Consider the following 57671-nt stretch of genomic DNA (forward strand, 5'->3'; position numbering starts at 1 on the left):
ACTTAATTATGATACAGTACTTAACGTAGCCGATGGAATTATAATTTGCGCAAACGGGGTTGAAAATATGCGTTTGCGCAGATTATAAGTTTATAATTTGCGCAAACGGGTGTTTTTTCTTATGTTTGCGCAAGTTATAAATGGAGGAAAGACTGATGAACGTAAAGTTGATAGGACGTAAAAAGGAATTGGAAGCCTTGAGGGAATACATCAGTTCCAATAGGTCGGAGTTTGTAGCGGTCTATGGTCGTCGTCGTGTAGGAAAAACATTTCTTATCCGTCAGATGGCAGCGGACAACTTTGCTTTTTATGTAACAGGGATGGACAATGCAAATATGAAAGAGCAGTTGACGAACTTCGGCATTGCTCTTCAAAGGCATAAAAGATCGACTTCCTTGTCTGTACCCGAAAACTGGATCTTGGCTTTTTATGAACTTGCCCGTTATCTGGAGACATTACCCGATGGGCCGAAGGTGATCTTTATAGATGAACTGCCGTGGATGGACACGCCTAAATCGGGGTTTGTCAGTGCACTCGAGAATTTCTGGAATAGCTGGGCAGCCGTTCGCACGGATGTGAAGCTGATTGTTTGCGGTTCTGCCACTTCATGGATGATAAACAAGTTGATAAAGAATCGCGGTGGTTTGCACAACCGCATTACGCACCGGATGATTATTGAACCTTTTGTGCTTAATGAATGTGAGCAGTACTTCATGGCGAATGGTTTCTCTTATTCCCATCGAGACATTGCAGAGTGTTATATGGTGATGGGCGGCATTCCTTATTATCTTTCTTTTATGCGGAAAGACCGCAGTTTGGCGCAGAATATTGACCGGTTGTTTTTTGAAAGTGGGGCAGAGCTGTCCGATGAATTTGAAAACCTCTATCGTGCCTTGTTCAAGAATGCCGGTTTGCATATACAGATAGTAACTGCACTTGCCACGAAGGCTAAAGGGCTGAATCGTAAAGAATTGCTCAGGATCACAGGACTGACCAATAACGGAGCTTTCAGCATAGCCCTTGAAGAATTGGAGAGTTGCGGTTTTATTCGCCGGTATGAACCTTTCGGAAAGCCGAGGATGAGCCCGACAGGAAGGTTGCAGCGGGATGCTTTGTTTCAATTGGTGGACTTCTACACTTTATTTTACTTTCGCTTCATACGTACCAATCGTTATCGCGATGAACATTTCTGGACTACTTCGCAGAACACTCCACTACATGCCTCGTGGAGCGGTTATGCCTTCGAGATGCTTTGTCTGGACCATGTGCGGCAGATAAAGGCGGCACTCGGAATAGCCGGTGTGCAGACGTTGGTTTGTTCGTGGAGTAGTTCTACTGTAGATAAAGGGGCACAGATAGACTTGGTAATTGATCGCAAGGATGAAACTGTAAATCTCTGTGAGATGAAATATTACTCTACGGTGTTTGCGATAGACAAAGGCTATGAAGAAAAGTTAAGAAACAAGATTGCCGCTTTTCGAGAAGAAACAAATACACGAAAGTCGTTGATGCTGACTTTTGTCACCACTTACGGGTTAAAAGAGAATATGTATTCCGGTTGCGCTCAGAGCCAGGTGCTTTTGGACGATTTGTTCAAGGAATGACGGTGTAACTTTGCTTTTTTGTCAAGAGCAGATTTACATAAGATTAACAGACGGGAGGCTCAAACCTCCCGTTTTTGCTTTCGGAACAGACCGTCTGTTTACCTCAAACGCATCATCCGTTTACCCCGAACGCATCATCTGTTTGCCTCAATTGCATCATCCGTTTCGCAGGGCTGAATAACCGAAATGCCACACCTCAACAACCTAAATGCCAGCCATCTCACCTGTTGAGGTGTCGCATTTGACCCACTGAGGTGTGGCATTTGGGGAACTGACATGTGGCATTTCAAATGGGGACAGTAGATATAAAAAAAGAACGGAGAAGCGATGCCTCTCCGTTTATGCTAATTTAAAATTGAATCTTAAATAGATTTACCGATACAAATATACGACATAGAGGAGGCGATGTCAAGTGTTTAGGAGATTTTTTGTATTAGAAGTTGCAGATTAATGGGATTATTTTAAATAGATGCTTTGATAAAGTTCTGCATAATTACAGTTAGTATCAAGGTTAAAGTGGTTCGATCACTTTCTCTATCTCCCCCTCAAAGTTCGGTGTAAACACACCTTTCCCCATATTCTCTTTAATCTCCTCTATGGTCCAGAAACGACCACCGTCCAATTCATCGCTTGGTTGTATCTCGCCGTCGTAAACCGTTTTGTGTACAAAGACAAGTTCTTTCTCGCGTGCGGATTCAAAGACGTAACTCGTAATGGTTTCGGGAGTAAAGTCGGTGATACCTAACTCTTCCCGTACTTCGCGCTTCAACGCCATTTCTACACTTTCGCCCAGGTCTACATGCCCTCCTACGGAAGTATCCCACTTTCCCGGCTGGATATCTTTCCATTCGGGACGTTTCTGCATATACAGTTCGCCTTTGGAATTAAAAACGTGAAGGTGAATGACCGGATGCAAGAGTTTGCTACCACTGTGGCATTCGCCACGTGTAGCGGCACCTGTGATATTTCCCTGTTCGTCGATGATAGGAAACATTTCTTGGTTGTTATCGCTGTTCATAATTTTACGGTATTAATAATGAAGAATCTCCATAACTCAGAAAACGAAAGTCATGACCTAATGCGAAGTCATATATCTTGCGCCAGTTACCTTTTACAAAAGCCGAGACAAGCAATAGCAATGTACTTTGTGGTTGATGGAAATTAGTGACCATGGCACATACAATCTTGTAGTCGTATCCCGGTGCGATAATGATCTGCGTGCTGGTGTGCAGGGCTTCCATATTGTGACGGTTCAGGTAGTCGAGTATAGCTTGCAGGGCTTTTACAGACGTGATATTCGCAGCTTCTTCTACTGTTTCATAAGGTTGCCATTGGCGGACGTGAAGTTCTTCTTCTGTTGCATTCGGATTTTTCAGAAGGGTGACACCGATATGGTAGAGACTTTCCAGTGTTCGTACGGAGGTAGTGCCTACGGCAATTGCTTTTCCGTTGTGAGCAATCAGATTTTCAATTGTCCCGCGAGAAACAGATATATATTCGGTATGCATCTCATGTCCTTCGATTTCTGCGCTCTTTACAGGTTTGAAAGTTCCTGCACCTACGTGCAATGTCAATTCCTCCAAATCTACTCCTTTTTCTTTTAATGCATCCAGTACACGGGGGGTAAAGTGTAGTCCGGCAGTAGGAGCGGCTACTGAACCTTTTATTTTAGAATAAACAGTCTGATAAGTTTCCTTATCACTTTCTTGTGTATCCCGATTCAGATAAGGCGGAATGGGAAGTTCGCCGAATACTTCGAGGATATCAGCAAAAGTTATCTCCGGATTATCCCAACGGAAATCTACCCAATGGCTGGTACCGTGGCATTCACCACGGGTAGCAGTCAAAGTAATCGGTTGCTCTTTTACAGTCATTTCCCGTTTCAGCGTACCTTCTTTCCACTTCTTCAGATTACCGATCATACAAAGCCAGGCGGCATGTTCGGTTTGCTGGAAATTAAGCACATAATCGTTCGGCTCAATCGGTTCCAGACAAAAGACTTCAATGAGAGCGCCGGTTTCTTTACGGAAGTGCAGGCGTGCCTGTATCACTTTTGTATTATTGAATATCATCAGACTTCCCGTCGGGAAATAGGATGGAAGTGAAGTAAAGCGGTCTTCGGATACTTCACCATGGCGGTAGACCAAGAGTTTGGACTGATCGCGCACTGGTAGAGGGAATTTTGCGATACGTTCATCCGGTAACGGATAGTTAAATTCACTGATACGGATATGTTTTGGATCTTCTTTCATGATAAACTTCTTTACGGGCTGCAAAGGTACGGATATTTATTCTCTTTTTTCTATCTTTTTTTATTGAGTTGCCGTATCTTTGTAGAGCGATTGTTTGTTTAAGCAACTTCAATCATAAATTGTAAATAATGCGAATCAGTAGTTGAATTATGTTCATATCCCGAAAGAAATGAATTATTCACCACAGAGTAACACAGAGTATCACAGAGCTTAATCGATTTGAAATCAGAATAATAGAACTCCGTGATACTCTGTGTTACTCTGTGGTGAAAAGATTCATAACCCTACAATAATGAATATAATTCAACTTCTGATTCGCATAAATAGCTAAATTGTAAATGATATGATGAAAATTGGTGATAAAGTGCGCTTCCTCAATGAAATCGGTGGGGGAATCGTAAAAGGATTCAGGGGGAAGGATATTGTGTTGGTGGAAGATGCCGATGGTTTTGATATCCCGATGCCCATGCGTGAGTGCGTAGTAATTGATACGGATGATTATAATATGACCCGGCCGGTGCCGAAAGCGGCTCCGAAGAAAGCGGAGGAGAAGCCGGTACGTTCTTCTATTTCTCATCCGGTTCAGGAAGATACTGAAGTGCGGCGCCTGTCCAAACCGCAGGTATCTGTTTACCGTCAGCCGGAAATGCGTGGTGGAGATATTCTGAATGTTTTTCTGGCTTTTGTACCGGAAGATATTAAGGCTGTCAGCACTACTCCTTTCGAATCTTATCTGGTGAATGATAGTAATTACTATCTGTATTATACCTACCTCTGTGCGGAAGGAAAAGCATGGAATGTCCGTTCCAATGGAATAGTAGAACCGAATACGAAGTTGTTGCTGGAGGAATTTGAGAAGGTGGAACTGAATGACCGTGAACATGTTGCCGTACAGTTCATTGCTTTTAAAGAGGGGCGTTCGTTTGCGATGAAGCCGGCGGTAAGTGTGGAACTTCGCATAGATACGGTGAAGTTTTATAAACTGCACACATTCCAGGAGTCAGAGTTCTTTGAAACGCCTGCATTGATTTACGATATAGTAAAGGATGATGTTCCCACTAAACAAGTGTATGTTTCTGCTGAAGAATTGCAATCAGCTTTGCTTCAGAAAACAGTGGTGGACAAACCCAAATCTCAGCCGATTGTGAAACGTGGCGGACAAAGTGGCATTATTGAGATAGACCTTCATATTGGTGAATTGCTGGATGATACTCATGGAATGAGCAACAGTGAGATACTGAATTATCAGCTGGATAAATTCCGTGAGGTGCTGGAACAGTATAAGAATAAACGTGAACAGCGTATTGTCTTTATCCACGGAAAAGGTGACGGTGTACTTCGTAAAGCGTTGCTGGATGAACTGAAACGTAAATATCCTACTTTCCGGCATCAGGATGCCTCTTTCCAGGAATATGGTTTCGGGGCAACGATGATAACGATAAAATAGTTACGAGCTACAAAAGCTACAAGCTACAATAGCTACAAGCTACGAGTTGCTGCGCTATTATTCTGCATAGTACTCGTAGCTTGTAGCTCGTAGCTCATAACTATTATATTCTCTTCTTTCCCAAAGGAATAGAAAGTCCGATAAAGGCATTCACATGTTTGGAGTTATTTCCAAAATACATATAGTCAGTACCCAGCATCAAAGGACCTATTTTGAAAGCAATACCGAATGTCTCGCCACCTTGTAACATGGAATAGCTCAACGTAGTATTAATCAAAGTATTGGGACGATAATTGGCGGAGAATGTCAATTCTGAATACGTTTTTAACTGGCCGAAACGGGTCGTTGATAATAATCCTAATCCCAGTTTGTTGTTCAGTAATCCGTATTCCCCTCCGATAACCATAGTCGGTGATAAGGAGGTGGTGCGTGATTTGTTTTCTTTCTTCTTCAAACCGAATAATTCAAAGTCCAGCACATCGGATGATTCGCTATAGTTATTTTTATCAATAGTAGTATTCTTATCTGATTCAGCTATTTGAGTACTTGATTTGCCCCAGGAAATAAATCCTAAGTCAAGAATGGCGGCAGAAACAGTCAGATTCTTCATCACTTGATAGCTTGCTCCTAAATCGATACCTGCTCCATAACCACTGATGCCAAAACTATTGTAATCCAGGTCAGTGATGTATCCGTTTTCTTCTTCCAGATCAAGTCCTTTTGCAGAAGCTTCCAGATATGCATCCGTTTTTAGTTGGAATTCCGAGTCGATACCAGCATCCTTTCCATACATATAGAGCTGGTTGATTTTCAAGTTTATGTTTCCTGCACCTAATAGCAATTTGGCTTTACCGCCTACGGTTAAGCGCTCGTTGATGGCACGTGAATATCCTGCTCCGACTTCTATGTAAGCGTTCAAACGTAGTTTTTCATTGCGGATATCAAAACTCTCACCGCTCCAGCTGAAATTATCAGCGTCTGTTGCGCGCAGGTAGTCGAACATGGTTTTAGGAATAGTGGCATCCACATCAGCCCGTGCCCCTACATTGAATGACCAGAAACCTTTTCCTTTATAGAATCCGAAAGATATAACATCTGTATTCGCACTGATATTCACTTCATTCATTCCTTTCAGGCGATTGTAGAACTTGTCATTGTTATAAAATTCACCATCGGAATCGAAAACGTCGATGACATCTTGTATGCCAAGTGAGTTAGTGGCTACTTCGGCATTCACGGAACCGATGCCGGGGAGATTGACATAACCACGTTTGGGCTGCAACGCCGGATTTAACTGAATGCGGGTACTGCTACCTTCCATAAAATAGGATGAACGCAAGTATTGCGCCTGCATAGCTGTGGGGAGAAGAAAGGAGATACAAATCCCCAAAAGTAAAAGCTTTCTCATTGTGTCTCGTAATTTGTGGGTTACTGTTAATGATTACTTCAATTTGTTTATGCAAAGTTAAAATAAGTATTTGTGATACCCAAATTATATAATAAGTAAAAACAGGATAAATAAATATCTTAGCGGATAAGTGGTCTTAAAATTGTACTAAATGGGAAAAACTATTATATTTGTAGCAATGCATGAAGGATATCTTTATTCTTTATATAAATGTCAATAGTTATGAACACGATATATGACAAAATTCAGTGGAGAACTTCTCTTCCGGTTCTCTTACTACTATTCTTAGCTGTTTCGTGTAAACAGTCTGAGCAGCATTCCTCCTGGGAAAAAAAATACGACTCTTTTTATCGTTCGGTTACAGACTCTTTGACTACTCATCCACAACAGATACGTGCGCTGGCAAAGCAAAAGATGGAGAAGTCGACTGATAGTCTGGAATGGTATTATTACTCTGCTATAGTATTAAAAACGTATATGTTCACTTCGGATGTGGACTCAGCCCGCTATTTAATAAAACGGATAGAAGACTTTTGTGCCCGTGAACAATCTTCACCCTACCTTGCTGATTTACGCTCGGAATATCTGAATACAAAAGGTAATATTTATGTGCGTGTAGGCGCTATGGATTCGGCTATTGTCTGCTTTACAGATTCTTACAAACAACGTTTGCAGGGAATGAAGACAGAATCAGTCCCGGATATTCTTATCAATCTGGCTGATGCATGCAGCCGGCAGGGAAAATATGATGTAAGTGCATTTTGGTATCGTAAAGCGCTGCAAATCGGAGATTCTTTAGGAATATCGGAGGGGCGCCGTCATCCTGTTTATTATGGGCTGGCTCAGGTGTATATGGCTTTACACGACTTTGATCAGTGCGACTATTACTATAATCTGGCAGGGATGTTTTATGATAAAATGCTTCCTTACGAGAAATATATCTATTTGAATAATCGTGGTAATTCATATTATTATCGTGAGGATTATCCGGAAGCTTTAAAATATTTCAAGAAAGGTTTCTCGCTGGCGGTTTCTCATCCCGATATGGGTTTTGAGAAAAACCTGTGCATGGTGAATCTGGGGGATGTCTATCTGCAAATGAATGAACCTGACTCAGCGGCTAAATATATCAATGAATGCCAACCTTTTTTTCGGAAAATAGGGGCAGCAGGAGCGCTTTATTATATTGATACCCAGCGTATCGGTCTGGCTCTGGAGCGAAATGATATGGCAACCGTAAGAAATCTGCTAAGTAAGGCTACCAATCCGAATCATATAGAGCCGGACATGCTGCATATTCGTAATAAGTATTTGCAGGAGTTTTACGAGAAGACGGCAGATTATAAAAATGCTTTCTTTTATCAGAAAGAAAACAGTCGGCTGGACGATTCTATCCGGAATGAACATGTAAAAATGCGTACGGCCGATATGTCATTGAGATATCAACAGGACTCTACACTGTTGGCAAAGAACATATTGATTGAGCAGCAGAAGGTAGAGATGCAAAAGTTGCACGAGGGACGTTTCTTCTGGATTGGAGTTTGCGTTTTGGTATTGGTTATTGCTTGTTTCATCTATCTGTATGAAAAGAAAAGACGGGCCCTTCTGCTAGCGCAAAGTCAGCGTACCATATCTTCTTTACGTTTGGAGAATATACGTAACAGAATGTCACCGCATTTTATTTTCAATGTGCTGAACCAGGAAATGGGCAGTCGGGAAGGGGAGAATAAAAAAGAGCTCTCCTCATTGGTGAAACTAATGCGACGGAATTTGGAATTAGCTGAGCAAATGTGTGTTACCTTAAAAGAAGAATTAGGTTTTGTGCAAACCTACATTGATCTTCAACGCCGTTCTTTGGGACCGGAATTTAAGGTGACTATTGAAGTTGGTGAAGATGTGGACACCAATCAGTTGCTTCTGCCTTCCATGTTAATACAGATACCGGTGGAGAATGCCATCAAGCACGCTCTTCGGGGCAAAGAAGGTGAACGGCGCCTTTGGATTGATGTTCATCGTTCCGGTACTTATATTTGTGTCCGGATTACGGATAACGGGGGCGGATTCAAACTGAACAGTGCTAACAGAGGGACAGGGACCGGAATGAAGGTAATCATGCAAGCTATTCAGATTTTGAATGCTAAAAATAAGGAAATGATTGAAACTGCGGTACACAATATTCCTCTGCCGGATGGCGAGACCGGATGTGAAGTAAGTTTCCATTTACCGTTGAATTATGATTATTCAGTTTAATGATTTTTGAATAATCCTCAATTTTGATTGGATATCCGTTGTTTTGATCGAATATCCTGAAAATGACATATTCTGATTTTTTAAATTGCTTTCAGTTATTTAATTTCGCAGAAACAAGAGAGGTATGGACAGGTATAAGGTTGCAATAGTAGATGACGATGAGTTGTCCTTGGATAATCTGGTATTCGGGTTACAGAAATTTGAAAACTTCCATTTAGAAGGCACTGCACGCAATGGAGTATCCGGGAAGAAACTGATAGCTAAAGTGCGTCCCGATTTGCTCTTTTTAGATGTAGAGCTACCTGATATGAGGGGGATGGATTTGCTGGATAGTATTCGCGAATCTCTGACTTGGGGCATGAAAGTCGTTTTTTATACGGCATACGATAAATATATGATGTCAGCCATTCGTCAATCTGCTTTTGATTATTTATTGAAACCTTTTGAGGACAAAGATCTGGAACTTATTATTTCCCGATTTATGGAAAGAATAGAATTAGAACGGAAAGCTGCATTTTTTCCTGTGGCATTAGCAAACACCAGTCAGACATTTATGGTGTTTACTCCGACAAATGACATGCGGGCATTGCGGCCCGCCGAGATTGGATATTTCCGGTATTGCTCTGAACAGAAACAGTGGGAGGCAGTATTGAGTGGACAAAGGCCGTTACCTCTGAAGAAGAGTACCACGGCCGATCAGATCGTGAGATATGCTCCTTGTTTTGTGCAGATTCATCAGTCTTTCATAATCAATATTGATTATCTGATGATTATCAAGGATGGTAAATGTGTGTTGTATCCGCCATTTGAGAATGTAGATGAGCTGCTGGTCTCTAAGAAATATAAAAAGGAGCTACAAGACAGATATTGTTTGTAAATGAAATATATATTGGTTAGGGAGTCGACACTTGAATAGTGTTGATAAAGGAAAGAGGGCACAAAACGTGATGTTCAGTGCCCTCTCTTATTATTTCACTTCGATACCTTTATTCTGCAAAGTGACATTCAATACTTTCGCATAATCAGCGTATTGTTTGTCAGTAAGCGTTTTCTTCATCAACTTCAAGTTTCCGTACACTGCATTGTGGAGTTTCTTTTCCTGGTCCTTCTTTGCAGTTGTGGCACGTCCCATCTGTGTAGAGAAGTATTCGCAGATATTTGCTACTTCTTCATGCTGGTCAGCCGACAATTTTAAATATTTACTCAACTTGGTTACGTTGATGTTACCATCCCATTTTGCAGTTGTAGGTTGATTTCCTGCTGCAAATGTCGTAGCAGTCAGGCAGACTGCTGCCATTAATGTTAATCCTAAACGTTTCATAATACCTACTTTTAATTTGTTATACCTAAAAACAATTCTAACTCTAAAAATCTAATACCTATTGAAAACAGCTCTAAGCGCTTAGCTTTTTCTTTTTACCTATGCAAATATAGAAATATGTTTTATAACATAAAAGCAAAGAAGAAGGAAAGTGCTGTTTAAGGGAGCATTTCTTGATATAGATCAATTATCTGGTATTATTTTGCTTGTTTATGGCTTTCATTTGGAATACAAATGTAATATGATGGTCGAACACGGTTGATCATAATGATAGTAAACGGCCTTATTCTTTAGTGTACATCTCATCCGGATCTATTATTTCATCGGGGAACTGTATCGTTGTCCTTGTCTCCGAGCTGATACCTACAAAGCCGAGTCCGCCTTTCACGTTGGTTGGTATGATGATGGGCTCCATGAGTGCCTCCTCGTAGTTATCCGATTCAAGGAGATTTAAGGCTTTCAGATAGCGGAACTCCGCTTCGCTGATGCTGAGCAGGCGGACGGTGATGCTTCTGGTACGGCGGGTGATGTTATAGAGATTTCCCGGAATGTAATTATTATAAAGTTTCGTATATACTTTCAATGTACAGTGCGTATCGGAAAAGCGGTCATTTGTGAAAACATTGTATTTGTTTTCAATGTAGGTACCGAAGAAATCGTCTTCATCATCATCACTGCTGCTGGGATTGCCATCTGTCAGTACAATATCTTCCCTGTTTACTATCTCCGTTTCGCGGGAATGGATGATGGTATCTTTATGGTTATCATATAAGCCGTAGGTGGCGATGTCATTGCGTATGTCTAAGCGATAGAAATTTTTCTTGCCGGGACGATCCTGAAGAGTGATCTTATATTGGCGATAGGTCTCCCAGCCATTCCATACTCTGAGTTTGGCAAGGCATGTATCCACTTGAATTGGATTTACCGGATGAGGTACGGTCATTTCTGCCATTGTATGATACTTGCCATTTTCTGCTATAGCTTCCAGAAGGATGTCGTCTCCAGGGTTCAAAGTGGTAGTGATGCGAAACTTTTTACGCTTTGCGATTTCGGGCAGGTTGTTAAGAGGGGCATTAGGATCGTAGACCATATCCAGACTGCCAATGGGCTTAAGCGGAGGAAGCTCTTGTGCTTTCTCGGCCAGTTGCCCGTTGACATAGAGATTTACGGTTGCTTCTTCAACATGTGAGAGGCCATATGTGCCACTCAAGTTCAGAAAGACATAATTTTCGGGTTCTCCGGCATCAAGAAGGGCATTCATTATGAGTTGCGGCTCACTGTAGGCCGGATTATAAGGAATTTCATTTTCACAGGAAGTGGAGCAGAAAGCAGTACTTATATATATAATAAGGTATAAAGGGAAAATCTTTGTTTTCATGTTCTTGTTTCCGGTTTTATAGTTGCTTACTTTCATAATATTAGAATTTATATGTATAGGTGACGGATGGAATAATCGGCAGCAAAGTTATCTTTTTCAAGGTAAGTTTTGAAGAGTTGTAGCCTCCTGTATATTTGCCATATTCATCTACATATGCAAAATAACTATCATCTTTCCGCTTCGCATAAACCAGTGTCGGATTCATGGAATTATAAGCATTGTAGAGACTGATGTTCCAGGTCCGCATGCCATGTTTGGTCTTCTTGTTGAAGTTCACCCCGATGTTCAACCGGTGACTGGCAGGCAGGCGAAAGTTGTTGCGTTTAGAGATATAGTTAGCCTGTACGATGGTACCGTCAGGCTTGAGGATAACCGTTTGCTGTTCAGGCATGGTCGTTGTTCCGCCGCTGTTGAATATCCAGGAAGCGCCGACATCAATACGTTCGCTGAATTTATGGTTGACACAAAGGCTGATGCTATGCCTGCGATCATATTTATAGGGGAAGCGTTCACCATCGTTGATGCTGCCATTCTTGAACTGACGGTCGGCTTTTGCCAGCGTATATGCCAGCCACCCTGTGGTTTTGCCTAAAGTTTTTTGTACCATGAATTCCATACCCATGGAACGCCCTTTACCCATTTCCACTTTCTCTTCCCAGTTGGTAGAACTACCAAAGAAAGAGACTCCGTTCTGGTACTCCAGTACATTGCGCATCTGTTTATAGTATCCTTCTATAGAGAACTCCCAGCCTGGAATTCCTGTGTAATATCCGCCTATAGAGTACTGGTTGGCACGCATAGGACGTATATTCTTGGTGATGGGTACCCAAAGGTCTGTGGGCATGGCAAGTGGAGTGGACGAAAGTTGGTGCACATATTGCGCCATTTGTGAGAATGATGCCTTTATCGAGAAACCATGATCGAACCGGTAACGGACGGAAAGCCGCGGCTGTACCGAGAAATAATTCTTTCCCTGGGTATTGAAGAGCGAGGCGTGTATTCCCGCGTTTAAGCTGGTACGGTTGCCTATGTCGAAATTGTCTTCCACATATACAGAGGCTTCATGTCCGTGCAAGTAACTGTTTGAAATGCTGTGGTATAAGGTGTCTTGTTCCGTCATACCGTTTTCTTCCTCTTTCATTTTTGAAGTGCTGGTTTCGGGACGGAAGGTGTGATAGAGATATTCCACTCCAAACTTCACGTGGTGCGAAGGAACAGGTGTATAGTCGAAATCAGTGCGGAAACTCCAATCGCGGATTCCCGAACGATACTCTGAATCGAACTGATAAAAGTAGGAGCGGGGTTGCTGACTGCTATACTTTTTTTGTTCCTTTGATAGGCCCTTTACAATCATTCGATAGCTGTTGAAGGCTACGGTGGTATTGCTGAATAGTTTATTGGTGAACACATAATTCCAGCGTCCTGCAGCGATGGTATTTCCCCAATTCAGGCTACTTTTGCTTTCATAAATATTGTTATAAGAATTGTCTGTATAATTGTATTTCTCTTCAAAATTAAAGTGATAATGATCGTTTCCGTGATAGAAATTAAGGAAAAGGCGGCTACGGTCATTGAATTTATGGTTTACTTTGGCATTGAGGTCATAAAAGTAATAGTTGAATTCATCACCGTCGCTGCTGAATGCTTTACCCATAAAAGCGGTGTGCGTGCTGCGGCCACTGATGGAAAAAGATGTGCGGTCTTTCACGATGGGACCTTCAAAGTGCAGTTTCTCGGTGAGCGTGCCGATGCTGAGTGTGCCGTGATAGTGCTTCATATCTCCGTCGTTGGTGCGCACATCGACAATTGATGAAAGGCGTCCGCCATAACGTGCCGGAAAAGAACTTTTGAACAGAGTTACCTTCTTTACGGCTTCAGGTGTAAAGATAGAGAATAACCCCAATAAGTGGTCTGCATTATATATAGGGATACCGTCCAGTAGAATCAGGTTCTGGTCCGGTCCTCCGCCACGTACATATAAACCGGAAAAGCCTTCCGTTCCGGCTTGTACACCTGGCATTAACTGAATAGTTTTCAATATATCAGCCTCTCCCAGCACAGCCGGAGTATGTTGTATCTGTGCCATTGGAATTTCATGTGCTCCCATAGCAGTAGACTGAATGCCGGCCTCTTTCTTATCCGAAAGTACTATCACTTCCGCCAGTTCATTATTGCTGTCCAGGCGGACGTTGAGCACGGTGTCTTTATTCAGCGGGAACGAACTGTGCCAAGTTTCGTACCCTAAATACGAAAAACTTAAATCCGCATCTCCTTCCGGTAAAGTAAGAGTATAGAAACCGAAAGGATTGGTGGCAGTGCCTACACGCTGACGACTATCGAGGATATTGGCACCAATCAGTGTCTCGGAAGACACCCCGTCCGTCACATATCCGCTGATAGTGAACCGACGGCTTACGGTTTTCTGCGGCACGGGCCGCTTGTTTAGCAAAATATGTTTTCCGGAGACTTCGAAACCTATCGGTTGGTTTTCAAAGGCTTTCCGGAGAATTTCGTTAATAGTAAGGTCACGGACGGCCAGTGTGATGCGTCCATTCAGGCGTACTTCTTCTCCATATATGAAACTGTACCCGGTTTTTTGTTCCACTTGTTTCACGAACTCTTCCAGTGTAGCGTTTTGTAGTTTGATGCTGAAACGCGTTTGTGAAGGATTTGTCTTCTGTAGAACGCAGGTGGCAAATACGATTGTACTTTGTAGTGTACAGGTTGATAGGAGAACCGCTCCCACCAGGAAAAATTTCCTGATGGTGCGGGGTGAACAGATAGAGGATTTCATTCTAGTTTAATTTTTGTGTGATCATTATTATGTCATTAGTTTTTGTGTATTCAAACTTTTGATTGCGGCAAAGCAGCGAAAGAATATCTTCCAGTGTTTCGCCATCAGAGAAAGTAGCCGTCATGCGATAGTTCTGTAAGTCGGTGTCTTCAATACGAATATCTGTGTGGAAAGCGTTAGAAAGTTGTCGGATAATCTCTTGTAAAGGAATGCTTTTGAAAAGCAGTGTTCCGTTTCTCCAGATAATCTCTTCGGATGCGTTATTTTCGGTATGTAGGGTCAGACTTTTCTTATCCTTATTATATATAGCGCTTTCATTGGGTGAGAGAATCAGGCTCTTTTCTGTTTTACCGATGAGGCTGACAGAAACGGAACCTTCCAATAAAGTTGTTTTCACTTGCGTATCTTCGGGATAGGCTTCGACATTGAAATGTGTACCTAAAACCTGTACTATAATTGCTCCGGCTTCCACTTTGAAAGGATGTGCTGCATCCTTGCTGACTTCGAAATAAGCTTCTCCTTGTAACTGTACTTTCCGGTCTTTTCCTCTGAAGCGTTCGGGATAAGTCAGAGAAGAATAGCGGTTCAGTACAATTTCTGTTTGGTCGGGCAGTGTTACGGTACGTGTTTCTGCCAATGTGGATACGGTTTGCAATGGTACTGGGGCGAACATATAGTATGCCCACCAGCCCAGTACACAAAGCACGGCGACAGCGGCTGCACCAGCCATTGTGTGCAATGAAAGGATGCGGCGTTGCAGATGCGGCAACCGTTTCTCAAGAAGTATCCAGCTATTGGCTTTCGAGAATCTTCCTCTCGGCGAACGGGTGGAGGTTGCGAGTTTATCGAGTATTTTTTCAAATTCTTGTTCCATGTTCCTATTCTTCTTTTCTATAAAGACAGGTAAAACGTAAAAACTCCCTATGCCGAAATTACTTTTTTCTGGAAAAAGTGTTAACCGGTTCAGAAATATTCCATCATAGTCCTATACATGTATTAATCATGCGAATCAGGAGTTAAATTATGTTCATTATTGTAGGGTTATGAGTTAAATGGACTATCTCAATTCCCCTCCTCCAGTTGGAGGAGGGGTGCCCGAAGGGCGGGGTGGTAGGTAAAGCAATAAATACCTATAAATCATATCAATTAGGAATTCTTTTCTCACCTACCACCTCCCCCTACGGGTACTCCTTCTCCGGGGAGGAGGAGAATTGAGATAGTATTGCTTAGCATTTAATTTAATTCATTTCTTTCGGGTTATGAGCTAAATGATTATTGTGGACTTAGATGAATAGTGATTTGTGTCTTTTTACCTTCTTTATCCTTCGGGGTACAAACAATACGGAATTGAGCATTGTCTGTTACTCTCTTCGGATAGATTTTCACCCGTAAATTGGCTGATTTCTTCTTGGCAGGGATAATGACTGTCTTGTCTTCAATGCTGAAGATAACTGCTTTACCCGGCATGTTTATGCCATTAATAAGAACTTCCCTATCCTCATTTTTCTTTTCAGCCGCAATAATCTTTACGTTGAACTCTTCCGTATCTTTGTTTTTATCGAACGAATAGTTTTGGGTGACTTTCTCAAAACCTACATATTCTTCGGGATAACTGGAACTGTTGTTGCTGCATGCGGAGAGGATGAAGAGAAGCCCTGCGACTCCTGCCATTTGTTTGCAAAATCTTTTCATGTCGTTTTAATTTTAGTTTAGTTTATATAGTTCATGAGTAAAGACAGGAGCAGAAAAGAAACTCCCTATGGAAATAGAAATAAAAAGTGTTAATTAATCATGTGATAATTACTGTGGATGCATATTCCCTTTTCCTCCTATCTTCATCGCCCCTTCCAGGCTGAGTTCTTCAGGCATGGGTATGTTTAAAAACTTTCGGAAGTGTAAAAATGTTACATGACGATGTCGAGGCGGAATATGGTAAAACCGGTCTGTATCCGCTCAGGAGATAGCTGTGGTACTACTTTTGCAAGGCTACACCCTTTTCTTCGGATGGTGTAGCCATCGCCTCCAAAGGGTGTAGCCATCCAGGAGGGAAGGTGTAGCCCTGCCGGGAGGACGGTTTACTAACATCGGAGGTTGATGAATATTGTTTGACAATCTCTACTTATTGGAGCAGTATTTCTTTCAATCGAATCGTTGCTTTCTGTAATTGTGCATCCACTGTTTTTGTACTGATGCCCAATTCTTCTGCTACTTGTGCATAGGTTTGTTTTTCTTCGCGGATGCGGATAAAGACTTCACGACAACGTTCCGGTAGTCGGTCGAGAGCTTTTACATAGCGGGCAAAAAGCTCTTCACTGATCAGAGTATCTTCAGGAGATACGGCTTGACCGGAGTGTTCTTGTAGAGTTTCTGTTGATAGGGTGGGGCGGCGCTCCTCTTTTTCTATATAGTTGAGAGAGGCATTCTTTACGAGTATGAAACAGTAATCTTCGATATTGGTAATTTCTAATAGTTGCTTACGGTGTTCCCAGAGTTTCATGAAAACATCAAGCACAATTTCTTGCGACCATTCTTCGTGGTGAGTGTAGTAATAAGCAATACGGAACAGACGGTCGTATGTCATGTCATAAAAATCCCGGAAAGCAGTTTGGGAATCCTGCTCGCTCATTTTCCGTAGATATCTTCTGACTTCCTGTTCCGTCATATTGCCGTTCCATATAACTATGGGGGACAAAGGTAGCGGTTTCAAATTAAATATCCTATTCTGTGTGTTTCTTGTCTTTCTAAAATGCTGATTAAAAGATGGAGTTCTAATCATTTCACTGACATCCTAACTTCACTTTCTTGTAGCATAGTTGAAATCTGTACCTCCCACCTTTGCACCCCGAAAGGATTCTTGATTTATTTTATCAATTGAACAGTATGAAAGTGAAAAGATGTTTTTTAGAATGGAGTTTGGTAAGCAGGCGTTTTGCCGTTGCCCTCACCTTTGTTTTAGGGGGAGGAATGTTGCTTGCTGCTAATCTTGTTCCACTGAAAGGTGTCGTAAAAGATGCCTCAGGAGAACCGTTGGCCGGCGTTACGGTGAGAATCAAAGACGGAAAGTCGGGAACAATCACTGATGTGAACGGACATTTTGTCTTGGATGTAGAGAAAGGGAAAAAACTGTTACTGAGCTATATCGGATACTCAGAAACAGAAGTATTGGTAAAAGATGACCAGCAAATGCAGATCGTACTTAAGGAAGATGCGCAACAGTTGCAGGAAGTGGTGGTCGTAGGTTACGGTACGGCAAAGAAAGTAAATCTGGTGGGTGCTGTGGACCAGATTGATAGCAAGCAGATTGCAGAGCGCGGCAACAGCAACATTTCTCGTTCGTTGCAAGGTATGGTACCGGGGCTGAACATTACATTCAGTGACGGTAAACCTTCGCGTACGCCATCCATTAATCTTCGTGGAACAGGAAGCATTGGTGCGGGTGGTAGTGCCCTTGTGTTAATAAACGGGGTGGAAGGCGATCTCAACTCGGTGAATCCTGCGGATGTGGAAAGTGTATCTGTGCTGAAGGATGCTTCTTCGGCTGCTATCTATGGTGCGCGTGGTGCTTTCGGGGTGATATTGGTAACTACCAAGAATGCTACTGCCGGAAAGACAAAAATCAATTATAACGGAAGTTTCTCCATGCATCAGCGTACGGTGAAGACAGAAGATGGCATCGTTAGTAATGGTTTGCAGTGGACCGATGGCTGGTATACGGCGTATCTGGAAGGTCAGGAGGCGCCTCCGGGAGGTATCAATAATGTATTTAAGTATTCTACCGACTGGTATAATGAATTGGTAAGACGCGATGCCGATCCTTCACTGGATAAAGTGCGTGTCAATGATAAGGGGGAATATGAATACTTTGGTAATACCAACTGGCTGGATATCATTTATAAAGATCAGAACTATTCCACTGAACACAATGTCAGCATTAGTGGGGGAAATGAGCGTGCCCGGTATTATGTGTCAGGACGTTACTACAACCAGGATGGCATTTACAATGCCGGAGACGAAAAGTATACGCAGTATAATATCCGTTCAAAAGGAGAAATACAAATCAATAAATCTCTTTTGTTGGAGAATAATACGGATGTCATGATTTTCCGTTCCCACCAGCCTATGGTGATGTACGACCGTCAGAATATAACCCGCCAGGCACAACATCAGGGATATCCGGTGACTATGGAGAAGAACCCTGACGGTACTTGGACCGAAGCAGCCGTATATATCGGATGGGCAGGTTTTGTAGAAGGGACTTCCTGGCAAAAGGACAATAAACTGGATGTACGCAATACGACGACCTTAACGTATACACCTATAAAACAGCAATTGATCTTTAAAGGTGACTTTACTTATTACAGCAGCAAGTCCACCCGTCTAAGGGCCGAGAATCAGTACAACTACTATACGGGACCGAAAATAATGAAAACCCGTAATACGTTCAGTTCTCTGGAAAATATGGATTATAACAAGGAATATCTCTCAAGCAATATTACTGGTAACTATATTCCTAAATTTTCTGATTCCGATCATTATCTGAATGTACTGTTGGGTTGGAATCTTGAGCACCAGGATTATAAAACGATACAAACTTACCGCCGTGGTCTGATTAGTGCCACTAAACCGAGTTTTGCTCTTATGGATGGTGATTATTATACTACGGGACAAGGTGGAAATGAGTGGGCTTATGTAGGTTTCCTCTATCGTCTGAACTACAATTATAAGAGTCGTTACCTGGCAGAAGTAAGTGGGCGTTATGATGCCTCTTCCAAGTTTCCCGAGAATCAACAGTGGGGTTTCTTCCCTTCCGGATCACTGGGCTGGCGTATTTCTGAAGAGCCTTTTATGAAATCTACCCGCAATTGGCTGGATAACTTGAAAGTCCGTGCTTCTGTTGGTAGTTTGGGCAATGGTAATGTAAGCCCTTACCTCTATCTTTCTACAATTCCCATTAAGAAAACATCCGTTATTCTGGGGGATGCATTGCAGACGTATGCCACTACTCCGAATATCGTTCCCAACAGTCTGACTTGGGAGAAATCGACAACTTATGATATTGGTCTGGATGTCGATATGCTGTCTAACCGTTTGTCGATGGTGTTCGACTACTATCAACGCTATACAACGGATATGTATACAGTAGGTCCTACTTTACCTGCCGTACTGGGAGCCGCTACGCCTAAAGGTAACAATGCAGAGATGAAAACCAAGGGCTGGGAACTTTCGATCATGTGGCGTGACAACTTTACACTGGCTGATAAGCCGTTTAATTACAGTGTAAAAGCTATGTTGTGGGATAGCCGTACCTGGGTTACTAAATTCAATAATCCTACGAAACTACTCTCCACTTATTATGAGGGACAGGAGATTGGTACTATCTGGGGATATCATATCGAAGGATTATTTAAAGATCAGGCTGAAATAGATGCTCATGCAGACCAGTCCAAACTAAAAGTATCCGCTACGAATATTCTGAAACCGGGTGATCTGAAATTTGCCGATCTCGATAAAAGCGGTGCGGTGGATAATGGTCAGAATACATTGGATGATCACGGTGACCTGAAGGTTATCGGAAATGCTACGCCTCGCTACCAGTTCGGTCTCAATTTGAGTGCCAACTGGAATGGTATTGGCATCAGTGCTTTCTTTCAGGGTGTAGGCAAGCGAAACTGGTATCCGCATCGTGAGTCAGCTTTCTTCTGGGGGCAATATGATCGTCCCTACAGCTATATGCTGAAGGAACATACCGGAAATAATGTATGGACAGAAGAAAACCAGAACACCGATGCTTATTGGCCCCGCTACCGTGGCTATCTGGCAAATGGTTCTACAAAGGCGTTGGGTATCCAGGCCAATGACCGCTATTTACAGAATATAGCTTATGTCCGTCTGAAGAATCTTCAGATAGATTATACTTTCAATAAGAAGTTCTGCGATAAACTGCACTTACAGGATTTGAAGATTTACCTTGCCGGTGAGAACTTGCTGACATGGACACCGCTGAACAAGCATACCAAGATGTATGACCCCGAAGGTATCAGTGCCGGTGATGCAGACTTCCGCTCCACTGCCGATAAGGATGGAGACGGATATGGTTATCCTATTTTAAGCAGTTATACAATCGGCATTAATGTAACCTTTTAACACAGAAGATGAGTATGAAAAAATATTGGTTGATAGGTCTGTATGCTTTGGCTCTGACCTCTTGTGATAGTTTTCTGAATTGTGAGCCCGAGAACAGTTTTTCTTCCGAAGGCTTTCTGGAGTCGGAGTCGGACTTACGGCTTTATACAAATGGTTTCCTGCAAAGTTTCCTACCTGGCGAAGAAACAATAGCCTGGGGTGGAGACCAGTATGCAGACTTTTGTGCAACCCGTTCGTCCACTACTTTTTTGATCGGTGACACGTGGGATGATACCCAACAAGGCGGTTGGGGAACCGGCGACTGGGGAGATCTGCGACAGATTAATTACTTTCTCGATAATCTGCCTAATGCTAAAGGCAAAGTAACGGATGCCATTTATTTACATAATGAAGGTGTAGGACGTTTCTGGCGTGCTTATTTCTATTATGGTATGGTCAGAACGTTCGGTGATGTACCCTGGTATGAAACGACATTGGATGTGGATAATAGAGATGAACTATACAAACCACGTGATAAGCGTGAGGTCGTTATGGATAAGATATTGGAAGATCTCGATTTTGCCTGTACCAATTGTTCCACAGATAAGACCTTGACAGAAAGTAGCACGTTGATAACGAAATGGGTGGCATTAGCACTCAAATCCCGTATCTGTCTGTTCGAAGGTACCTACCGTAAATATCATTCGGAGTTAGGATTGCAAAGCTCGGCTGAAAAATTCTTGCGTGCCTCTATTGCCGCATCCGAAGAACTGATGACGAAGGGTCCTTATAAATTACTGAATACGGGAGAGGTGGAGACACAGTATCGTTCTCTGTTTACTTCGGAAGAACTGAATACAACGGAAGTAATCTGGGGTATTGCCTTCAAAAAAGATTTGCGTATGCACTCCATTACCTGGAAACTATTCTCAGCCTCATTTGGGGCAAACTGGTCATTGGTACGGCCTTTTGTAAATATGTATCTGATGCGCGATGGTAACCGTTTCACCGACCGTACGGATTATGCTACCATGCAGTATATGGATGAATTCCAGAATCGCGATTGTCGCTTGATGCAAACAGTTATTTCACCGTCTTACCAGCGAAAAATAAGTGGTACGGTGAAGTCGGATGCACCTAATTTCTCTATGACATCCACCGGTTATCAGCTTATCAAATGGGCTATAGATGATGATGTGCATGTAGGGAAGGCTACGGCCAATAACTCTATTTCTATTTTCCGTTATGCGGAAATATTGCTGAATTATGCAGAAGCGAAAGCGGAATTAGGTGAATGTGATGAAACGGTGTGGAATGCTACGGTCAAACCATTACGCGAACGTGCCGGAGTAGAAGGGAAGGTCCCTGCAACCTATGACCCGTATGTAGCCGCTTACTTTAAAAATCAAACAACGGATAAATGGGTGCTGGAAGTGCGTCGTGAACGCGGTGTAGAGTTGGCTTTTGAAGGAGTTCGCTATGATGATATCATGCGTTGGAAACAAGGAGACCTGATTGAAAATGTATGGCAAGGTATTTACATTCCCCGGAAAGGTGAAGCGTATGACCTGAACGGCGATGGTGTAAAAGATGTAGCTGTGGTAGATAAAGAACCGGCGGCCGGTGATAAGATTAAGGGTGTACAATATGTGGTAATTGGCAAAACCAATCGTTTGTCCGAAGGTGACCACGGATATATTGAATTTGGCTTTAGCCAGGGACGTAAATGGGATGATAAGAAATACTTGCGTCCGATACCGTTGACGGCTACTCAGATAAATCCGGCTTTATTGCCTCAAAACCCAGGTTGGTGATAGTAACTTTAATGATAAAAATAAATAGATAACATGAAAGTAAATAAAGTATTAGTAAGTACGTTCCTTTTGGCAACCTGCCTGATGAATGTACAGGCGCAACGCCGGAATGAAATTCAAGTTCCCGATTTAGATGGATACACTACTTTGAAGTGCGATTTTCATATGCACACAGTCTTCTCTGACGGTCTGGTTTGGCCTACGGTGCGTGTAGATGAGGCTTATCGCGAAGGATTGGATGCAATTTCTCTGACAGAACACATCGAATATCGTCCTCACAAAAAAGATGTTGTGGCAGATCATAACCGTTCGTTCGATCTTTGTCAGAAACAGGCTGAAAAGCTGGGGATACTTTTAATCAGAGGCAGTGAGATTACTCGTCCGATGGCTCCCGGGCACTTTAATGCCATTTTTCTGACTGATTCCAATCCATTGGAACAAAAAGAGTATAAAGACGCTTTCAATGAAGCCAAAAAGCAGGGAGCATTTATCTTCTGGAATCATCCCGGATGGGCTGCCCAACAACCGGATACTACTAAGTGGTGGCCCGAGCACACAGAACTCTATAATGAAGATTGTATGCATGGTATTGAAGTAGCAAATGGCCCTCTGTATATGCCCGAAGCCATTCAATGGTGTTTGGATAAGCATCTGACAATGATTGGTACTTCCGATATCCATCAACCTATTCAGACTGATTATGATTTCTCTAAAGATGAACATCGCACCATGACATTCGTCTTTGCGAAGGAACGTTCCTTGAAAGGCATCCGTGAGGCATTGGACAATCGCCGCACTGCTGCTTATTATCGAGAGTTGGTGATTGGACATGAAGACTTGCTCCGTCTATTTTTTGAAAAATGTGTAAAAATAGAAGAGATCAGCCGTAATGAGAAAGGAGTGACGCTCTCTGTAACCAATATTACAGATTTAGTCCTGAAACTGGAAAAGACTGCACATGATACTTCTTTGGTCTATTTTCGGGATATGACGCTGAAGCCGCATACACGATATAGTGTCCGTATCGGATTTGATAATGGCATCAAAGGAGGAGATGTGAATTTTGAAGTGACGAATTTTATAGTGGCTCCTGATAAAGGATTGGAGTATACTATTTCTCTGTAAAAAAGGTTTGTATTGTTAAGTTGCCCGGTCTTGAAAAGTATCAGGACCGGGCATGTTGTATATGTAATTATTCTATTTCCAAGAGGTCGCTCATGATACCGTCTGAGATGAAAATGCCTTCCCTGGTTAGCTTTAACCGATTGTTATGCAACTCTAATTTCCCATTTTCCAGATAAGGTCTGGCTTGTTCCAGGCAATATTTCCAGAGTCGGTCGCCGAACTTGCTTTTCAGTTCCTCTGTGGATATTCCCCACATTGTGCGCAGACCTGTGATGATGTATTCATTGTAGCGGGTTCGTGTGTCCAGTTGTTCTGTTTCGTGTGGACGTTGCCCCTGTTCTACAGATGAAAGATACTGATTTAGTGAAGCTACATTCCATTCGCGCGAGTTTCCATCAAAGGAATGTGCGGACGGACCGCATCCCAGATAAGGGATACCTTGCCAATAAGAAGTATTGTGTCGGGAATACATTCCAGGTTTGCAGAAGTTAGAAATCTCATAATGCTCGTATCCGGCAGCAGAAAGAGTGTCTATCAATGTGGAGAAGAAGTTCAGGCTACTGTCCTCATCCACTTGAGATACCGATTGTTGTTGCAGCATTTTGTAAAGAGGTGTACCTTCCTCGTAAATCAGATGGTAGGCTGAAATATGCTCCACGTTAAGGCTGACAGCCTGTTGTAAATCTTGTGCCCAGCGTTGGTCCGTTTCTCCGGGCAAACCATAAATCAGATCGATGCTGATGTTTTGAAAACCTGCTTGCCGACAGCGTTGTACTGCCTCTATTGCTTGTGCGGCATTGTGCCGCCTGTTCAATAATCGTAGTGTTGCATCATCGAAAGTTTGTATTCCCATGCTGATGCGGTTGAACGGTAGAGTGCGCAACATTCCGATATATTCTTCCGTAAGGTCATCGGGATTTGCTTCAAGAGTTATTTCTGTTGCTTCCCTCGTTCCGTAAACCTGCTCAATCGTTTTGAAAACCTCCTTAAAGTCTTCCTCCGATAACTGTGACGGTGTACCTCCACCGAAATAAATGGTTTCAACAGCTTCTCCTTTCAGATATTCCTTGCGTTCCGTCAACTCCCGGCAAAGGGCATGGATATATTGCGATTTCAATTCCGAACGTGTGGTGGAATAGAAATCGCAATAAATGCAACGTGTCTTGCAGAAGGGAATATGTATGTAGATGCCTGCCATAATTATATTGTTTCTGTAGAAGAACTTCTGTAGTTCTTACTTTGGCGGCAAAGATAACTATTCCTTCCGAAACTTACATCAGGAGAGAGAAACCGTCTTTACCGTTCCGTCGGAGAAATAAATGGTTATAGTGTCTCCGGTCTGTTTGAAGGTCTTTACAGGTGCCAGTTCCTTTTTGGTAAATGGCTTGCCACTCTTTTTCCATAATTGCAGTGTGATGAAGATCTTGTCACCGGAATGAGTAGCGGCAGCATTGATTACTGAGCATCTGTTACTTACCGGATGCAGTCCTTCAGTCTGTACGAATTCCACTTCCGACCAACCCTGGAGATTGATAAGAGCCGTTTGATAGGCACCATTATCCATGCAGTAGGCGGTGTATCCTCCGGCCTTTTGCTCCTTTGTAACAATGGGACTATCTAATTCCGGTAATGAATAGTGTCCATAACGTAATTCTGTCGTAATCGGGAAAGAAACTTTGTCTACGCGCAGAATGCCGTTAGGAAGTGGAATTTCTGCCAGGCGGAATTTGATTTCCGGGTTTGTTTCAAGTTCTGCATCCCGGTAATAAATTCCGTCTTCAAACTTCTTGAAAGTGTAGAGGCGTAGTACTTCCCATTTTTGTTTGGCATTCAGTACAGCATAGTTCATGGATACCTTGCCATCCGGACTGTCTGCCATCCAGGGAAATGCCGTGTTGTAAGACAGTTTATTGTAATTCTCGGTAGAACGGAATTTCTGCCAGTCTTTAGCAACTGTTTCATGACACCATGCACGTATTTCCGAAGTGCCGCTGTTGGGATAGTTAGTCACCAAAGTATTAGAGCCTTCCATGAACTTATTGTATACTTTGCCAGGTTGAAGTTCTTTTTCCCAAGCTCCGTTATTCTCAATAGCTGTCCAGAACGGATTATCAGCAGGCAATAATAACCCAAGGAACGCTTTCCCCATCCAGTAAACACTGCCACGGCAACTATAAATCTGTACGGCAGGCTCAAAAGCCCCATAAAATCCCAGTGTTGGTACCCGGTCTTCCATTAATGCAGGATTTTCAAGGAACTGGAGCAAGGTGGAAGAGGCAATGCGGCGCATCCAGCCATAGTTGATGGACGGATCATTGAGCCATCCCATCAGCGGGAAAGGTACAGCGGCAGCTATACGGTACGTAATACTGCGTCCATACATATTCATTTTACCATCTTCGGCAAACATATAAGGATAGTTGGGAACCAGGTCACGGAAGTTGCTGACAAACTGACGTCCGGCTTCCGGATTAAATTTCTCACCGTAATAATGTGCCCAAATCATACCATACATCTGGAAAGCCCACATACTATAATAATCGTATGCCGGGCTATCATTATACCATCCGTACCCACGATATTGTGCCAGTGATTTTTGCAGCAATTCATCCATATACCCGTCTTTTACCTCATAACCCTGGTCTTTGAAGAAAGACATGACGAATATATTGAAGAAGCGCCAGTTAGAACCGATTGTAGGTCCGTTGCCATAACTGAGCATCAATGCGGCAAGATCGTCTTTCTCCTTTTGAGTCAATGGTTCCCAGATAATTTCGGGCATTACGGTAAGCGACAGGGCAAGTGCTCCGAACTCAACAAGCGTCTGGCTTGGGCCACCTTTGAGATGTTGAATATATCCGGACTTCGACGGATCACTCATATTGCGCAACTGTTGCCGGTAATAATTTCCGACTTTGATTCCATTCAATACCAGATCCGGATTTTCTTTTAACAGAGGAATTGCTACAAACATAGTGCGGCAAAGTCCTTCCAGATTTTCTGTCTTGTTGAACTTTCCATCCGTTGGATAGCTCTTTCCCGGTTGTTTGGGGAAACGCATCGGATCATCCAGTGTGCGGATGTAGCTGAATGCTCCGTCCAGTAAATAGGTTGCAGCGTCAAGCCAATGGTGGCGAGTCATACCGGTGAGAGGGCTTAACTTGTAGTCCGGTTGTACTAAATGAAATACGGAATCATTTTTAGCCTGTGATAAGGATGCGTTTGCGCTTAGAGATACTAAAAAAACAAACAGCAATAATCCCTTGGTCATTTTAGAAAATACAAATTTCATCATAGCGTGTGTATTACATGGTAAAAATATTCTTATTTATTTTCCTCAGCAAAGAAAAGGTATTCTTTGCAATATAAACGGCTACTTTAGTGCCAAAAAGGGCGAAATTTAGATCAATATTGTCTTTTTTGGATTATCTGCTCCTTACCCGAACCGTATTTGGACCGTACTTGCTCCGTACGTTCTTCGATCAGAAGTACCTCTGGACGGAGAAACTACGGATTTAGTACGGAGCAAGTACATTCCGGGTACATCCCGGCATAGAATTATTGGAATATAATATTACCAATGGATAAGATACTTTTAGATATATTTACGTATATTTGTCGGGCGTTATTAATTATATTCTAAACTGAGTAAACCATGAAGGTAATGCTTACTATGAAAGAAAAAATCTGGAGTTTTGTTTTTTGCTTTGGAATATTTTTTCCTTTGGTATGTCAGGCTATCACAACACCTAAACCAAATACTCTGGTGTTTAAGTCTTCATCCATATTGAACAGTTTGCCCAGTAAAGATGTGCAATCTGTCTATCAGGATCGCGACGGATATATCTGGATATCTACCCGTAATGGACTTTTCCAATATGATGGTTATTCTCTTACTACTTATAAATCCAATCTTTTTCGCACTGATTTGCTGACTAATAATAATGTTTTCTGTGTGGCGGAGGATGCAAAACACCGTCTTTGGATTGGTACTTACAGTGGTCTGAACGTTTTGGACAAGAAAACGGGTGCGATACGGAAAATAGATCATCCGGAGATGAATGGTAATAGTATCCCTCAAGTCCTGATAACCAGTGATGAGCGTATTCTGTTTGCAACAGATTGGGGAGTATATGAGTATCAGGAAGATAAAGATGATTTCTTGTGCCATGGTGGCGAAAATACAGGGAATGTGATGCCCAGGACCGCCATAAAATCTCTGTTTGAAGATGATCGGGGAGATATTTGGATTGGAACATGGGATGCCGGATTGTATCGTTATGAGAAGAAAACCGGCAAATATTTCAGATATCCGCGGTTGAATGAACAAAACTCTGCCCATTATGTCTTCCAGGACAGTCAAAAGAATATTTGGGTAGGTACTTGGCGTGGCGGTTTGGTTTTGTTGAAAGATGCCTACCAGCCGGATGAGACCACTTGGATTACTTATCGGTATGATGAAAAGAATCCTGCCGGTATCTCAGATGATATTATCTATGCTTTATCCGAAGATCTTAATACTCATTCTTTATGGGTGGGAACCCGTAAAGGGCTTAGTGTACTTCCGTTGGCAGAGAATTATACAGGTACTGAGGCTTTCAGTAATTATTATCCCAGTGAATCGGATAGTTCTATAGCCAGTGATGAAGTGGCTTCCCTCCTGCGTGATCGCCAGGGACTGATGTGGGTAGGCATGATTGGCGGTGGTGTTAATAAGGTGAATACCCGGAAGGCTGATTTCTACTGGGATCAGTTGTTGGAAGTCAAACGGATGCTGAAGACTACTTCTGTCCGCAGTATTTTGCTGGATGATGAAGGATTGCTTTGGCTGGGAATAGGAACTTATGGGGTAGGGGTGAAGGACCGTCAAACCGGAAATTTCACTTATTATACCCAAATGCCTGAATTCAATCGTTATCGTGGGGTTTCTACGGTAATGTCTATGATGCAACATTCCGTTACGGGACATATTTGGATTGCTGCCTATGACGGAGGAGTTTATGAGGTGGATAAGAAGGCGCCTGTGGCACAGAGGGTGAAGAACTACTATGCTCAGGATGTACCGTGGTTGGCGGGTTCCTGCGTTTTTCATATCTATGAAGATTCAAAGCACAACCTTTGGTTTGCTACGCGTAATGGAGTCTCAATGCGTACAGTGAATGGAGAAGCGGTGCGGCTGGATACTTTGCAAGTTGGAAACAGCCAGATGAGAAACGTTCCGACTATGTATATGACCGAAGGAAATGACGGAGATATGTGGGTGGCTTCCAATACACACGGAGTTTTTCGGCTTCATTGTGATGAAAAAGGGAGTTATACCGTTTCATGTTATTCTGCTACGAATGGAAAGCTCAACAGTGTGTATGCCGATTGTCTTTACACAGATGCCAAAGGACGTATTTGGGTAGGGACAGGGGGTAGCGGACTGAATCTATATGATGAAGCAACCGATACTTTTCTTCCGGTACATGCGAAATGGAATCTTCCGGGAGATGCGGTTGTCAGTATCAGGAGTGATAAAGAGGGTGATTTATGGTTGGGTACGAATGCCGGATTGATAAAACTTACCCTATCGGATAACTTGGAAAGTGCGACTTTCCGTTTGTACACCACAGTGGATGGTTTGCAGGATAATATATTTATTCGTAGTGCCCAGGCGGTTGCAACCGACGGTGAAATGTTCTTCGGCGGACACCGGGGATACAATAGCTTTTATCCTGAGAATCTGAAGGAACAGTCTTTTTCTTCTCCTGTGATAGTGACTGATATTAAGATTTTCAATCAGTCATGGGGAAATCTGCCAGCTAAAGAGCGAATGGAGATTTCACAACTTTCACCCGCTTTTGCAGATGAGATACAGCTGGACTATTGGCACAATAATTTCAGCATCGAATTTTCAGCATTGGAGTATGCCAATCCGGATAGAAACCAGTATGCTTATCAGTTGGCGGGTTTCGATTCTGACTGGCAATATACGGGTGGGTCCAAGCGTTTTGCTTATTATAATAATCTGAAGCCCGGAACTTATACTTTCCAATTGAAAGCTTCTAATGCCAATGGCATTTGGGATGATGAGATGCTCCGGATGAAAGTCGTTATTTTGCCGCCTCCCTGGAAAACATGGTGGGCTTACACCTTATATATTATATGTGTTTGCGCTATTATCTATTATACTTTCCGGGTGATACGTAATCGAATCCGTTTGCGAAATGCTCTGCATCTACGTGAGATGGAACAAGCTAAGGCAGAAGAGGTAAATCATGCCAAATTGCAATTTTTCACTAATATTACTCATGAGCTACTGACTCCGTTGACTATTCTTTCTGCTTCGGTGGATGAACTGAGGTGGACCGCACCCGCGTATAAGGAGCAATATAGAGTGATGAATAACAATATCAATCGCCTGATACGCTTGCTGCAACAAATCCTTGAATTCCGTAAGTCGGAGACAGGGAATCTTAAGCTGCGGGTTTCTGAAGGTGACCTCACGCAATTTGTACATCGCAGTCTGGATAGCTTCCGCCCCTTGATGAAGAAGAAAGATATTCAGTTCCAGATTTCATGTTCACCCGATCCTTTCAACGCTTATTTTGATTCGGATAAATTAGATAAGATACTCTATAATTTACTGTCTAATGCTTCTAAATATAATCGTGCCGGTGGCATGGTCGGTGTGGAACTGTCTGAAAATGAAGATCGGACAGCACGTTTAGTGGTGAAAGACAATGGACCCGGTATATCAGCGGAAGCTCAGAAGAACCTTTTCAAACGCTTCTATGAAGGAGATTACCGGAAGTTCAGGACCATTGGAACCGGTATCGGTTTGTCATTGGTTCGCGATTTGGTTGTGTTGCATCATGGCACTATTACGGTAGAAAGTGAAGAAGGGAAAGGTACATTATTTATTGTGAACTTCCCAGTCCTTCGGAATTCGTATGCTGAAGAAGAAATAGAAGAAAGTCTGCCGGTAGATGCGGAAGACGTAAAGAATGAACTGTTATCAGATGAGTTTGGTGAAAATACCTCTGATGATGATACTGAGGAGCAAGCCGAAACGGCTGCTATCCGGTCTTCATACTCTATACTGATTGTTGAGGACAATGAAGAGCTATTGCGGTTAATGACGAAATTGCTGGGGACGGATTATATGGTCCACACGGCTAATAACGGTAAGGAAGCTATAGATGTGGTAGAGCAGGAAGAGATCGATCTGATTGTTTCTGACATAATGATGCCTGAGATGGATGGCATTGAGTTCTGCCGGTATATTAAAAATAAGTTTGAAACGTCCCATATTCCCGTAGTTTTGCTGACGGCTAAGAATAAGGAGGAAGACCGGGTTGAGGCTTATGAGTCCGGTGCCGATGGCTTTATCAGTAAACCTTTCAATTTGAGTGTTCTCCATGCGCGTATCTCCAACTTGCTCCGTAGCCGCGAACGTATGGGAAAGGACTTCAAGAAACAGTTGGTGTTTGAAGCCAAAGAGCTGAACTACACCAGTGTTGATGAGGATTTTCTGCAACGGGCTATTGATTGTGTGCATCGTCATTTGGATGATCCTGATTTTGATCAGGCGAAGCTGTTGGAGGAGATGTGTATGGCTAAATCGACTTTCTTCAGGAAGCTGAAGTCATTGACCGGCCTTACTTATGTTTCCTTTATCCGGAATATTCGTATGAAAGCAGCTTGTCGTATAATGGAAGAGAAGAAGAATATTCGTATTTCAGAATTGGCGTATGCTGTGGGATATAATGATCCGCGTTATTTCAGTAATAGTTTTAAGAAAGAGTTTGGTATGCAACCTTCCGAATATATGGAGCGCTTTACTTCGAATGGCACAGTGGAAGATGATGTTCCGGAAACATAGAGTATTTGTTTGTTAACTATCTTGTCTTTTATGCAGCAAGAACAACTTCCGGAAAATGGAATGTTGTTTTTGCTGTCTTATTGTGTTGCTTACCCGTTTATTCGTTTTATACATTTCTTTTAAAACTCTCTCACATTTGAAAATTTATGTAGAATAATGTTTCATTTCATGTAGAAAATTGTGTCATGAGACAAATTAGCATGTGTTTGGGCTGTTGTAGAAGGCATATTGCTTTCTGCCCCTCTATTTTTGTACCACAATCAAAAATATAAAAAACGATAGATTTTTTAGTTATGATTGTTACAAATAAATATATGTTTAATCTTAATTTTTTGCTAATGGAAAAACAAAGAAATTCCAAGCAGAGCAAGTGTAGAATAAAGAGCCGGTTGCTTTTTGCAGTGGTTCTGCTTCTCTTGTTCTTGTCGGTACCTTTGAAGGGGTACAGTGTGGAAAAAGCTCTTCCGGACGCTGTTCAGCAGAACACCGTAAAAGTGACAGGTACGGTGAAGGATGTCAATGGCGAGCCGATTATCGGTGCAAATGTAATGGTGGTAGGTTCTACTACCGGGGTAATTACCGATTTGGACGGTAAGTTTACGCTAAATGTCCCTGCAGGGGGTAAGTTACAAGTCAGTTTTATAGGTTACAAGGAACAAGTGGTTCCTATTAAAAAAGGTATTAGTCTAAATATAGTATTAGAGGAAGATGCCCAAATGCTGGGCGAGGTTCAAGTTGTAGCTTACGGTGTACAGAAGAAGGTATCAGTAACAGGTGCCATTTCTTCCATGAAAGGAGATGATTTGTTGAAAACGCCTGCGGGCTCTATCTCTAACATCCTTTCCGGTCAAGTGACCGGTATCTCTTCCGTTCAGTATTCGGGCGAACCGGGTGCGGATGCTGCCGACCTTTATGTACGTGGTATTGCGACATGGGGAAATGCTGCTCCGCTGATACAGGTAGATGGGGTGGAACGTGATATGTCCCAAATCGACCCGAATGAGATTGAAAGTATTACCGTGTTGAAGGATGCTTCGGCAACGGCTGTGTTCGGTGTGCGTGGTGCCAATGGTGTAGTTTTGATTACGACCAAGCGCGGCGCGGAAGGGAAAGCTAAAATTTCGTTCTCTACTTCGCTGGGTGTGAATGTGCGTACCAAGGACTTGGAATTTGCTAACTCCTATCAGTATGCCGATTATTACAACATGATGTTGATGAACGATGGAGGTGCGCCTGCTTTCTCGGAGGAGCAGTTGACTACTTTCCGCGACCATACCAATCCGCTGCTTTATCCGGACATCAACTGGATAGACTACTGTATGAACAAGGCAGCGTTGCAGTCACAGCACAATGTAAACATATCAGGCGGTACGAGCAATATGCGTTATTTCGTTTCTGCCGGTTTCTTTTCGCAGAATGGTATGTTCAAGCAGTTCAAGGCTTCGGATGACTTCAACTTTGACTACAAGCGATATAATTATCGTGCTAATCTGGACTTTGACCTGACCAAGAGTACCTTGCTCTCTGTCAATATTGGTGGCCGTGTGGAGACGAAGCGTACCCCCGAATCGGATGAAGATCAGAACCAGTTGTTCCGCAAGCTTTATTGGGCGGTGCCTTTTGCCAGTGCGGGGATTGTAAACGACATGTATATAAAGTCCAACGGTGACTACCTGCCTTTTACCGGTACCGATGGTCTGGCCTCTTACTATGGCAAGGGTGCTCGTATAAAGACTACTAATGTATTGAACTTGGACTTGGTGCTGAACCAGAAACTGGACTTCATCACCAAAGGACTTTCGGTGAAACTGAAGGGTTCTTATAACTCTGCCTATTCTAATGTAAAAAGGTCGACAGCTTCGGTTGCCAACTATACTCCCATCGTTGGTGATGATGGTTCCATCTCTTTCCGCAAAGCGGGTTCGGACAGCCAGTTGAGTTACAGTGACGGTGACTTCGGAAAGGCGCGTGACTGGTATATGGAGTTGGCATTGAGCTATAGCCGCAAATTCGGTGATCATAATGTATCGGCACTTGCGCTATACAATCAGTCGAAGAAATATTATCCGGGTGGTGTCTATACTTATATACCTTCAGGATATGTAGGATTTGTGGGACGTGTGACGTATGACTGGAAAACTCGCTATATGGCAGAATTCAATGTTGGCTACAATGGCTCTGAAAACTTTGCTCCGGGAAACCGCTACGGCTTTTTTCCTGCCGGTTCTTTGGGTTGGGTGATTAGTGAAGAACCTTTCTTTGCTCCTATCAAGAAGGTGATAGGTTACTTGAAACTGCGTGCGTCAGTCGGAATTGTCGGCAATGACAAAAACGGCTCAGACCGTTTCATTTACCTGCCGGGTAAGTATATTTATAGTTCATCTGGCGGTAACGGTGCTCCCGGTTATTTCTTTGGGCAGGACGTGAACAATATAAAGCCGGGAGCATACGAAGCCTCCCAGTCCAATCCCTTGTCCAAATGGGAAACTTCCGTAAAACAGAATTACGGTATCGACTTCAATGTGTTGGGTGACCGTTTGAACGTTTCTGCCGATTATTTCATGGAAAAACGCAAGGATATCCTGAAGACTCCGGATTATTTGCCCAGTATTCTTGGTATGGTTCTGCCGCCTGTCAACGTGGGTAAGACTGAAAATTCCGGTTTTGAACTGCAGGTGAAATGGAGTGATAAAATAGGTGAAGATTTCCGCTATTGGGCTACGGCAAATATGTCTTATGCCCACAATAAGATTGTGTACATGAACGAGGTGGCACAAAATGAACCTTGGATGTATCAGACCGGACGTAAAATCAATTCCCGGCCCATGTATAAGTTCTGGGGATTCTATGATGAAACTGCCGATGCACGCTATCAGGAAGAATTTGGTCAGGCTATTGCTAATCATGGTATCACGCTGGAAGCAGGTGATGCTGTCTATGTAGACTTGAACGGTGACGGCAAATTGGACGGTAACGATGCTACGCGTAATTTGGGATATACGGACATACCGGAATATACTGCCGGACTGAATGCCGGATTCACTTGGGGCAAGTTCGACTTCTCGATGCAGTGGACGGGTGCATGGAATGTTGACCGTATGTTGAGTGAGTTCCGTCGTCCGCTGGGTGACACGAACAACAAAGGCTTGCTGCTCTATCAGTATGATAACACATGGCGTTCTTCCGCCGACACTTTCACAGCAAAGTTCCCCCGTGCATCGAGCCTTCATGCCAGCAACAATTATGCAGGGTCTGACTTGTATCTGATTGATGCCAGCTACCTGCGCCTGAAGAGTGTGGAAATCGGCTATAATCTGGACTTCCCCTTCATGAAGAAACTGAAACTGAATGATTGTCGCGTATACGTGAACGGCTATAACCTGCTGACTTTTACGGACTTCATGTGGGGAGACCCGGAATCGCGCCAGAGTGACCGCCCCAATTATCCGTTGACTCGTGTGTTTAATATTGGTTTGAAAGTAGGATTCTGATCCGCTTCATATATAAATTAAGGAATTGAATAATATGAAAAATCTGACTAAATGGTTTATAGCGGCATTTGTGGGAGTCTCAACTCTTACCACATCTTGTGTCGATCAGATAAAATTTGGTGATAGTTTCCTGGAGAAAGCACCTGATACGGGTGATATGAATCAAGACACTATTTTTGGCAAAGCCGATTATGCGCGGGCTTTCTTGTGGAATACCTATTCTAAGATGTACTATGGACTTGCCACGAACTGGAATGACGTTGACGGTAAAATGAATACCGGAATGTTCGAGGTTTTGTCCGACTGCTGGCATAGCCACAATTCTTGGGACGGCATCAATCGTAAGTACTATTCGGGAGCATACAAGGCCAGTGATGAAGACAATGATTCTGATACCCGCTTCAATTACAAGAAGGAAGAGTGTTGGGAGGCTATCCGTTCTGCATGGATGTTCATTGAAAACGTGGGGCGTGTGCCTGATATGGATGATGCCGAGAAGAGCCGTCTGACGGCGGAAGCAAAGGCTATCATCGCTTCCCGCTATTTCGACCTTTTCCGCCATTTTGGAGGTCTGCCGTTAGTGGAACAGACTTATGGAGTGCAGATAAGTTATGAATTGCCGCGTGCTACGGCGGAAGAGACTGCAAACTTTATTGTGAAATTACTGGATGAGGCGGCTGCAACTTTGCCTTGGGACTTGGGAACGGATGATGCCAATTGGCAGGGACGTTTCACGAAAGCTGCGGCCATGGGATTGAAGTGTAAAGTGTTGCTGTTTGCAGCCAGCCCGCTGTTCAATGACAACGAGGCCTACTGTTCGGAGAATCCGCAGGTAGCTGTGGAGAACCGTCAGGTGTGGTATGGCAGCTATAATGCCGAATGGTGGAACCGTTGCTGGCAGGCTTGTGTCGATTTCTTCCAGGAACTGGATAGGAGTGGTTACTACTCACTGATGCAGGCCAATGCTGCCACATCTTCCGGATATCGCTCAGCCTTTAATAATGCTTACTTTGTACGTTCCGGCAATACTGAGTTGCTGATGTCTACGCGAATCATCGGCAAGTACAACTGGGAATGGTGGTACTATTGGGGCGAATGGGTGACTTTTGGAGGATATACACCGACTTTGGAGTATATGCAGATGTTCCCTATGAGTGATGGAAAGCCTTTCACCGATGACTACTTGAAAGAGGGCGCTTATCCTTTCTTTGAGAAGAATGACTACAACCAGCCGGTACGTGACCCGCGCCTCTATGAAACCATGCTGGTGAATGGGGCTGCTTATGGCGACCATGCTGCAGAGTTGTGGATCGGAGGCCGTGAAAACATAGACCAGACACGCCTTGAAACGGGACAGACTGCTACGGGATTCCGTAATTATAAGTTCTTTAAAGAAGGTAAAAATAGCTTGGCCGGCAAATATCTGGAATGGCCTTACTTACGCTTGGCTGAACTCTATCTGATTTATGCGGAAGCTTGCCTGCAAGCTAAGAATGACTTGGCTGGTGCCATTAAAAACGTGAATGTGGTACGTAGCCGTGTAGGCTTGGGTGACTTGAACGCTTGTAATCCTGACAAGCATCTGATGTCCGACAAGGATGCCTTGCTCGAAGAAATTCTTCGGGAACGGGCTTGTGAATTGGGATTGGAGGATGTACGTTTCTTCGACATGATCCGTTATAAACGGGATGATTTGTTCAGAAAACCCTTGCATGGATTGCGCATCTATCGTAATGACGGAGGGGGTGACAAGCCTTGGAGTGGAACAGACGGAAACGCCTCCGCATTTCCCGAAAAGCCTTCTGCTTTCAGATATGAGGTGTTTACGCTCGGCAACAGTTCACGTTCTTGGTGGACGAACTTCAGTCCGAAATGGTATTTGGCTGCTTTTCCGCCTTCGGAAGTGAACAAAGGATATGGACTGACTCAAAATCCGGGTTGGAACTAATGTTTGATGGAAACATACGGTTAATAAAGAAAGAATGATATGAAAAAATATAAGATAATAGCTTTGGCTATGTTGGCTTGTGTTAGTCTGAAAGGATTGGCGCAAGTGGATAACAATGTGATTGGCAAAGTGGTTGACAAATGGGGAAATCCGGTAGAGGGCGCATTGGTCTATATCGAGAATAACCCATTAGTCGGAGTGGCTACCGACAAGAACGGACAGTTCGAGATTATAGCTGATAAAGGCAGTGTACTGAGGGTGAAAACCGGTGATGATGCTGCAAAGACGGTGGCTGTAAAGGATGGAAGGCTCATGACCATTGTGATGGACCACTCTGCGCAAAAGGTGAATTATGGATTCGGACTGACACAGACAAATGAAGAATCTACTGGAGCGGTGTCTACTGTATATGCTGACCAGATTGACAATCGCTCTGCCATGAACATCGGCAATTCGTTATATGGCAATGTGACAGGTCTGACTACTTTGCAGAAGACCGGAACTGTCTGGGATCAGATACCTTCGATGTATATCCGCGGTCAGCAGACTTTAAATGGCAATAACGGTATCTTGCTTGTAGTGGACGGACTGGAACGAGACAATGCTTGGCAAGCCCTGAACTATATTACACCGGAAGAGGTGGAATCTGTCAGTATCTTGCGTGATGCGGCTGCCGTGGCTCTTTATGGATATAGAGGAATTAATGGGGTGGTGAACATTGTAACCAAACGTGGAAAATATAAGACGAGAGAAATCAAGTTCTCTTATGACCACTCATTTAATACGCAGGCACGTATGCCGAAAATGGCTGATGCTTATACGTATGCTACGGCCATCAATGAGGCCTTATCCAACGATGGCAAAGGGGCCCGATACTCACAGAATGAATTGAACGCTTTTCAAAGTGGCAAGTACCCTTATCTGTATCCGAACGTGAATTGGGCGGACGAGGTATTCCGTGACCAGGGTAATTCGGATATTGTGACTTTGACTTTCCGTGGAGGCTCAACAAAGATGCGCTATTTCACAATGATGAATTTGCAGAATAATAGGGGGTTCATCAAGAATGCCAATGCGAATGAGGGGTATTCCACTCAGGACAAGTATTCGAAGGCCAACTTCCGCACTAATCTGGATATTGACTTGACTCCGAAGACACGTATGCAGGCCAACATTATGGGAGTACTGAATGAATTCAGTCGTCCGTCTTCGGCTGGAGATAATCTGATGTATAAAGTCTATTCAGTCCCTTCGGCAGCTTTTCCTATAAAGACAGAGAATGGCTTGTGGGGAGGTAACGCCACTTGGGACGGTAACTACAATCCGGTTTATTTGGCGCAAGGACATGGATATACTAAAGGACATACTCGTGCCTTGTATGCCGACATGACACTGAGGCAAGATTTGTCTGCTATCACCAAAGGATTGGGAGGTGCTGTTCGTGTAGGATATGACAATATTGCTTCTTACTGGGAAGACTGGAGAGTGAAAGCCAAGTATGGCATGCAGTCGGTAAGCAAATGGGAGAATGGAGAACCTGTTGAATTCAGTAACTTTGAGGGTGGTTCGGTGAGTAGTGTCTCCGGGGACAATGCCAAACTGGACTGGCAATACCGTTCATTCAACTTTCAGGCAAATGTGGACTGGACACGCCGGTTCGGTAAACATGACCTTTATTCGATGTTGATGTATACTTATAAGTATGACAATAGGAATGGCGTAAACGTCACTTGGTATACTCAGAATGCGGCATGGTATACTCACTATGGCTACAACAACCGCTACTTTGCGGACTTTACCTTGACTACTTCCGCTTCCAACCGATTGGATCCGGACAGCCGTTGGGGAGTGGCTCCTACCTTGGGACTGGCGTGGGTCATCTCGAATGAAGATTTTATGAAAAAGCAGAATATCATCGACTTCATGAAACTGCGCGCTTCGTTCGGCATCATTCAGACGGACAATATCCCGTCCAACGGCTATTGGAACACGACAGTGGGCAGTGCCGGCGGTTATCCCATTCAAGAGAACTTTAATGGTGATGGCGGTTGGGCAGAAGGTCGTTTGCCGTCCTTGAACGGAACAACGGAAAAGGCTTATAAGTATAATTTAGGTCTGGATGTATCTATGCTGAAAGGTCTGACACTGACTGTAGACGGATTCTATGAAAGACGTTCGGATATTTGGGTGAGTGCAGAAGGTAGGAACTCCTCGGTACTGGGTGCCGCATCTTCTTATGTAAATGCAGGTATTGTAGACAGTTGGGGTACTGAAATAGGACTGGACTATACAAAAAAGATTGGAGACTTCCAGCTTCGTGCGGGTGCCAACTTCTCCTATAGTCGCAACAAGGTCGTTGAGATGCTGGAATCTCCGAAAGCGTATGACTATCTTCGCAGTACAGGCAAACCGGTAGGTCAGGCTTGGGGATTGCAAGCCATCGGTTATTTTATTGATGATGCCGATATTGCTAATAGCGTACCGCAACAATTTGGTCCGGTGAAACCGGGTGACATCAAATACAAAGATGTGAATGGTGACAATGTGATTAATGAAAATGATATAGTCGCTATGGGATACGGATCTACATGTCCGGAAATCTATTATGGATTCAATGTCGGACTGGAATGGAAAGGATTGGGATTCAATGCTAATTTCCAAGGAGTAGGAAATTATACGGCAAGGCTTGATAATAATTTCTATATGCCTTTGTATGACAATACATCTATTTCGCAGTATGTGTTCGAAAATCACTGGACACCGGAAAATCCGTCTGCCCGTTTCCCGCGCCTGAGCACGGAAATTGTAGATAACAATCAAAATATGATGAGTTCTGTATGGTTGGCTGACCGTTCTTTCTTGAAGTTGCGTAATTGTGAGGTTTACTACAAACTTCCGTCAGCTTGGTTGGACAAAATCAAGATGGCAAATGCGAAAGTTTACGTCAGAGGCGTTGACTTGTTCAGCATTGACAACATTGATGTAATGGATCCGGAGGCTATGGGATATGTATATCCGGCTGTTCGTTCGGTACACGTCGGTCTGTCGATAGGACTTTAACCGGAAGTTTAATCTTGAAACTAAAAAACTTACTACGATATGAAAATAAAGAATATATGTTTCGGTATAGTTTGTGCAGCCATGTTGTCGGCATGTACTGACAAGATGGACTATCATGAATATACCAACTATGATAAGGATTATGTTTTTGCCGACTTCGGCCGCACTGCGGGTTTTGTGAATAATATCTATTCTTACCTGGATTATGACTTGCCCGGGCTGACTTCGTTGGCTTCTGCTTGCGATGAGGCTGAAATGGCATTGACCTATTCTTCGGTACTTGACTATACCAATGGAAACTGGTCTGCTCTAAATAGCAAGTCTAATTGGGGGTATTATACGGCTATCCGTGCTGCCAATTATTTTCTGAAGGAAACGGCGAATCTGGACTTCTATGATTTGCGCTTCACGCAGGATTATCAGGCACAGATGAACCGCTTCAACCGTTATCAGTATGAAGTCCGCTTGCTGCGTGCTTATTACTATTTCTTGTTGGTTCGTGCCTACGGGGATGTTCCTTTTACAACAGAGGTGCTTACGGAGGCTGAAGCCAATTCTATAACACGTACTTCGGCTTCTGAAATATTTGATTTTATCTTGTCTGAATGTGATGCTGTAGCGGCAGAGTTGCCGGTCAAGTATTCCGGTCTGGATGGTGACGCTGCCGGTGGGGTTACAAATCCTGAGACCGGACGCGTGACACGCGGAACGGCATTGGCACTGAAGGCACGTGCTGCCCTTTACCGTGCCAGCAAACTGTTCAACGAGGGCCAAGACAAGAATCTCTGGAAAGAAGCTGCAGAGGCCAACCTGCAAGTGATTAACTATTGTGCCGGAAATGGTATCAGTCTTGGCAAATATACGGCCCTTTGGGGAGCAGACAACTACAAGGCGTCGGAAGTGATTTTTGCCCGTCGGGTGGGAGATACCAATTCTCCGGAATGGTATAACTTCCCGGTAGGAATGGAGAACGGTAATTCCGGCAACTGTCCTACACAGACTTTGGTTGATGCTTATGAAATGCAGAACGGCGGAGAGCCGGATGCTAATAACCCGTATGCAGGAAGAGATCCGCGTTTCAAGATGACCATTGCCGTGAATGGAGATGAGTGGCCTGCCACTAATCCTAACCCGCTGGAGACTTATATCGGTGGACGAAATGCGGCTCCTGTTTCGTATGCCACGCCTACGGGGTACTATCTGAAGAAGTATCTTGACGGTTCTACAGATATCAGTGACAGTGAAGGTACAGGCGGTAAGCGTCATAGTTGGATTACTTTCCGCTTGGGCGAATTCTTCCTGAATTATGCAGAAGCAATGTACCAATATACCGGCTCTTCCGATGCAACGGCTGAAGGACTTACCATGACAGCACGGGAAGCGGTGAACAAAGTGCGCTCCCGTTCGGATGTCAAGATGCCGGCTTTCCCTGAAGGGATGAGCGGAAGTGAATTTTGGACACGGTATAAGCGTGAACGCATGGTGGAACTCGCATTCGAGGGACATCGCTTTTGGGATGTCAGACGTTGGAAGGAAGGCGGTTTCACAAGTATTCTGCGCATGGAGATTACGAAGAAGGCTGATGATTCGTTCTCATACAAGAAGGTGAGCAAGTCACTGGTTTGGGACGACAAGATGTATCTCTTCCCGATACCGGACTTTGAGATACGGAATAATCCGAAGCTGATACAGAATCCCGGTTGGGAAATAAAATAGGATGTTGAATCTATAATTCTAAGAACATGAAATTGAATTTGAAATATATAGCCGTGGCATGCGCAATCACTTGCATGACCGGCTGTGATGACAAGCTTGAAGTGTTTGAAGTGACGGGAGCGAGTGCTGCTCCTGTTGCCATAGCTGCCTCGGCTGTTCAGACAGAGGCATTGCCGGGAGAAATCAAACTGAAGTGGACTGCTCCGCAGGAGGACTTCGCCTATATGAAGATAAAGTATAACGACCCTTTGCAGAAGAAGGATGTGTACAAGATCGTCTCGAAAGGAACTACCGAGCTGCTGATTGAAGGCACACGTGCCCGTTTCGGTGATTACTCTTTCTTCTTCCAGACGTTTAATGCTGCGCATCAGGGAAGTGCCGTTACGGAAGTGAAGGCAAAGTCGGGAGTCGCCCCGGCCACTCTGACTGAAGTGAAACGCACAAAAGTGGAGCTGACGGCAGAACAACTTAGTTCCAATCAGCCGGAACCGACAGAAGGTCCTATCAAGGATTTGCTGGACGGAAACACTGGGACTTTCTTCCACACTCGTTGGTCGTCTCCGCAGGTGGATTTGCCGCATTACATCCAAGTGAGCTTTAATGAAGAGCATGAAGACTTTGCTATAAAGTACACCACGCGAAATGTGGGCAACAAAGACGGATTTCCGACCGTTGCCGAATTGCAAATTAGTAATGACGGTGAGAACTGGGAAACGCTGTCCACATTGAGCGGACTGCCTACAACCAGTGTTACTGATTATACGTCTGCCTTTGTAATGCCGGGCAAGAAGTTTAAATATTTCCGTTTCAATGTGACAGCGGCCAGTCAGAACAGCAAATACTTCCACATGTCTGAATTTTCTTTCTACGATGTGGATGTGGAGGTGTATGATCCTGAAACAGTGCCTCTGGATTAATTAAAATAGAATGCAATTATGAAAAAGAACAAAATAGTGGTAGCTGTCTGCATGGCAGCTGCCCTCATCGGCGGATTGTCCGGCTGTGATGATAGTAAGGATTTCAGCTATAAGGGAAACTTGGACTTAAACCAATTGGTTCTTACTCAGGCACGTGAAGCTTGGGTGGGCGGAGAATGCAATATAACCGTTCCGGCTTTAAAATATAGTGCGGATGCAACTGTAGCAAACTATTCCTATAAATTAGGGATGTCGTTGTATCAAGGACGTACTGCGGGAACGGATGTTTCTGCTGACCTTGTGATTGATGCCGATACGCTGGGCAAAGCCATTGCAAAGTCATCGGAAGGTGGACTTTATGAAAAATATGCGGGTGCAGTCTTGCTGCCCGCACAGTTCTATCGTTTGTCTACAGACAAATTGGTGTTGTCGGCGGGAAGTGCCAAGTCGGAGGATGCCTCGTTGCTTATTTACTCCGAGGACTTGATTGCTTATGTGCAGGATGAACTGAAAGCGGATGTATCTTATGTGTTGCCCGTCAGAATTTCAGAATCATCTTCTTATGATATCAATCCAAAAACAAGTACGCTGATGTACTTCGTTAGTGTCACGTATGTAGAACCTGAGTTCGGGCCTGAATATTATCCGGTGGAAGATGAAGCCGCTATAGGCGATGCTTATGCAGATACTGATTTGAAGTTGGTGTGGCACGATGAGTTTAATGGCACGGGAATCCCTGACCCGGAGGTTTGGCGATTTGAAGAAGGCTTTTGCCGTAATCAAGAAGCCCAGTGGTATTATGATCAGAATGCCATTTGTAAAGATGGAGCGTTAGTCATTACAGGCAAGCAGGAACAAATCAAGAATCCTAATTACGAGGCAGGTAGCAGTGACTGGAAAAAGAATCGTGAATACGCTGAATATACTTCAAGTAGTATTGTGACGAAGAATTATCGTTTCCGCAAAGGCACGATGGTGGTGAGGGCGAAAATCCCTACAGCATCGGGGGCATGGCCAGCCATTTGGACTACAGGTGGAAGCACGGACAGCTGGTGCTGGGAATGGCCTCTTGGCGGTGAAATAGATTTACTGGAATATTATTATGTAGGTGATAAGCAGAGTATACATGCCAATGCTTGTTGGGGTAGCGATACTCGCTGGAGTGGTAAATGGGATTCTTATAATCGTCCTTTGGCTGACTTTGAAGCTAATGACAGGAATTGGGGGGACAAATATCATATCTGGCGTATGGACTGGGATGATGATTATATCAAACTCTATTTGGATGATGAGTTGATGAACGAAATAGATCTGAACAATACGGGTAATGGTACCGGAGGTCTTAGTGACTGGTGGAGAGGATCTTGGAGAAATCCATTTAGAGATGCCGGTAATGAAGGTGAAGGTTTCGGCCAACAGATATTCCTGAATCTTGCATTGGGAAGTAATGGTGGAACTCCGGATCTTGCACAATTCCCGTTGGAATATCATGTAGACTATGTACGGGTGTATCAGCATGAGTAGGTAATGAAGTCTGTTATATCCCGTATTGTCGGAAGTCTTATTAACTTTTGGATAATACGGGATATATTGTTTTTTTTGAGGTAATAAATAATAGGATGATGAAATATATTGTAAATAAAGCACTGCTAGTATTAGTATGGCTGACCGGTTGCCTTGCTGTGCAGGCTCAGAATATTGGCAATAAATTGTGGCAAGATAGCGATGGGAACTATATCAACGCCCATGGCGGCGGCATCTTGTTCCATGAAGGTCTGTACTATTGGTTTGGCGAACATCGCCCTGAAAACGGTTTCACTACCGAAGTGGGAGTGAACTGCTACGCATCTTCCGATTTACAGAACTGGACTCACAAGGGCGTAGCGCTTGCCGTATCCGAAGAAGCCGGAAGCGATATTGAACGTGGTTGCATCATGGAGCGCCCTAAAGTGATATACAATAAGAAGACCGGGAAGTTTGTAATGTGGTTCCATCTGGAACTGAAAGGCCAAGGCTATGGACCCGCCCGTGCGGCTGTGGCCGTCAGTGACAGACCGGAGGGACCTTACCGCTTTGTCCGTTCCGGGCGGGTGAACCTCGGAATCTATCCGGAGAATATGCCTGAAGCAGACCGGAAGCTGACATGGAATATGAAGAAATATAAAAAGTGGTGGACTCCGGAGTGGTACAAGGCTGTTAACCAGGGACTGTTTGTGAAACGCGATTTAGAAGGCGGACAAATGTCCCGTGATATGACTTTATTTGTGGATGACGATGGTAAAGCTTATCACATTTATTCTTCAGAAGAGAATCTGACTCTGCATATTGCAGAACTGACAGATGATTATTTGCAGCATTCAGGACGCTATATCCGTATCTTCCCCGGTGGACATAACGAAGCACCGGCCCTATTCAAGAAAGATAATATGTATTGGATGATTACCTCCGGATGTACCGGTTGGGATCCTAATGAAGCCCGTATGTTTTCAGCGTCTTCCATTTGGGGACCGTGGAAGCAATATCCTAATCCGTGCCGCGGACAGAACAGTGAGAAAACCTTTGGCGGGCAAAGTACATTTGTATTGGAATTACCGGAGAACCGCTTTATATTTATGGCTGATGTCTGGAAACCGAAGAGTCTGATGTATTCCGGACACATTTGGCTGCCTATACAGTTTGATGAACAGGGTGTTCCGTTTATTGAGTGGACGGACGAGGTAAATCTGTCCGCTCAATTAGAGTGGAAACAGGTATGGAGTGATGAATTCAACGCAGACGGTCTTCCGGATACGGCTGTGTGGAGTTATGATAATGGTTTTGCACGCAATGAGGAAGCCCAGTGGTATCAGAAAGGCAACGCTTACTGCAAGGGTGGAAAGCTGATTATTGAAGCGCGAAAAGGAAAAGGGCGTAAAAATCCCTGGTATGAGGCAGGAAGCAACGACTGGCGGAAGAAGCGGGAGTTCATTGAGTACACTTCCTCGTGCATCACTACGGCCGGCAAGAAAGAGTTCCTGTATGGCAGATTCGAGGTTCGTGCCAAGATTCCCGTGAGCGGAGGGGCATGGCCTGCTATCTGGACATTGGGTAGCGGTATGGAGTGGCCTTCGTGTGGCGAGATTGACATCATGGAATACTATCGCATTAAAGGTGAACCGCATATTCTGGCAAATGCCGCCTGGGGAACTGACCGGCAATGGAATGCAAAATGGAAAAGTAAAGCAATCCCTTTTACTCATTTCACGGACAAAGATCCCCGTTGGGCAGATAAATTTCATATCTGGCGTATGGACTGGGATGAAACGGCTATCAGAATATATCTGGATGATGAATTGCTGAATGAAATTCCTTTGGATGAAACAATTAACGGCACCATTGGCGGGGGGACGAATCCTTTCCGCAAGCCTCAATATCTTTTGTTGAACTTGGCTCTTGGTGGCATAAACGGTGGAAAAATTGATGATAAAGGAATTCCCATGCGCTATGAAATAGACTATGTACGGGTATATCAGAAGCAGTAGAAAAGACGGGAAAGACCTGATTTCCCTGAAAACTATGCATTTTATAGCGGAAATGACCGATAAATATCCTCTTTTGCAATATTTGTAGTAGTTCGTTTTCTTATGAAACGGATATATTTGCAACAATGAAAAACAACTTATATAGAATATCATGAAAACAAGAAAATATCTTTGGCTACTATTGACTGTAGCATTGCTGATACCTCTTAATGTATCGGCCAAAAAGAAACCTGAAAAAGTAAAGACTGATCGTGAATTATGGACAGGCATTCTCTATCAGATGGCTGCACCTGTACTGAGCAATATGAGCGAAGGTAAATTGCAGGAAAATATGCTGGTAGAGCTAAGTCCTACATGGGATGGCCGTGATAAACGAGTGACTTATATGGAATGCTTCGGCAGGTTGATGGCCGGACTGGCTCCGTGGTTGTCATTGCCTGATGATGACACGGCAGAAGGTCGGCAGCGCAAACAATTGCGTGAGTGGGCATTGAAGAGTTATGCCCAATCAGTGGACCCGGAAAGTAAAGATTACCTGCTATGGCGCAAGGAAGGACAACCTCTCGTAGATGCCGCTTATATAGCTGAAAGCTTTTTGCGTGGATATGATGCCTTATGGGTCCCATTGGATGATTTGACAAAGCAGCGATATATTGCTGAATTCCAACAATTGCGCCGGGTAGATCCCCCTTATACGAATTGGTTGTTATTCTCTTCAACCGTTGAATGTTTCCTGAAAAAGGCAGGTGCCCAAACCGATTACTATCGTATAACTTCTGCTTTACGTAAAGTAGACGAGTGGTATGTGGGCGATGGTTGGTACAGTGACGGAGAAGATTTTGCATTTGACTATTATAACAGTTTTGTGCTTCACCCCATGTATGTGGAATGCCTTGACGTGATGACGGATGGAGGAAAAAGAAACATCTGGAATGTGAAAGGCGGAAACTTCCCGAAAGCTTTGAAACGTATGCAGCGTTTCGGTATGATATTGGAACGTTTTGTTTCTCCCGAAGGTGCTTTCCCCGTATTTGGCCGTTCAATTACTTATCGTACCGGTGTGTTACAGCCTCTTGCCTTGTTGTCATTACGTGGCTGGCTACCGAAAGAATTGCCTGCCGGACAGGTGCGTGCGGCAATGACGGCTGTTATTCAACGCATGTTCGGTGATAACCGCAATTTCAATGCGGAAGGTTATCTGACATTAGGCTTTAATGGTTCTCAACCCAATATTTCAGACTGGTATACCAATAATGGTAGCCTTTATCTGGCTTCGCTTGCTTTCTTGCCATTAGGTTTGGCTGCTGATGATCCCTTCTGGACAGATGCGCCACAGCCCTGGACATCAAAGAAAGCATGGGGAGGAGAAGATTTCCCGAAAGATCACGCATATTACGAATAATAATTATGAATAAACGCATTCTTTTTTCTTTCTGATTCTCCTGATATTTTCCACTCTCCGGGCACAACAGTCCCGGCTTGTGGAAGTGGGGAGCGGATATAGCCAAACGTCAGTCAATACGACTGTATTCAGAAACAACTCGCTTGTGACGCAAGGAGATGAACAGTATATAAGTTATTATGACGGGGACGGTTATCTGGTGATCGGCAAACGGAAGTTGAACTCTGACCAATGGACGTTACAGCGGACGCAATACAAGGGAAATGTAAAGGATGCCCATAATATAATCAGCATGATGCTGGACGGGGATGGTTATTTGCATCTGTCATTTGACCATCACGGACATAAACTGAATTATTGTCGCAGCACTGCTCCGTATACTCTGGAACTGGGTGATAAAGAGCCTATGACCGGAGTGGATGAGGAAAATGTGACTTATCCGGAGTTCTATCCGTTGAATGGAGGCGATCTGTTGTTTGTTTATCGTTCCGGCTCTTCCGGCAGGGGAAATCTGGTGATGAACCGCTATTCTGTGAAAGAGAAAAAGTGGTATCGTGTACAAGATGTCCTGATAGATGGTGAAGACCAGCGGAATGCCTACTGGCAACTCTATGTAGATGAGCAGGGAACCATACACCTGTCGTGGGTATGGCGCGAAACATGGCATGTGGAGACTAATCATGATCTTTGTTATGCCCGTTCCTATGATAACGGTGCGACGTGGTATAAGGCGAATGGCAAGAAATATGAGTTGCCTATCCGTTACCATAATGCAGAGTATGCCTGCCGCATTCCACAAAACTCAGAACTCATCAACCAGACCAGCATGAGTGCGGATGCAAGTGGTAATCCTTATATTGCCACGTATTGGCGCGATCCTGATAGTGATGTTCCGCAATACCGTATTGTGTGGTACGATGGACAAATGTGGCAGAATCGCCAGGTTTCCGATCGTCATACTCCTTTCTCTCTGAAAGGTGGTGGTACAAAGATGATTCCAATTGCCCGCCCGCGTATCGTGGTGGATGGTGGTGAGATATTCTACATCTTCCGTGATGAAGAACGGGGAAGCCGGGTGTCGATGGCGCATGTGTCGGCAGTCGGGACGGGCGAATGGACTTTTACTGATTTGACTGACTTTCCGGTAGATGCTTGGGAACCGTCTCATGATACGGAACTCTGGAAGCAGAAACGCCGGCTCCATCTTTTTGTGCAGCATACCAAGCAAGGGGATGGAGAACGTATGGTGGACTTTGCTCCTCAGCCGGTGTATGTGCTGGAAGTGAGATAACAGTTCCCATTAGAGGAAACTTGCGTTCCCATTAGAGGAAACTGCCGTTTCTATTAAGGGAAACGGGAAGCATCCCTAATGATATGAATATGAATAAGGTAAATAGATTAATTAAATGAATAAGTATATTAGCATGAAAAAGTATTTTGGAAATATTCTGATGCTGGCTTTTTGTCTGATTGGAGCGTCGTCTTGTGTCGCTCCCAAAGATGAGGCTAAAGAAGTTGTGGATATCATTTATAAAGTGAATAACTATTGGCAGGAACAGAATCCGAAGCATGGGCGTTCATTCTGGGACAATGCCGCCTATCATACAGGTAATATGGAAGCGTTCTTCCTGACCGGAGATACCGCTTTCATGGATTATTCCAAGGCTTGGGCAGAGCACAATGAATGGAAAGGCGCCAAATCGGACAATAAAGCCGAGTGGAAGTACAGCTACGGTGAAAGCAATGAGTATGTGCTTTTCGGTGATTACCAGATTTGCTTCCAGACGTATGCAGATTTATATAACATAGAGCCGGATACTCAGAAAATAGCCCGTGCCCGCGAAGTGATGGAATATCAGATGAGCACGGATAAGAACGATTACTGGTGGTGGGCCGATGGACTCTATATGGTAATGCCCGTTATGACTAAACTATATAAGATAACCGGTAATCCGCTTTATCTGGAAAAACTGCATGAGTATTGGTCATTTGCCGATAGTTTGATGTATGATCCCGAAGATGCCCTATACTACCGTGACGGAAAATATATCTATCCCAAGCATAAGAGTGCGAACGGCAAGAAAGACTTTTGGGCACGCGGAGACGGCTGGGTTTTAGCTGCTTTGGCTAAAGTCCTGAAAGATTTGCCTGAAACGGATAAATACCGTCAGGAATATATAGACCGTTACCGCGCGATGGCAAAAGCTGTGGCTGCCTGCCAGCAACCGGAAGGATACTGGACACGGAGTCTGCTTGATCCGGAACATGCACCCGGACCGGAAACAAGTGGAACTGCTTTCTTTACCTATGGCCTGCTGTGGGGAATGAATAACGGTTTTTTGGATAAGGCTACTTATCAGCCTGTAGTAGAAAAAGCCTGGAAGTATCTGACGACTGTTGCTTTGCAACCGGACGGACGTATCGGTTATGTGCAGCCTATCGGAGAAAAGGCAATTCCGGGGCAGGTGGTAGATGCCAATTCAACAGCTAACTTTGGAGTAGGGGCTTTCTTGCTGGCGGCTTGCGAAATGGTACGATTCCTGAATTGATTATTCTATTTTTTTCAGAAGATATAAAATGGAGCTTGTCGGCATTGGCAAGCTCCATTTTAGTTTAATAACCCGGGTAAATCTTTGTTTTTTAATGAAATGACACAAAATTATTCCCTTTTTGCATGATTCGTGGTAGTATATTCCCTTTTTTATGTGTATTTTTGACACCCAATAACTAACGTGAATTTTATGAAGAACACTATGAGACATTTTGCAGTCGCTATTAGTTTAATGTTGGCAATGACATTGCCTTCTTTTTCCCAACAACATCCTATCGTTGAAAAAGATTATGTGGCTTATTTGTTTACCTACTTTACAGGTAACCACATCAGTGAAGAAGCTGTATGTTATGCCGTAAGTATGGACGGATATGCATATTGGGCACTGAATGACGGCAAGCCCGTTCTTGATTCGAAAGTGATCAGTTCGACCGGTGGTGTGCGCGACCCGCATATCCTGAGAAGCCAGGACGGTCATACCTTTTATATGGTGGTGACAGATATGGTATCTGGCAATGGTTGGGATTCGAACCGTGCGATGGTGCTGCTGAAGTCCAATGACCTTGTAAACTGGACGCATTCCATCATCAACATGCAGAAACGTTATAAAGGCCAGGAAAAGCTGAAACGTGTTTGGGCGCCGCAGACGGTTTTCGATCCTGAAGCCGGAAAATATATGGTGTACTGGTCTATGCAGTATGCCGGTGGAGCCGATATCATCTACTATGCATATGCCAATGACGACTTCACAGATCTGATTGGTGAACCGAAGCCACTTTTCATTCCGGAGAATAAGAAATCATGTATCGACGGGGATATTGTCTATAAAGACGGCGTTTTCCACCTGTTCTATAAGACAGAAGGACATGGAAACGGCATTAAAGTGGCAACCACCCGTTCACTGACTTCCGGCCAGTGGGAAGAAGAACCGGACTACAAGCAGCAAACAAAGGATGCTGTGGAAGGTGCCGGCACATTTAAACTGATAAATCAGGATAAGTATATACTAATGTATGATGTATACATGAAAGGTAAATATCAGTTTACGGAAACTACCGACCTGAAGAACTTCAAAGTGATAGACAGTGAGGTGAAGATGAACTTCCATCCCCGCCACGGAACGATTATTCCTATCACACGCGATGAATTGATCCGTATCACGGATAAATGGGGCAAGCCTGCCGAATTGGGTGCAATACCGAATAACCCTGTATTGCCCGGATTCCATGCCGACCCTGAAATCTTATACTCAAACAAGACAAAGAAATATTATATCTATTCCACAACAGACGGACAACCCGGCTGGGGTGGATGGTACTTCACTGTTTTTTCTTCAACCGACCTGAAGAACTGGAACTATGAAGGCGTTATGCTGGATTTGAAATCCGAACAGGTACCTTGGGCGAATGGAAATGCCTGGGCACCGTGTATTGAAGAAAAACTCATCAAGGGAGAATACAAGTACTTCTTTTATTATAGCGGCAATCCTGCCAAAGGCGGAGGAAAGCAAATCGGCGTAGCAATGGCCGACTCACCTACCGGACCGTTTACCGATCTGGGACAGCCCATCATTACAGACTCTCCTGTAGGACACGGACAGCAGATAGACGTGGATGTCTTTACCGATCCCGTATCCGGTAAACCCTATCTGTATTGGGGCAATGGCTACATGGCCGGTGCCGAACTGAATAAAGATATGATTTCCATCAAGAAGAAGACACTTACAGTAATGACTCCCGAAGGAGGAACCTTGCAGGATTATGCATTCCGCGAAGCTCCTTATGTATTTTACCGTAACGGACTTTATTATTTTATGTGGTCGGTAGATGACACCGGTTCACCCAACTATCATGTGGCTTACGGTACATCTAAATCGCCGCTGGGACCTATCGAGGTAGCTAAAGATCCGATTGTACTGATTCAGAATCCGGAGAAGGAAATCTACGGCCCTGCACACAACTCTGTACTACAAATACCCGGCACGGATGAGTGGTATATCGTTTACCATCGTATTAATAAGAACTTCCTGAAAGATGCTCCGGGCGTGCACCGCGAGGTATGCATTGACCGTATGGAATTCAATGCGGACGGAACCATTAAGCCGGTGGTGCCGACACGATAATTTGAAGTCATTTAGATGATTGATTATTTAGTAATGATACATACCTGAAAAACATAAATTGAATATGAAGATTAGACTGAAAACATTATCCTTATTATGCCTGGCGGTCACCTTGCCGCTTGCGGCGCAAGATGTAACCGTCAGCGGTCCTGACGGGAAACTGCAATTAACCGTGAACTGCCCCGAGGGAAGTGCGGCTACCTACTCCCTAACCTACAATGGTAAGCAAATGATGGAACCATCTCCCCTTGGGATGCAAACCAACGTGGGAGACTTTGCCAAAGCTTTGAAACTGACCGGACATAAGGAGAGGAAGATTGACACCGTATATACCCAATCGCGCATCAAAACTTCCCGCATACACTATGTGGCCAACGAACTGGTGTGCAACTTTACCAACGCCAAAGGTCAGCCGATGGGCGTTACCTTCCGTGTGAGCAACAACGATGTAGCTTTCCGCTACACGCTGCCCCGGCAAGGCGAGACGGGAAGCGTAGTCATCAGCGATGAAGCCACCGGTTTCCGCTTTCCTGCGCAAACCACCACTTTCCTTACGCCGCAGAGCGACGCCATGATAGGGTGGAAGCGCACAAAACCGAGTTATGAAGAAGAATATAAAGCCGATGCTCCAATGGATGCACGCTCCCGATACGGTCATGGATATACCTTTCCATGTCTCTTCCGCGTAGGCGATGACGGTTGGGTGCTGGTGAGCGAGACAGGTGTGGGCAGCCGCTATTGTGGTTCTCGCCTAGGCGATGTGTCCGAAGGGAATCTGTATAAGCTAGAGTTTCCTATGCCCGAAGAAAATAACGGCAACGGCACGGTGGCTCCTGCTTTCTCCCTGCCCGGTGCTACACCTTGGCGCACGATTACGGTGGGCGAGACACTGAAGCCAATTGTAGAAACCACCGTCATCTGGGATGTAGTGGAGCCGCTTTACGAAGCTGGTTGCAATTATAAAATGGGTCGCGGCACATGGAGCTGGATTCTGTGGCAAGACGGCAGCATCAACTACGATGACCAGGTGCGCTATGTAGACTTGGCAGCTGCTATGGGCTATGAATACGTATTGATAGACAACTGGTGGGATACGAACATCGGCCACAAGCGGATGGAACAGCTCATTGACTATGCCCAAGACAAAGGCGTAGACGTATTTCTGTGGTACAGCTCCAGCGGCTATTGGAACGACATCGAACAAGGCCCCACCAACCTGATGGATAGCCCCATTGCCCGCAAACGCGAGATGAAATGGCTTCATGAACAAGGTGTGAAAGGTATTAAAGTCGATTTCTTCGGCGGAGACAAACAGGAGACGATGCGCCTCTACGAAGCCATTCTGAGTGATGCCAATGATAACGAGCTGATGGTTATCTTTCACGGCTGTACAGTGCCTCGCGGATGGGAACGGATGTATCCCAATTACGTAGGTAGCGAAGCTGTGCTGGCTTCGGAGAATCTTGTCTTCAGCCAAAACTCCTGCAATGACGAGGCATTCAGTGCTTCGCTGCACCCCTTTATTCGCAACACCGTGGGTAGCATGGAGTTTGGCGGCACCTTCCTCAACAAGCGCCTGAACCGAGGCAACGACGGTGGCACCACCCGTAAGACGACAGACTGTTTCCAGTTGGCCACGGCTGTCCTGTTCCAGAACCCTATCCAGAACTATGCTTTGGCACCCAACAACCTGACGGATGCCCCGCAAGTTTGCCTGGACTTTATGAAACAAGTACCTACTACGTGGGATGAAACGCGCTTTATTGATGGTTATCCCGGAAAATATGCAGTCGTTGCACGTCGTCATGGCAAGCAATGGTATGTAGCAGCCGTTAACGGTACAAAAGAAGCGTTGAAACTGAAACTCGAATTGCCTATGCTGGCAGGACAGACTCTTTCATTCTATAATGATGATAAAGAAATGCAACCCCAACTGCAAACTCTGAAACTGAAAGCTGACGGCAAACTCCAACTGACCCTCCAACCGCAAGGTGGTGCCGTATTGGTTCAGGACTGGAAAACGAATGAAAAGGAAATGGGAGCTTATCTGTTTACCTATTTCAAAGACGATACACATAGTTTATATTTCGCAGTCAGCGATGACGGATATACATTTACGGATGTAAATAACGGTCAGCCCATTATTGCCGGTGATACGATTGCCGAACAGAAAGGTATCCGTGACCCGCATATCTATCGTGCACCGGATGGTACTTTCTACATTGCCATGACCGACCTGCACATCTTTGCCCAACAGAAAGGTCTGCGCAACACCGAGTGGGAGCGTGACGGAGCCAAATACGGCTGGGGCAACAACCGTGGTTTTGTCCTGATGAAATCAAAAGACCTTGTAAACTGGACACACCATGTGGTTCGTATTGACAAGACTTTCCCCGGATATGATGAGATCGGTTGTGCCTGGGCACCTGAACTGGTTTATGATGAACATGCAGGCAGAATAATGATCTACTTCACCATGCGTATGGGCAATGCACGGAATATGTTGTACTATGCTTATGTAAACGAAGATTTCGACGGTCTGGAAACAGAACCCCGCCTATTGTTCCAATACCCTGATGCTACCAAATCAGCTATCGATGCCGATATCACGAAGGTAGGTGATAAGTATCACATGTTTTACGTTGCTCACGACGGAACACCGGGCATCAAACAAGCTGTATCGAAATATATCAACCGTGGATATACTTACCTGCCGGAATGGGTAGATCCGGAACCGAAAGCCTGCGAAGCTCCTAACATGTGGAAGCGTATTGGCGAAGACAAATGGGTGGTAATGTATGACATCTATGGTATCAATCCTCATAATTTCGGCTTCAGTGAAACTACTGACTTTGTGAACTTCAAAGATCTGGGACACTTCAACGAGGGGGTGATGAAGGCGACTAACTTCTCTTCACCGAAACATGGAGCAGTAATCCACATCACTAAGAAAGAGGCTGAGAAGCTGAGAAAGTACTGGAAAGCTAAATGAGAATTTATCGGTGTGATTTTTATTTTTCAGACGCAGGGAACCAACGGTCAGCGAAGCTAAACTTTGCCGGGGCGCTACGTCCCTAAATTATTATTTGTCGCTTCAAATTATAAACCCAATAAATCTTATATACCATGAACAGATTGATTAGATTTTTAAGTGTATGTTTACTTCTGTCTTTTGTCTTCCCTGTGCAGGCAAAGGTGGAGGGCGTGACGAATGAACCGAATCAGGTGTACCTCTTTTCCTATTCGAACCGTGACGGACGCAGCGGCCTGAAGTTTGCCTGGAGTCCCGACGGAGAGAAATGGTTTAGCGTGGCCGATGGATTTTCCTATGTGAATTCCGACTTCGGTCCGTGGGGACGGGCAAAGACTATGTTCAAGCCCCATTTGATGCAAACTCGTGCCGATGGCAAATGGCATTGTATCTGGGAAGCTACGAATACCGGTAAGGCACTTGCCTATGTAACCTCTCCCGACTTGCAGAAGTGGGAAGCACAGAGCTATTTCTCTCCCGAAGAACGTAGCAAGTATGAACCCAAAGATGTGTACCCCACCACTCAGAAGAAGGTGTTGGTGAATGGTTCCGAAGAAGAAGGCTGGGTGCAGGAAGTTCCCTATACTGCCGTGCAGCAGATCACCCGCTATGCCGAACATAAGAAATATCGCCAGTCACTGAATGCCGAGCGTACCGAGCAAGACCCTGTACGTTTTGCCAACCTCAAGCCTGTAGAGGCTACTATTCAGGTGAATGCAGGTCAGGCGAAAGAGATCAGTAAGCATCTGATTGGTATTTTCTTTGAGGATATCAACTATGGAGCTGACGGTGGTTTGTATGCCGAACTGGTTCAGAACCGCGACTTTGAATACACTCCGACTGACCGTGGTAACGATCAGAACTGGAATAGTACTCACTCCTGGAGTGTTCAGGGCAGTGATGCTACATTGAGCATTGCAACGGAAAATCCTATTCATCCTAATAACTCCCATTATGCCGTTTTCGACGTGAATGCAGCTGAACAAACTGCATTGGTGAATGCCGGTTTCGATGGCATAGCCCTGAAGAAAGGCGAGAAATATGACTTCTCACTCTTTGGTAAAGTACTTGAGGGTAAAGGAGGAAAGGTACTTGTGAACTTGGTTGATAAAGATGGAACAATTATAGCACAAACTGCTGTAAACGTAACATCTAAAGATTGGAAACAACGGAAAGCAGTCCTGACAGCCACAAGCGATGCGGCGACTGCATCTTTGTCCATTGTTCCCCAAGCTGTCAGCAAATATGCGCTGGATATGATCTCCCTCTTTCCGCAAAAGACCTTCAAAGGCCGTAAAAACGGACTTCGTGCCGATCTGGCACAAACGCTTGCCGACCTGCATCCCCGTTTCGTACGTTTCCCCGGTGGTTGTGTGGCTCATGGCGATGGAATAGATAATATTTATGATTGGAAAGGCTCTATCGGTCCGTTGGAAGCCCGCAAGCCGCTCCGCAATCTTTGGGGATACCATCAGACACGCGGTTTGGGATATCACGAATACTTCTTGTTCTGTGAAGATATGGGTGCGGAACCCGTACCTGTGCTTGCAGCCGGTGTACCTTGTCAGAACTCTGGTACCTGTGCTCACCATTCCAAGGATGAACTGACTTGCATGGGACAGCAGGGTGGCGTGCCGATGGAAGAAATGGATCAATACATCCAAGATGTTCTCGACCTAATAGAATATGCCAACGGAGATGCCCGCAAGACCGTGTGGGGTAAGAAGCGCGCGGAAGCCGGACATCCGAAACCATTCAATCTGAAGTTCATAGGTATCGGTAATGAGGACATGATTACACCTGTCTTCGTGGAACGCTTTAAGATGATATTCGATGCAGTAAAAGCAAAACATCCTGAAGTTACTGTGATTGGTACTACCGGTCCGTTCTACGAAGGTACGGATTATGAAGTAGGTTGGGACCTTGCTACCGAACTGGGTGTACCGATGGTAGATGAGCACTACTATGTAGAACCGGGTTGGATGATTCACAACCAGGAATATTACGATCATTACGACCGTAGCAAAGCGAAAGTTTACTTGGGCGAATACGCCGCCCACTTGCCGGGACGCCCCAATAATGTAGAAACTGCACTTGCCGAAGCTCTCTATCTGACGGCCGTAGAACGTAACGGTGACGTGGTAGAAATGACTTCCTATGCTCCGTTGTTGGCTAAAGATGGTCATACACAATGGAATCCGGACTTGATTTATTTCAATAATACGGAAGTGAGACCCACGGTAGGCTACTATACTCAACAGATGTATGGTCAGAACGCCGGTACCGAATACCTGTCTTCTACGGTAAAACTGAATAATGGCTGGGATGCCGTGAAGAAACGTGTCGGAGTATCAGTCGTGAAAGACGTTAATACCGGAGATTATATCGTGAAGTTAGTGAATATGCTTCCGGTGGAAGTTTCTTCCCAGGTGAAGTTGGACGGAGCTACTTTGGTAAATCCTTCGGCTACAAAAACGATATTGACAGGTGATCCGAAAGACAGAGGAGCTAAACCCGCTTCTTCTGATT

33 protein-coding genes (1 of these 33 running past the window's edge) are annotated in these 57671 nt (G+C 44.2%); 21 read left to right on the plus strand and 12 right to left on the minus strand.

The annotated features are described in order from the left end of the window. Positions 1-155: 155 nt before the first annotated feature. Positions 156-1604 (plus strand): AAA family ATPase, encoded by a 1449-nt coding sequence (locus tag BN161_RS11660; RefSeq protein ID WP_044266437.1) that lies wholly within the window; start codon positions 156-158, stop codon positions 1602-1604. Between the two features lie 511 nt (positions 1605-2115). Here BN161_RS11660 and BN161_RS11665 read toward each other — a convergent pair. Both BN161_RS11665 and BN161_RS11670 read right to left on the minus strand, forming a co-directional pair. After that, on the minus strand, positions 2116-2622 hold the full coding sequence (locus BN161_RS11665) for an NUDIX hydrolase (RefSeq protein WP_044266291.1): 507 nt from the start codon (positions 2620-2622) through the stop codon (positions 2116-2118). A gap of 4 nt (positions 2623-2626) precedes the next feature. Then, positions 2627-3856 carry an S-adenosylmethionine:tRNA ribosyltransferase-isomerase gene (locus BN161_RS11670; RefSeq protein ID WP_044266439.1) on the minus strand — a complete coding sequence of 410 codons (1230 nt, stop codon included), beginning with the start codon at positions 3854-3856 and terminating at the stop codon, positions 2627-2629. Positions 3857-4202: 346 nt separating this feature from the next. Here BN161_RS11670 and BN161_RS11675 point away from each other — a divergent pair, with 346 nt between their 5' ends. Further along, positions 4203-5303, plus strand: a complete 1101-nt coding sequence (locus BN161_RS11675; protein WP_044266443.1) for a DUF2027 domain-containing protein — start codon at positions 4203-4205, stop codon at positions 5301-5303. A 103-nt stretch (positions 5304-5406) separates the two neighbouring features. Here the strand turns inward: BN161_RS11675 and BN161_RS11680 are convergent, their stop codons facing one another. Further along, complete coding sequence (locus BN161_RS11680; protein WP_044266293.1) at positions 5407-6711, minus strand: DUF5723 family protein; 1305 nt, start codon at positions 6709-6711, stop codon at positions 5407-5409. A gap of 222 nt (positions 6712-6933) precedes the next feature. On the opposite strand from BN161_RS11680, the gene BN161_RS11685 reads away from it, so the two are divergent. Together BN161_RS11685 and BN161_RS11690 are read left to right on the plus strand one after the other, a co-directional pair. After that, entirely contained in the window at positions 6934-8961 is a 2028-nt protein-coding gene (locus BN161_RS11685) for a tetratricopeptide repeat-containing sensor histidine kinase (protein WP_244436476.1), read from the plus strand. Between the two features lie 124 nt (positions 8962-9085). Next, positions 9086-9838, plus strand: coding sequence for a LytR/AlgR family response regulator transcription factor (locus tag BN161_RS11690; RefSeq protein ID WP_044266296.1), 753 nt, complete (start codon positions 9086-9088; stop codon positions 9836-9838). A 90-nt stretch (positions 9839-9928) separates the two neighbouring features. Here BN161_RS11690 and BN161_RS11695 read toward each other — a convergent pair whose 3' ends face one another. The 7 genes from BN161_RS11695 to BN161_RS11720 all read right to left on the minus strand — a co-directional run bounded on the left by BN161_RS11695 (position 9929) and on the right by BN161_RS11720 (position 17116). Beyond that, positions 9929-10282: a hypothetical protein gene (locus BN161_RS11695; protein WP_044266298.1), complete on the minus strand. Its 354-nt coding sequence runs from the start codon at positions 10280-10282 to the stop codon at positions 9929-9931. A 283-nt stretch (positions 10283-10565) separates the two neighbouring features. Continuing rightward, a complete protein-coding gene (locus BN161_RS11700) occupies positions 10566-11660 on the minus strand; it encodes a DUF4249 domain-containing protein (protein WP_044266446.1) in 1095 nt (364 codons plus the stop codon). Positions 11661-11700: 40 nt separating this feature from the next. Next, positions 11701-14454, minus strand: a complete 2754-nt coding sequence (locus BN161_RS11705) for a TonB-dependent receptor (RefSeq protein WP_044266299.1) — start codon at positions 14452-14454, stop codon at positions 11701-11703. Between the two features lies 1 nt (position 14455). Continuing rightward, positions 14456-15328, minus strand: coding sequence for a FecR family protein (locus tag BN161_RS11710; RefSeq protein ID WP_044266300.1), 873 nt, complete (start codon positions 15326-15328; stop codon positions 14456-14458). Between the two features lie 398 nt (positions 15329-15726). Continuing rightward, complete coding sequence (locus BN161_RS11715; protein ID WP_044266301.1) at positions 15727-16146, minus strand: hypothetical protein; 420 nt, start codon at positions 16144-16146, stop codon at positions 15727-15729. Between the two features lie 212 nt (positions 16147-16358). Further along, complete coding sequence (locus tag BN161_RS30810) at positions 16359-16493, minus strand: hypothetical protein (protein ID WP_262483906.1); 135 nt, start codon at positions 16491-16493, stop codon at positions 16359-16361. 80 nt (positions 16494-16573) lie between these two features. After that, entirely contained in the window at positions 16574-17116 is a 543-nt protein-coding gene (locus BN161_RS11720) for an RNA polymerase sigma-70 factor (protein WP_044266449.1), read from the minus strand. A gap of 218 nt (positions 17117-17334) precedes the next feature. Here BN161_RS11720 and BN161_RS11725 point away from each other — a divergent pair, with 218 nt between their 5' ends. From BN161_RS11725 to BN161_RS11735, 3 genes are read left to right on the plus strand one after another with little or no spacing between them, the layout of a single operon-like run. Further along, the gene (locus BN161_RS11725) at positions 17335-20598 is read left to right on the plus strand and encodes a SusC/RagA family TonB-linked outer membrane protein (protein ID WP_044266303.1); all 3264 of its coding nucleotides are present in this window, start codon (positions 17335-17337) and stop codon (positions 20596-20598) included. Positions 20599-20612: 14 nt separating this feature from the next. Continuing rightward, a complete protein-coding gene (locus BN161_RS11730; RefSeq protein ID WP_044266451.1) occupies positions 20613-22391 on the plus strand; it encodes a RagB/SusD family nutrient uptake outer membrane protein in 1779 nt (592 codons plus the stop codon). Between the two features lie 33 nt (positions 22392-22424). Beyond that, positions 22425-23516 carry an Sb-PDE family phosphodiesterase gene (locus tag BN161_RS11735; RefSeq protein WP_044266305.1) on the plus strand — a complete coding sequence of 364 codons (1092 nt, stop codon included), beginning with the start codon at positions 22425-22427 and terminating at the stop codon, positions 23514-23516. Positions 23517-23583: 67 nt separating this feature from the next. On the opposite strand, the gene hemW is transcribed toward BN161_RS11735, so the two are convergent. Together hemW and BN161_RS11745 are read right to left on the minus strand one after the other, a co-directional pair. Further along, positions 23584-24714 (minus strand): radical SAM family heme chaperone HemW, encoded by a 1131-nt coding sequence (gene hemW / locus BN161_RS11740; RefSeq protein WP_044266306.1) that lies wholly within the window; start codon positions 24712-24714, stop codon positions 23584-23586. A gap of 78 nt (positions 24715-24792) precedes the next feature. Next, entirely contained in the window at positions 24793-26811 is a 2019-nt protein-coding gene (locus tag BN161_RS11745) for a DUF2264 domain-containing protein (protein ID WP_081743685.1), read from the minus strand. Positions 26812-27171: 360 nt separating this feature from the next. On the opposite strand from BN161_RS11745, the gene BN161_RS11750 reads away from it, so the two are divergent. The 14 genes from BN161_RS11750 to BN161_RS11815 form a co-directional block, all read left to right on the plus strand. Beyond that, the gene (locus BN161_RS11750) at positions 27172-31383 is read left to right on the plus strand and encodes a hybrid sensor histidine kinase/response regulator transcription factor (protein WP_044266308.1); all 4212 of its coding nucleotides are present in this window, start codon (positions 27172-27174) and stop codon (positions 31381-31383) included. Positions 31384-31721: 338 nt separating this feature from the next. Then, the gene (locus BN161_RS11755) at positions 31722-34874 is read left to right on the plus strand and encodes a SusC/RagA family TonB-linked outer membrane protein (RefSeq protein ID WP_044266457.1); all 3153 of its coding nucleotides are present in this window, start codon (positions 31722-31724) and stop codon (positions 34872-34874) included. A gap of 34 nt (positions 34875-34908) precedes the next feature. After that, a complete protein-coding gene (locus BN161_RS11760; RefSeq protein WP_081743686.1) occupies positions 34909-36822 on the plus strand; it encodes a RagB/SusD family nutrient uptake outer membrane protein in 1914 nt (637 codons plus the stop codon). A 39-nt stretch (positions 36823-36861) separates the two neighbouring features. Continuing rightward, positions 36862-39882 (plus strand): SusC/RagA family TonB-linked outer membrane protein, encoded by a 3021-nt coding sequence (locus BN161_RS11765; RefSeq protein ID WP_044266312.1) that lies wholly within the window; start codon positions 36862-36864, stop codon positions 39880-39882. Between the two features lie 39 nt (positions 39883-39921). After that, a complete protein-coding gene (locus BN161_RS11770) occupies positions 39922-41598 on the plus strand; it encodes a RagB/SusD family nutrient uptake outer membrane protein (protein WP_044266314.1) in 1677 nt (558 codons plus the stop codon). Between the two features lie 26 nt (positions 41599-41624). Beyond that, a complete protein-coding gene (locus tag BN161_RS11775; RefSeq protein ID WP_044266318.1) occupies positions 41625-42515 on the plus strand; it encodes a discoidin domain-containing protein in 891 nt (296 codons plus the stop codon). Between the two features lie 18 nt (positions 42516-42533). After that, positions 42534-44039, plus strand: a complete 1506-nt coding sequence (locus BN161_RS11780; RefSeq protein WP_081743687.1) for a BT_3987 domain-containing protein — start codon at positions 42534-42536, stop codon at positions 44037-44039. Between the two features lie 95 nt (positions 44040-44134). Further along, positions 44135-46036: a family 43 glycosylhydrolase gene (locus BN161_RS11785; protein ID WP_044266322.1), complete on the plus strand. Its 1902-nt coding sequence runs from the start codon at positions 44135-44137 to the stop codon at positions 46034-46036. Positions 46037-46187: 151 nt separating this feature from the next. Further along, complete coding sequence (locus BN161_RS11790; RefSeq protein WP_044266325.1) at positions 46188-47438, plus strand: DUF2264 domain-containing protein; 1251 nt, start codon at positions 46188-46190, stop codon at positions 47436-47438. A gap of 31 nt (positions 47439-47469) precedes the next feature. Further along, on the plus strand, positions 47470-48729 hold the full coding sequence (locus BN161_RS11795; protein WP_044266326.1) for an alpha-l-rhamnosidase: 1260 nt from the start codon (positions 47470-47472) through the stop codon (positions 48727-48729). Positions 48730-48862: 133 nt separating this feature from the next. After that, entirely contained in the window at positions 48863-49987 is a 1125-nt protein-coding gene (locus tag BN161_RS11800; protein WP_044266458.1) for a glycoside hydrolase family 88/105 protein, read from the plus strand. Between the two features lie 234 nt (positions 49988-50221). After that, complete coding sequence (locus BN161_RS11805) at positions 50222-52111, plus strand: family 43 glycosylhydrolase (protein WP_394332292.1); 1890 nt, start codon at positions 50222-50224, stop codon at positions 52109-52111. Between the two features lie 64 nt (positions 52112-52175). Beyond that, positions 52176-55103, plus strand: a complete 2928-nt coding sequence (locus BN161_RS11810; protein ID WP_044266330.1) for a glycoside hydrolase family 97 protein — start codon at positions 52176-52178, stop codon at positions 55101-55103. A 134-nt stretch (positions 55104-55237) separates the two neighbouring features. After that, positions 55238-57671 carry the 5' portion of an alpha-L-arabinofuranosidase C-terminal domain-containing protein gene (locus BN161_RS11815; RefSeq protein WP_044266332.1) on the plus strand. 92 nt of this gene lie beyond the right edge of the window, so only the first 2434 of its 2526 coding nucleotides appear in the window; its start codon is at positions 55238-55240; the stop codon falls past the right edge of the window.

The organism is Bacteroides timonensis (assembly GCF_000513195.1).
Lineage (GTDB): Bacteria > Bacteroidota > Bacteroidia > Bacteroidales > Bacteroidaceae > Bacteroides > Bacteroides timonensis.

What these genes read in the sequence shown, in the direction of transcription:
- BN161_RS11670 (WP_044266439.1), bottom strand. Translation starts at nt 3,856, where the DNA reads ATGAAAGAAGATCCAAAACATATCCGTATCAGTGAATTTAACTATCCG.
- BN161_RS11785 (WP_044266322.1), top strand. Translation starts at nt 44,135, where the DNA reads ATGATGAAATATATTGTAAATAAAGCACTGCTAGTATTAGTATGGCTG.
- BN161_RS11790 (WP_044266325.1), top strand. Translation starts at nt 46,188, where the DNA reads ATGAAAACAAGAAAATATCTTTGGCTACTATTGACTGTAGCATTGCTG.
- BN161_RS11690 (WP_044266296.1), top strand. Translation starts at nt 9,086, where the DNA reads ATGGACAGGTATAAGGTTGCAATAGTAGATGACGATGAGTTGTCCTTG.
- BN161_RS11685 (WP_244436476.1), top strand. Translation starts at nt 6,934, where the DNA reads ATGAACACGATATATGACAAAATTCAGTGGAGAACTTCTCTTCCGGTT.
- BN161_RS11715 (WP_044266301.1), bottom strand. Translation starts at nt 16,146, where the DNA reads ATGAAAAGATTTTGCAAACAAATGGCAGGAGTCGCAGGGCTTCTCTTC.
- BN161_RS11775 (WP_044266318.1), top strand. Translation starts at nt 41,625, where the DNA reads ATGAAATTGAATTTGAAATATATAGCCGTGGCATGCGCAATCACTTGC.
- BN161_RS30810 (WP_262483906.1), bottom strand. Translation starts at nt 16,493, where the DNA reads ATGGCTACACCCTTTGGAGGCGATGGCTACACCATCCGAAGAAAAGGG.
- BN161_RS11680 (WP_044266293.1), bottom strand. Translation starts at nt 6,711, where the DNA reads ATGAGAAAGCTTTTACTTTTGGGGATTTGTATCTCCTTTCTTCTCCCC.
- BN161_RS11720 (WP_044266449.1), bottom strand. Translation starts at nt 17,116, where the DNA reads ATGACGGAACAGGAAGTCAGAAGATATCTACGGAAAATGAGCGAGCAG.
- BN161_RS11800 (WP_044266458.1), top strand. Translation starts at nt 48,863, where the DNA reads ATGAAAAAGTATTTTGGAAATATTCTGATGCTGGCTTTTTGTCTGATT.
- BN161_RS11805 (WP_394332292.1), top strand. Translation starts at nt 50,222, where the DNA reads ATGTTGGCAATGACATTGCCTTCTTTTTCCCAACAACATCCTATCGTT.
- BN161_RS11770 (WP_044266314.1), top strand. Translation starts at nt 39,922, where the DNA reads ATGAAAATAAAGAATATATGTTTCGGTATAGTTTGTGCAGCCATGTTG.
- BN161_RS11730 (WP_044266451.1), top strand. Translation starts at nt 20,613, where the DNA reads ATGAAAAAATATTGGTTGATAGGTCTGTATGCTTTGGCTCTGACCTCT.
- hemW (WP_044266306.1), bottom strand. Translation starts at nt 24,714, where the DNA reads ATGGCAGGCATCTACATACATATTCCCTTCTGCAAGACACGTTGCATT.
- BN161_RS11675 (WP_044266443.1), top strand. Translation starts at nt 4,203, where the DNA reads ATGAAAATTGGTGATAAAGTGCGCTTCCTCAATGAAATCGGTGGGGGA.
- BN161_RS11705 (WP_044266299.1), bottom strand. Translation starts at nt 14,454, where the DNA reads ATGAAATCCTCTATCTGTTCACCCCGCACCATCAGGAAATTTTTCCTG.
- BN161_RS11755 (WP_044266457.1), top strand. Translation starts at nt 31,722, where the DNA reads ATGGAAAAACAAAGAAATTCCAAGCAGAGCAAGTGTAGAATAAAGAGC.
- BN161_RS11760 (WP_081743686.1), top strand. Translation starts at nt 34,909, where the DNA reads ATGAAAAATCTGACTAAATGGTTTATAGCGGCATTTGTGGGAGTCTCA.
- BN161_RS11780 (WP_081743687.1), top strand. Translation starts at nt 42,534, where the DNA reads ATGAAAAAGAACAAAATAGTGGTAGCTGTCTGCATGGCAGCTGCCCTC.
- BN161_RS11665 (WP_044266291.1), bottom strand. Translation starts at nt 2,622, where the DNA reads ATGAACAGCGATAACAACCAAGAAATGTTTCCTATCATCGACGAACAG.
- BN161_RS11710 (WP_044266300.1), bottom strand. Translation starts at nt 15,328, where the DNA reads ATGGAACAAGAATTTGAAAAAATACTCGATAAACTCGCAACCTCCACC.
- BN161_RS11765 (WP_044266312.1), top strand. Translation starts at nt 36,862, where the DNA reads ATGAAAAAATATAAGATAATAGCTTTGGCTATGTTGGCTTGTGTTAGT.
- BN161_RS11750 (WP_044266308.1), top strand. Translation starts at nt 27,172, where the DNA reads ATGAAGGTAATGCTTACTATGAAAGAAAAAATCTGGAGTTTTGTTTTT.
- BN161_RS11735 (WP_044266305.1), top strand. Translation starts at nt 22,425, where the DNA reads ATGAAAGTAAATAAAGTATTAGTAAGTACGTTCCTTTTGGCAACCTGC.
- BN161_RS11745 (WP_081743685.1), bottom strand. Translation starts at nt 26,811, where the DNA reads ATGATGAAATTTGTATTTTCTAAAATGACCAAGGGATTATTGCTGTTT.
- BN161_RS11725 (WP_044266303.1), top strand. Translation starts at nt 17,335, where the DNA reads ATGAAAGTGAAAAGATGTTTTTTAGAATGGAGTTTGGTAAGCAGGCGT.
- BN161_RS11700 (WP_044266446.1), bottom strand. Translation starts at nt 11,660, where the DNA reads ATGAAAACAAAGATTTTCCCTTTATACCTTATTATATATATAAGTACT.
- BN161_RS11695 (WP_044266298.1), bottom strand. Translation starts at nt 10,282, where the DNA reads ATGAAACGTTTAGGATTAACATTAATGGCAGCAGTCTGCCTGACTGCT.
- BN161_RS11660 (WP_044266437.1), top strand. Translation starts at nt 156, where the DNA reads ATGAACGTAAAGTTGATAGGACGTAAAAAGGAATTGGAAGCCTTGAGG.
- BN161_RS11810 (WP_044266330.1), top strand. Translation starts at nt 52,176, where the DNA reads ATGAAGATTAGACTGAAAACATTATCCTTATTATGCCTGGCGGTCACC.